Below are 56,055 nucleotides of genomic sequence, written 5' to 3'. Positions count from 1 at the left end.
CGGCTGGTCCGGATCAGCCCGTTCGACAATCAGGGCCGGCGGCAGACCAGCTTCGCCGGCGTCGAGGTGATGCCGGTCGTCGCGCAGACGGACCACATCGACATCCCGGACAACGAGATCCGCACCGACGTCTACCGGTCCTCCGGCCCCGGCGGGCAGAGCGTCAACACCACCGACTCGGCGGTGCGGCTCACGCACATTCCCACCGGCATCGTGGTGACCTGCCAGAACGAGAAGTCCCAGCTGCAGAACAAGGCGTCCGCCCTGCGCGTCCTCCAGGCCCGGTTGCTGGAGCGCAAGCGCCAGGAGGAGGAGGCCAAGATGGCCGGCCTCAAGCAGGACACCACCGGATCGTGGGGGGACCAGATGCGTTCGTACGTGCTGCACCCCTACCAGATGGTGAAAGATCTGCGGACCGAGTTCGAGGTCGGTAACCCTTCGTCGGTCTTCGACGGCGACGTGGACGGGTTCATCGAGGCAGGCATCCGGTGGCGGAAGCAGAAGCAGATCTCCGCTTAGGAGATTTCGTCACCCAGTGCTACCCCGCCTGAACGCTAGGTCAGGCGGGGGGCGCCCGGTTTCACTGTTACCGCAGGTCGTAAATATTCCGGCCCCCGGCGGGCTTGGCGATTTCGTTACACCGCGTAGACTCCAGTCCCGTGATTCAGCTCGAGAACGTGACGAAGACGTATCCGAAGGCGTCTCGGCCGTCGTTGGACAATGTCAGCGTCGGGATCGAGAAGGGTGAGTTCGTCTTCTTCATCGGCCCCTCCGGTTCCGGCAAGTCGACGATCATCAAGCTGCTCCTCCATGAGGTCGCGCCGACCCGTGGCAAGGTGGTGGTGAACGCGAAGGACGTGACCACGTTGCGGTCCTGGAAGGTTCCGCACTTCCGCCGCTCGATCGGCTGCGTGTTCCAGGACTTCCGCCTGCTGCCCAACCGCACGGCGTACGAGAATGTGGCCTTCGCCCTCGAGGTGATCGGCAAGACGCAGGCGGTGGCCCGCCGGGTCGTCCCCGAGGTGCTCGAGCTGGTCGGCCTCGGCGGCAAGGAGCACCGTTACCCGCACGAGCTCTCCGGTGGTGAGCAGCAGCGTGTCGCGGTGGCCCGGGCGTTCGTCAACCGGCCGCTGATCCTGCTGGCCGACGAGCCCACGGGTAACCTCGACCCGGACACCTCGATCGAGATCATGCGCCTGCTGGACCGGATCAACCGGACCGGCACCACGGTCGTGATGGTCACGCACGACTCGAACATCGTCAACCAGATGCGCCGGCGGGTCATCGAGATCGAGAGTGGGCGCATCGTCCGGGACCAGGCCCGTGGTGTCTACGGTTAGGCCCGGCTCCGCCCCCCTGTCGACAGCTGAAACAGCACCACGCGGAGTCCTGGAAGGATCCCCCCGATGCGCGTGAAGTACGTCCTCAATGAGGTCCTGGTGGGCCTGTGGCGAAACGTCACGATGACGATCGCCATGATCATCACCATGTCGGTCTCGTTGACCATGCTCGGCGCCAGCGTGCTGATGTACATGCAGGTCGACCAGATGAAGGACTTCTACTACGACAAGATCGAGGTCTCGGTCTTCCTCGCCGAGGACGTCACCGAGCCGCAGAAGGCGGCGATCAACCAGACGATCGAGTCGAGTCCCATCGTCGAGACCATGACGCATGAGACGAAGGAGCAGGCCTTCGAGCGGTTCAAGCTGCTCTGGAAGGACTCGCCCGACTTCGTCAACTCGATCAGCCCGGAGAGCCTGCCCGAGTCGTACCGGGTGAAGCTGACCAATCCGGAGAAGTACACCGAGTTCGCTCAGGCGATCGAGGGCCTGCCCGGCATCCGGCAGATCATCGACCAGCGAACCCTGCTGGACAAGGTGTTCAACATCTTCAACTCGATCCAGCTGATGTCGCTGGTCGTCGCCGCGGTGATGGCGTTCGCGGCGCTGCTGCTGGTCGGTAACACCATCCAGGTGGCGGCGTACAGCAAGCGGCGTGAGGTCGCGGTCATGAAGCTGGTCGGCGCCTCGAACTGGTTCATCCAGGCGCCGTTCGTGCTGGAGGCGGTGGTCGCCGGCCTGGTCGGCGCGATCCTCGGCTTCGTCGCGCTCTTCGTCGGCAAGGTGGTCCTGCTCGACAACAAGCTGCAGGCCCTGACCACGATCCTGACGCCGATCCCGTCCAGCAACGTGTGGCTCATGCTGCCCGTGCTCGCCGGCGTCGGTGCCCTGGTCAGCGCGGTCACTGCCTGGGTCACCCTGCGGTTCTACCTCAAGGTCTGACACACACATCGGGCGTACGACCGACGGCCGCGATCTCTGTACGGGATCGCGGCCGTCGGGCGATTTACGGTGATACGGGCGTTTAGTCAGAGTACGGTGACTCCTCGTGAGGTATCGCCGATCTGAGCTCCTGCTCGCCGCCTGCCTCTGCCTGCTCAGCGCCGCCGGCCTGACGCCGGCGGTCCCGGCCGCGGCCGGTGCTGCTCCGGTCCTGGTTGCTCCGGTCCTGGCTGCTCCGGTCCTGGTTGCTCCGGTCCTGGCTGCTCCGGTCCTGGTTGGTCCGGTCGTGGCTTCTCCGGTCCTGGTTGCTCCCGCTCCGGTCGCCTCCGACCGGGGCGACGACGCCGCGCGGGCGGTCCGCAAGGCGGAGGCGCTGCTGGAGAACGCCAGCGCAGCCGCGCGGACCGCCGCCCGCAACCTGGCCCGTGCCACCGCCTCGCTGCCGGCCGCCCAGCACCACGTGGCGACCACCCGTGGCGTGGTCGTCGCCACCCAGGTCGAGGCCACCACCGCCCGCCGGCGCGCCGACGCGGCGCGCCAGGAGTTCGGCCGGGTCGCCGGCCACTACGCGATCGCCGCCGAACGCGTGCAGGAGGCCCGCGACCGGGTCGACGAGATCGCCGCGGCCAGCTACATGGGCAGCAGTTTCGCGCGGCTCAACGTGCTGGTGTCGGCGGGCGGGCCGCAGGACCTGATGGACCGCCTGGGACTCGTCGACCAACTGATGGATCACGAGCAGGCCGAAGTTCGTACCCTCGTCGGCGCTCGACGCGAAGCCCGCGCCGCCCACGACCGCGCCGCCGCCGCCAAGCTCGCGGCCGAAGAGACCGAGCGTGCCGCCGCGGACAAGCTGCGCGCCGCCAAGGACGCGCAAGCCGCCGCTGTGCGGGCCCGCCAGGCGCTCGACAATCTGATCGTCGCCCGGCGCACCGCGCTCAGCGCCGCGCAGGCCCAGCGGTCCTCGGTGCTCGCGCAGTACCGTGCCGCTGTCGTCGCCGAACGGCGGGTCCAGTCCAGCCTGCGCGGCTGGGAGGCCCGGGCCGGCAACACCGGCAGTTACGGCGGGGGCCGGCTCGCCATGCCGGTGCAGGGCTGGAAGAGCAGCGACTTCGGCAATCGCTACGACCCGTACTACCACGTCTGGCAGCTCCACGCCGGCACCGACTTCGCCGCCGGCTCCGGCAGCCCGATCCGTGCGGCGGCCTCCGGCCGGGTCATCCAGGCCGGCTGGAACGGCGGCTACGGGCAGTACACCTGCATCAACCACGGGCGGCTCAGCGGGTACGGCTTCACGACCTGTTACGCACACCAGTCCCGGATGTACGTGGGCCCGGGCGACTACGTGCGACGGGGCCAGGTGATCGGCCGGGTCGGCAGCACCGGCGCCTCCACCGGGGCACACCTGCACTTCGAGACCCGGTTCGGCGGGGTGCCGCGGAACCCGCTCGACTACCTCCCCGGCTGCCTCTGCTGAGGCGCGAGGTAATCTTGTGACATGCCACGCGAACAGGGGCGCAAGCTCGTCGCCTCCAACCGCAAGGCGTTTCACGACTACGCCATCGTGGACACGTACGAGGCGGGGATGGTGCTCACCGGCACCGAGGTGAAGTCGCTGCGCGCCGGGCGAGCCTCGCTGGTCGACGCGTTCGGCCACGAGAAGGACGGCGAGCTCTTCCTGCACGGCATGCACATCCCGGAATACACGCAGGGCACGTGGACCAACCACGAGCCGCGCCGGGTCCGCAAGCTGCTGCTCAACCGCGAAGAGATCCACAAGGTGCGGGGCCGGCTGCGCGACGACGGCATCACGCTGGTGCCGCTCTCCGTCTACTTCCAGAACGGGTACGCCAAGGTCGAGCTCGGCGTCGCCAAGGGCAAGAAGAGCTACGACAAGCGCCAGGACATGGCGGCACGCGACGCCCAGCGCGAGATCAATCGGGCAATGGGCCGCCGTGCCAAGGGACGTGACTGACCGGTATTCTCCGCGGGCTGATCTTCTTGCCCCCCTTCCGAGGAGACCCGGTCGTTGTCCAAGCACTCCGTTCGACAGTTGACCCCGGCACGCCTGATCCTCGGCTCCGCCGCGGCCGTCCTGGTTGCGCTCGTCGCCTGGGTCGCCATCCGTGCCGGTGGACCCGCGAACGCCGGCGACAACCCGGTGATCGTCCAACCCTCCGGTCTGCCCGTCGCCGACCTGCAAGCCGTGGAAAGCACCCTCCCGCCCAGCTCGCCCGCAACCCCGGCGCCCTCAGCCTCCGTCTCCGTCGCCGTGACCTCCCCGTCGGCTTCGATGTCACCGTCACCGTCGCCGTCCCGCACGCCCAGGAAGTCGAAGTCGCCCAAGCCGTCGGCCGCCAGCACCAGCCCGTCACCGGCGCGCACCTCCACCCCACCGCCACCCCCGCCGCCGGCTGACGACCTGGAAGCCACCTACAGCACCAGCGCCTCGTGGCGTGGCGGACTCATCGGCAACGTGCGGATCGTCAACACCGGCTCGGTGGCACACGACTTCACCGTCACGATCACCTTCCGCTCCGGCGCCGACCTGCGCCTGCGCAACGCCTGGAACTCCACCGGCGAAGGCGGCGGCGACCGGATCACCCTGCGCGGCGCCGCCCTCGCCCCCGGCGCCACGATCAACGCCGGCTTCCAGGCCGACAAGGGCGGCGACACCAGCTCCCGGGCCACCGGCTGCACCATCAGTGGCGGCAGCTGCAACGTGAGCTAAGATTGACAGGCTGTACCAAATGACCAGGGGGTGACTGGTTTCGACTTCGTACGTGGAGACAGGGGAAGCGAGCCGAGGAAGCCGACGTCGTCTCGAGAATCGGTCGTCGGAAACTTATAAGCGCCGATAACAATCGCGCTGAGTTCGCTCTCGCCGCCTGAGGCGAGTAGCGACTCTGTCGGGCTGGGAACACCTCCGTCCCAGACTTCCGGCATCAGCTAGGAGGTTGGCCAACCGGTCCCGGTCGCGGGGACCGCACGGCGAGATTAATCAGCGACTGGGCCCGTCGTCCGGACTTGCTCACGTGAGCCGGAGGGTCGAGTAAGGACTTAGTGAGCTGCGCTCGGAGAAGCCCTGACGAAGCAACGAAGGACCCGGGTTCGATTCCCGGCACCTCCACTGCCTGGCGGCCCCCTGTTCGCGGAAAGCGCGAACCGGGGGCCGTTTTGGTTGTCTGCTCCGGGGCCGAGCCCCCGGAAACCCCGCCTCACGGTGGTTGCGGTTCGCCGCCCGCTCTCGGTTATCCCCCGGATGGTCGCGGTTCGCGGTCCGCTTGCGGTTGCGCCCTCGCCTCTGGCGGTTTGCAGTTCGGGTGCGGTTAGCCCGTCATGGGTCGAAGGCTTGCGTTGGTACGGTCCGAGCCGGCGCGGTGATGGTGGGGCCAAGTGGTGCGTGATCGTGGGTCAGACGGTTTCGGAGCGGCGGCGTTCCCAGTCGCTGGGGACGTGGCCGGCGGCTTCGAGGCGGCGCAGATGGGCGAGGTCGCGGCGGTCCCAGGCTCGGCGGTGGTCGCGCATGCGTGTTTCGTCGGCGGCGACCGCGATTACGAACGCCACGTGCACCACGTCCTCGGGGGGCACCATGGCGAGAAAGGTCATCGGGTCGCCGGCCTCGGCCGCACCCAGCCCGGCGTGACGCAGCCAGCGGTGGGCGAGCCGTACCGCATCACGATGTGCCGAAGGGCCGTTCACCGCGTAGTAGGCGACCAACTGCATGGCGTCGTCCGACTCGACTCGCTGGGCTGCCAGGCGCTGGCAAGCGCCGAATCGGGCTTCCGTCGATCTTTGGGAGGCGTCGAGCTCGGAACCGTCGGCGTCCGGATCCGTCCCGTCGTTCGATGACTCCGGGGGGCTGTCGGCGCTGCGTTTCTGCCGGCCCTCGGACGGATCTCTGCGGTGCGGTCGCCGCAGCACCTCCGCGATCGCCTGCGCGGCGGCCAGACCGCGAGTGCTCATGAGCTCCCACGCCTGCACCTTGAGTTCGTCGGCGTCCAGCCTTCCGCCCAGCGCCTCCGCGTCGGTGACGCGCAGTCGGCCGTCGGCGATCGCCTCCTGGAGCGACGTCGGCAGCGTCAGCAACTTCAGGCGCTTCGAGACGACGGAGTGGGACTTGATGTGCAACCGTCTCGCGATGTCGCGGACGGGCAACCCGTTCTCGTCGCGGAGACGCTGGTAGTCGAGTGCCTCGCTGATGGGATCGAGCGCCATGCGGCTCAGGTTCTCCAGGAGCCGAACGATGGCGTCGCCGCCGTTGGCGCTCAGGTCGTGCCGGATGTGCACCGGCACCTCCTCGAGGCCGTACTCGAGGGCCGCCGCCTTGCGCCGGTGTCCGGCCAGGATCACGTACGGCGCGTCGCCGATGGCAGCGGCGAGCACCTCGTTGTCCTTCTCGTTGTCCTTGAGGAAGTTCTCGCGGGTCGTCACGAGGATGGGCTGGAGGATGCCGTACTCGGCGACGTTCGCCATGTCCTCGAGGTCTTCGATGCGTTGCACCGGGTTGCGGGGGTTGTCGGCGAGCTGGCCGGGCCGCACCCGCGCGAACTCGGTGGTCCCGGCGTTCCGATGGCGTGGCGAGTCGACTTCGTTCGGCGTGGCGGGTGAGGTGGGGCTCATCGTGACGTCACTCTCCCTCGAAGGCGTCGGGTAGTGCCTGGGCGTCAGCGCATGACATCGAGAGGTTGTCGCGCTGCCGATGGTAATCCGCGTGCCGTGCCATGTTCGTCGCCCAGACTCCACAGATGTCGCACTCAGCGCCGCCGGGGTCGGCCGTCTCACGTGCACCGTGGAGATCGAGAGGGCGGAGCGCGTTCTGCAGCCCTGTCCATTTCGGCCGCCAGGTCTCCGTGATTACCGAGTCGCTGATGCCGCATGCCTGGAGGAAGCACTGGGTGAAGCTCCACGAGGGGCCGGCACCGTTCAGCACACGGGAGATCGTGGCCTTCGAGAACCGGCCGTTCATTCGCTGTACGAGCGTGGCGTAGGGAGGCTCGCCTGCTGCCCGGCGTACCTCCCGAAGACCGAGGGTGAACTGCCGCAACGCGGCAGCGGCATCGGGCGAGCGGTCTACCGGCGTCACGGTGGCACCCACGAACTCTCCATTCACCATGCTCGGCCCTGGTGAAGCCGAAGCCGCCTCAACCCTCGTCATGTCCGGGGCTGCCTCATGCCTTGAGAAGCTGATCCGCGATCTCCGTGGTGAGGATGGCGGAACCGGTCGCCGCAGCCAGGGCCGTCTGGACGTCGTAGCCCTCGGCAAGCAACACGGCCAGCAGGAACGTGGTGAAAAGCAGGATCGCGACGAACGCGATCGTTCGAGCGAGAAGTACCTCTGAGGGGTCGGGGGTTGCGGTCATGGTCTGGCGCCTCCCAGCGCGTAGAAGTCGATCGGCCGTCGTCCCGTACGTCTTGATCGGAGACTTCGGTGAGATCATCGACCGGTTCGTGAAGCTTTCTGGTCGCAAGTTTGTCATTGTCGAATGATGACCGACAAGCAAAGCTACGGATCGATTCGTTTCTGCGATAATGGAACGCTGCTTAATCGGTTAAGTAGTGGTGAACAGTGGCATTTGGCAACCTAAGAGCAATGTTAAGGTGAGTAAAGGGGGGCCAAATTTGCTGCGGTGTGGGTACGTCGCAGGGATTAATCGAATTGCTGGGAATCATTTGTAATGGTCGTGGTTCTCGCAGAACCAGTGGATAGATGATGAAGTGCAGGCCTGGAAGGCTAGTACTCGGTGCACATTGCACGAGATGGGTTCGGTTACTTCCTGTAGTCATCACCTCACTAGTACGTGCGTTATCATGCTGCGATCCTGTGTGGATGCACGTGCATCTGCATTCTCGTTCGTTCGGGGAGGGTTGGCGTGGGAACCCGCGGCCAGTCGACGGCTATCTGAGAAAAGCGTGGCGTGTTCACTCACGGTGGTTCCCGGCACTGCCGTGAACGGAAGAGAGCCGCAGGCCGGCGGGCACGCTGAGCCGGGCGGAGCGGCCGACATCGCAGTCAGGGTGCAACAGAAACGCCCGGGCCGACGGCCCGGGCGTTTCTCAAGGATGGAGGTTAGGGACTCGAACCCCGGCCCCCACGCTGCGAGCGTCGCGCGCGTGCCAGCCGGCCGTTGACGCTATATCCCGCCGCTAGATCCTGCCTGGATGACTATGGTGCAGGTCGAGGCGCTATACAGCTCCGCGACGCGTCATTCGGCGGTGCAAGGTCAGAGTTGAGTAGCTCGGTGAGGGTGGCACGGAGTCTTAACACCTCGTCAGCGGTGTTCAAGTAAGAGGTCATCACCTCCACTGCCTGGCGGCCCTCTGTTCGCGGAAAGCGCGAACCGGGGGCCGTTTCGGTTGTCTGCTCCGGGGGCCGAGGCCCCGGACGCCCCGCGGTGCGGTGGGCGCGCTCGCGTGGGTCCCGCCAGCTCCAATCGGCCGGCCGGGTGCCCCGGCTCCGGTCGTGCCGGCTCCCGTGGGGCCCGGCTCCGGTCCGGTCGGCTCAGGCCGGGCTGGCTGCCCCGCTCGATTTGTAGGTGCCGAGTGGTTACGCCGCCAAGATGTCGAGGTCGTACTTGGCGATCTCGGCGTCGCGGGTCACCAGCGTCAGGTTTTCGGCTTGCGCCTGGGCTATCAGCATGCGGTCGAACGGGTCGCGGTGGATCAGGGGAGGCGGCCCGCCGCGATGGCGTGTTCGGCAGTGATGTGCAGGTGCCGAAATCCGCTGTCGCGTAAGCGCTCGGGGAGATCGTGGGGTTCGGGGAGCTTGCCGATCGACTGTTTGATAGTCACTTCCCAGATCGTCGCGGCGCTGACGTAGACGTCTGGTTCGTGGTCCGGCCGGTCCTTGATCTCGGCGGCGAGACCGGGGTCGTCCGACAGCCACCACAGCACGATGTGGGTGTCGAGCAGCAGGCCCATCAGGCGAGTCCGAAGTCCTGGGCGATGGCTCCGTTGACGTCGGGGGAGTCCCAGTCGTCGGTCATAGTGAGCCGGCCGGTGAGGCTTCCCCGGCCGACCCGGTCGACCCTGCGGTACAGCGCGACCACCTTGGCGACCGGTGTGCCGGCACGGCGGATGATGATCTCTTCGCCGTGCTCGACCCGATCGATGATCCGGGACAGGTTCGTCTTCGCGTCGTGGATGTTGAACTGTTCGGCTGCCTCGGCCATGACGACCTCCTTGGCCAAGAGGTCAGTCCAGTGTCTGGCTGGTGGGGTCGCGCTGCGAGGTGGCGCGGCGGCGGGCTGGGTCCTGAGTGTGCGCCCCACTTCGTTGGTGGGTGGTGGTGAAGTCGCGGGGACTTTTTGGCGGGCGGATGTAACCGGGTGGGCTGCTGTGGTGTGTTTCCAGGTGTGCAAGCACTGACGGGAAGCAGAACCCATGGCAGCCGGTGACAGCGCCGACTTCGACGCCTTCTACGGGGCGACGGTGCGGCGTGTCGTGCTCTACCTCTATGCCGGTTGCGGTGACCGGGCCGAGGCTCAGGACATCGCCCAGGAGGCGTTCGCGCGGGCGTGGCAGCACTGGCCCAAGGTCGCCCGGTACGACGATCCCGAGGCGTGGGTGCGTTCGGTCGCCTGGCGGCTGATGGCCAACCGGTGGCGTGGGCTGCGTCGCTGGTTCGCTGCCCGGGCCCGGATGGGACCGCCGGACGAGGTGGCCGGCGGCCCGTCGCCGGACCGGGTGGCAGTCATCGGTGCGCTGCAACGGCTACCGAAGGCGCAACGGCAGGTGATCACCCTGCACTACCTGCTGGACATGCCGGTCCACGAGGTCGCCGCGAGCGTCGGCGCCCCGGTGGGGACGGTCAAGGTGCGGCTGTCGAGGGCCCGCACAGCCCTCGCCCGGCTGCTGGGCGAGAACGACGACGAGAACGACCAGGATCAGGAGATCAGCGATGTCACGTTCCGTGCATGAGCAGCTGCGAGAACTCGAGGCAGACGTGCGGCACCTGCGGGTTCTGCCGGCCGCCGAGGTTCGCGCCCGGGGACGGAGCCGCGGGCGCCGGCAACTGGCCGGGGTGACGGCGGCCGGAGCTGTCGTGGCGGTCACCGCGGGCGTCGCGTTCGCCTGGCCGCAGCAGCAGGGACAGCCGGCAAGCGAGCCGGGCGGGGCGGCCGGCGACACCGGGGTGGCCTGCGTCCTCACCCTTCCGGGTAGCCCGGCCGAGGTGCAGGTCCGGGTGCTCGACGGCGGGGCGGCCACCGGGCTGCTCGACGCGACGGCCTCACAACTGCGTGCCCGCGACTTCACCGTGCTGGACGCCACGGCCGGCCCGGAACCGGTGGGTGCTGCCGAACTGCGTTACGGCCCCGCAGCGGTCGGCGCGGCCACCCTGCTGCGAGCGGCACTGCACGACGAGGCGACCATGCGGTTCGACCCGGACCGCGGGGACGCGACCATCGACCTGACCCTCGGGGCGGCGTTCACGCGCCTCGCCACCACCACCGAGATCAACCAGAACCTCGTCGCCGGCGGGAAGCCGTCCGCGCCGCCGCAGTGCCGGTGAGCCGCAGGTCGTACGCCTGACGGAGGTCGTACGCCTAAGGAAGGTCGAAAGGCAGTTTGATGCCCGCCAGGGCGTCGCCGCACGGGCAGGAACGTTCGGAGGGGAGCTTGGCCACCGCGTCGAGCAGGACGGCGCGCAGCCGCTCGGTGTTCTCGGCGAAAACCTTGAACACCTCCTCCTGCGTCACCCCGTGATCTCCCTCGACTCCCGCGTCCAGGTCGGTGACCAGCGCGATCGCCGTGTAGCAGAGTGCCAGCTCCCGCGCCAGCACGGCCTCGGGGTGCCCGGTCATGTTGACGATCGTCCCGCCGATCGAGGCGAACCAGCGTGACTCGGCCCGCGACGAGAAGCGCGGGCCCTCCACGACGACCATCGTTCCGCCGTCGACAGCGTTCACCCGTGCGGCGGAATTCAGCACCACGCCGCGGCCGGCCGGACAGTACGGATCGGCGAAGGAGACGTGCACCGCGCCGCTGTCGTAATAGGTCTGGTCGCGGCCGCTCGTCCGGTCGATCAGCTGATCGGGGACCACGAAGGTGCCGGGGCCGAGCTCGGGCCGCAGACCACCGACCGCGCACGGGGCGATGATCTGTCGTACCCCCAGCGAGCGCAGCGCCCACATGTTGGCCCGATAGGGAATCCGGTGCGGCGGAAAGCGGTGGTCACGTCCGTGCCGGGGCAGGAACGCCACCCGGCGTCCACCCACGTCAGCCACAGTGATCTTGTCGGATGGCGGTCCGTAGGGAGTCTGGACCTCCACTTCCGTGGCGTTGTCGAGGAGCGCGTACAGCCCCGAGCCGCCGATGACGCCGATCTCTGCTGCCGTAGGTGGCGGGTTCATGTCCAGACCTTATCGGTGGCCGGAAACGCAAGCTAATGTGCGAGGCATGGCAACGTCGAGCGGACGGCGGTATGCACGTGTTCGGTGAGGGACAGCGGATCGGAGGCCGGTCGGTGGAGTCGATGACCGGTCAGCTGCTCGTCGCCACCCCCACCCTGAAGGACCCCAACTTCGACCGGACCGTCGTGCTGCTGGTGGCCCACGAGACCGGCGGCGCCCTCGGGGTCGTCCTCAACCGCGCCACCGAGGTCCCGGTCTCCGAGGTGCTGGGCAACTGGGGCGACCTCGCCGGTGACCCCGCGGTCCTCTTCGAAGGCGGCCCGGTCCAGCCCGAGTCGGCGATCTGCCTGGCCCGCACCCGGCCCGAGGTGAAGAAGCGGGTGTCCGGCTTCCACACGGTCAGCGGCTCCCTCGGCACCCTGGACCTCTCCGCCGACCCGGACCGCATGCGGGAGAACGTGGCCGGCATCCGGGTCTTCGCCGGATACTCCGGGTGGTCCGCCGGCCAGCTGGAGGAGGAGATCTCCGCCGGCTCCTGGTTCGTCTTCGACGCGCTGCCCGGCGACCCCTTCGTGGAGCGCCCCGACGACCTCTGGGCCATGGTGCTCCGCCGCCAGGGCGACATCCTCGCTGCTGTCGCCCACTTCCCCCCGGACGTCTCCCTCAACTGAGGGGGTGGCTGAGGCCGGGCCCGAGAGGTGTGTAGTATTTCCAGCGTGCCCGGGCGACCGGGGACAACAGCAAGGGGCTGTGGCGCAGCTGGTAGCGCACCACACTGGCAGTGTGGGGGTCAGGGGTTCGAGTCCCCTCAGCTCCACCAGGAAAAACACCCGGACGATCGTCCGGGTGTTTTCGTTTGTACGCAGCCCTTTCGCCGCGGCTTCTCAGCGGCCCGCCATGCCACTGAGGTAAGCCAGCAACAGCAGCGCCGCGGGATAGAGCACCCACAGGACGACTGTCCAGCGGGGCAGCGGCGGCGCCATGTCCCGGCCGGTGCGCGGGTCGAGGACCCGGTCCGTGGCGGTGCGGGTCCGCCGCACGATCCAGACGACGACGGCGGCGAGTGGGGTTACGCCCGCGACGAGCGCGGCCGCCGACACCCACCCGAAATCATTGCCGCCGGCGTCGGAAAGCCCGCGGAAGACCAGTGCGGGCCGGCCAGGAAGAATCCGAAGGTGACCCGTCGCGCCAGGCCATCGACCGGACGATTTCTCGCCGGCCGAGGGCCCGGGTCGAGCCCGGCGCGCCGGCGATCCGGTCGGCGTACGCCCTCGGCTCACCGAAGGCCTGGCGGGCGTCCTCGCCGGTCTGCGCAAGGTGGCTGTCCACCTCCGCCAGCGCCTCGGCGATGCGCGGGCCCGGGACGTTGCGCAGGTGTAGGCGAGGAGGAGTTGCTGCTGATAGTCATCGGACCAACTACTTAGCCAGACCGTCACCCGGTGATGAAGGCACGGATCGCGGCCCGGTCTCAGCTGAGCGCGGCCATGATGATGCGCTCGGAGATCTTCGGCTGGGTGGGGCGGCCCATGCTCAACGTGTTGACGGAGTAGACCAGGCGCCGGGTCAGGTCGCGGGTGGCGCCCATGCCGTTGTTGTAACCGGGGCGGTCGCCGCTCTTGGCCCAGACGGTGACGTCGTTGAAGTCGAAGCGGGTGAGTCCGGCGGAATAGAGCGCCGGGCCGCCGGTGCCGAACTCGCGCACGTCGTCGGCCGGGACGGTGAACATCTCGTTCAGCTGGCGGGGCGGAAGCAGGCGGCCGCGGAAGAGGGCGACCATGAAGCGGTCCAGGTCGCCGGCGGTGGAGATCATCGAGGCTGCGGACCATTGCAGGGACGGGTTGGCGTCGGTGACATCGACCCAGCCGGCGTCGGTGGCCTGGTACCCGCGGGCGTGCGGCCCGTGGATGCGCGGGTCGTCGCCGGGCACGGTGGTGCCGGTCAGCCGCAGCGGCCGGATGATCCGGTTGCGTACCTCGGTGGCCCAGGAACGGCCGGTCACCTTCTCGATCAGCAGGCCGGCCAGGATGTAGTCGGCGTTGCCGTACCGCTGGAACTCGCCGGGGGTGAAGGCCAGCGGCTTGGTGAGGTCCAGCTGGCTGCCGGGCTCGAAGTGCCGGTAACGGTTCTCGGCGAACCAGGCCGGATCCTTCGAGTCGATGCCGAGGCCGTTGATGCCGCTGGTCCAGTTCAGCAGGCTGCGGACCGGGATCGGGGCGTACGACGCCGGCAGCAGGCCCGGAAGGTACCGCTGGACCGGCTGGTCGAGGTGGATCCGCCGCTCGGCGGCCAGCTGCAGGGTCACGACGGCGGTGAAGGTCTTCGTCATCGACCCGATGCGGAACCGGCCGTCGATCCGGGGCGGCGTGGTGGCGCCCAGCCGCGCGATCCCGGAGCTGCCGGACCACTCGCCGCCGCTGCCGCGGACCTGCACGAGAGCGCCACTGGCCTCGGCGTCCGGCAGGCCGGCGATGGCCTCGGCGAGGCGGGCCGGATCCAGGGCGGGCGGAGCCGCAGCGGCCGGGCTCGCGGCGGAGCCGGTCAGGACGGCGGCGGTCAGCAGGATGCCGACGGCTCGGCGGGAGAATGTCATGCGCCTCAGCCTGCCGTCCACAACGGACACCGGGATCCGGCGTTCCCCCGAGGGTGGACCCTGATCTATGCCCCGGGGTGCCGGCGGCTGATCAGCTCCTGAAGCGCGGTGACCAGGTGGCGCGGCGACAGCGGTTTCGGCAGGTATCCGTCCGCCCCCGAGTCCAGCCCGGCGTCGACGTCGTAGGCATGGGCGTTCCCGGACACCATGAGGATCGCCATGTCGCGGATCGCCGGGTTGCTCCGCGCCGTCCGGCACAGCTCCATCCCGTTCATCGCCGGCATCAGCACGTCGGTGATCAGGCCGACCGGCTTCGCCACGGCGAGGATGCGGGCGGCGGTGTGGCCGTCCTTGGCCCCGAGGGCACGATACCCGGCCGCCTCCAGAGTCACCGAGAGCATGTCCCGGACGGCGCTGTCGTCGTCAGCGATCAGGATGAGGTTCTGGTTCATCAGGGGGCTTTCCTTCTCCTCGGGGACGCCCTGACTGATCGGCCCGCTGAAGCCGGACCGCAGTGTCGTGCGGTTGCGGTCCGGGTGCAGCGCCTCAGGCCGTTACTTCGCCTTCTCGGTCACCGTCGAGGTCACGAACGCGTTGAGAGCCAGCGACAGCGTGGTCGCGCCCTCGCTCTCGATGCTGACGGTGGCGTTGCTGATCAGCACGGCCCGCGGCTGGACTGCCTGGAGCTCCTTGAGGAAGCGGCTGATGTTCTCGACCTTGCCTTTCACGTCCAGCATGATCGGCAGCGTCTTGGTCGACGGGACCTTCTCGGAGTCCACGGCCTGGGAGGCGCTGTATCCGCTGACCTCGACGTCGAGGTCGGTGCCCATGGTCTGGAGCTCCTTGAGGAAGTCCGGGATGCCCTTGGTCTGATCGAGCACCGGCAGGGCGGCCTGATACGTCGCCAGCTCGGACTCGTACTCGCCGAGCTTCTTGGTCTCGGCCTTGAGCGCGGAGAAGCTGCTGCGGGCCCGGGCCAGCTGCGCCGAGGTCTCCTCGGTGTCGGCCCGCGCCTGGGACTCGTCGGCGTACTGGGGGCTGATCAGGAAGAACCAGCCGATCGCGATGAGGATGGCGATCAACGTCAGCCCGCCGAACAGCCAGACCTGGTCGATACGGCGTGTGGTCATCACTTACCCCGGCTTTCGCACTGCTTGGTGGAGAAACGTCCGCAGAGCCCCTCATCGGTGATGGTCACGGTGAGGGCGTAGTCGACGTGCTTCTTCGTCTCGTCCTTCGTCTCCGTCACGTTGTTGACGAACGGGTCGGACACGTAGGTGAGCCGGCCGAGCGCCTCGACGTACTCGGCGACGGCCTTCTTGTTCTCCGCCGAGCCGGAGATCTGCAGCGTTCCCGCCGAGTCGCTGTCGGTGGTGACGTTGCCGGCCAGCGTGGCGGTGATCTCGGAGATCGTCACCGTGTCCTTGCCGGTTTCGCGGATCAGGTCGATCAGGTTGCGCCAAGACATGTCGGTGGCGAGCAGCGTCTCGAGTTCCTTCTCCAGGACGGTCTTGTCCTTCTTGACGGTCACCATCCGCTGCACCCGCTTGTCCTTCTGTTGCAGTCGCTGCACTGAGGCGAGGTCCTCGAGCGTCTGGTTGTACTTCTCCTCGGCGGCGGCCTTGTCGGCCGCGGCCGACCAGTACCAGCCGCCCAGGCCGACCAGCACGAGAACCAGCGAGACGACCACGAACGCACGGATGTGCCTGCTGCGCCTGCCGTCCCGGATCTCCGGCGGCAGCAGGTTGGCGCGGATACTGAGCACCCGCGTCGCCTGCTGCGGAGTGACCGAGGGGTCCAAGGGCATCAGAGCCGTGGTGGTCATCAGGACGCTCCCAGCGTGAGGCCGATCGACACGGCTGCCGATGGCACAAAACTGTCGAACCCGCGCTCCCGTGCCTTCCGGGTGTCCCGGAGCCGGGTGGTGCTGTCCGCGTACATCACGGCGACGCCGAGCTGCTCCTGCAGGTGCTCGGCGAGGCCGGGCATGAGCGCGCCGCCGCCGCACAGCGAGATCCGGGTGACCTGCTTCTGCCGCTCGCCGGAGGCCAGATAGGTGAAGGAGCTGCGCAGCTCGCTGGAGAGCGGGCGGACGGCGTCGGTGAGCGCGGCGATGCTGTCGGGGTCACCGTTGCCGCGCATGCCGTGCCGGCACTTCAGCTCCTCGGCCTCGACCGCGCTGAGGCCGAGCCGGGTGGCGAGGTTCTCGGTGATCTCGGCACCGCCACGCGGCAGGGTGCGCACGAAGATCGGCTCACCGTCCGCGTGCACCACCACGCTGGTGATGTTGGCGCCGATGTCGACGATCGCCTCCACCTGGGCGTCCAGCCGGGAGGCGGCGCGCAGCAGGGCGAACGAGGCCAGGTCGACGCCGGTGACGTGCAGGCCGGCCTTCTCGACCGCGTGCACCAGGCCGATGACGGCTTCCTTCGGCATGGCGATCAGCAGGCCGCGGACCGTCGCGTTGTCGCCGGGCTGCTCCAGCGGGTAGAAGTCCAGCAGCGCCTTCTCCACCGGGAGCGGCAGTTGCTCCTTGACCTGGAAGGGCAGCGCCTGGCGCATCTGGTTGGCCGGCAGGTTGGCGATCGACATCTCGCGGACCACCAGTTGGGGGTTGGTGACGCCGAGGGTGACTCGCTTGGTGCGGAACTTGGATGCCGCCCAGAGCTGCTTGAGCGCGGAGGTCACGGCCACCGGGTCCTGCACCACGCCGGCCGAGACGGTGCCTGCCGGGAGCGGGAACTGGCCGAAGTTGATCAGCGAGTAGTCGCTCTTCGCGCGGCGGACCTCGACGGCTCGAATCGAGGACGAGCCGATGTCCAGCCCGATCGGAATTGCGCCAGCCATCGGATTTCCTTTCTCGAGCAGTGTCAGGAGGTGGGGACGAGCAGGTTGGCGTACCAGTGGGTGACCGGTGCCGCGGCGAAGACCGCCAGGAAGGCGCCGGCCAGCATGTAGGGGCCGAACGGGATGCGGCTCTTGCGGCTGGCCAGTTTGAGGGTCAGCAGGACCGCGCCGCCCACGCCGCCGAGCAGGAACCCGGTGAAGGCGCCGACCGCGACCGCACCCCAGCCGAGCCAGCCGAGATAGAAGCCGAGCAGCGGAGCGAGTTTCACATCGCCGCCGCCCATGCCCCAGTGGGCGAGCAGTCGGTAGAGCACGTAGAGGACGGCAGCGGCGGCCAGGCCGCGCAGCGGTGCGGTCAGATCGCCGTCGGTCAGTGAAACCGGGACCAGCAGTGCGACCGCCACGCCGTAGGAGGGAAGGACGATCTTGTCCGGGAGCCGCATCACGTCGAGGTCGATGAGGGCCAGGGCGATCGCGACAGCGGCCAGGTAGAGGTAGGCGGGGAGTTCCCAGGTCCAGCCGAAGCGGGCGGCGACCGCCACGAACAGCGCGGCGGTGCCGGCTTCGACCAGCGGATAGCGGGCGCTGATCCGGGTCTTGCAGTCGGCGCACCGGCCGCGCAGCAGCAGCCAGCCGAGCACCGGGATGTTGTGCCGGTTGCGGACCCCGTGGCCGCACTGCGGGCAGTGCGATCCGGGCCGCACCAGCGACTCGCCGCGGGGAACTCGGTGGATCACTACGTTCAGGAAGGAGCCTACGGCCAGACCGAGGAGGCCGACGATGCTGAGCAGCGCGAGCTGGGGCATTTGGCGGACCTCCTCGGTCGGACGTGGATGCTGGGGCCGGGCAGCGCAGCCGCTGCCCGGCCGGTTGTCACGGGGTGGCCGGGGGGGTGGTGGTTCCGCCACAGGTGGCGAAGCTGGTGGAGTTGACGTCGGTGGTGGCGATCACGGAGCCGCCCTTGGCGCTGTCGTACAGGTAGAACTTGTTGCTGCCGCCGGTGTTGTAGGCGCAGACCTTGTAGGTCGTCACGGTGCCGGACGGCGGGATGTAGCGCATCTTGGTCTTGTCCGAAAGCGTCACCCGGCCGACGGTGGCGGTCGTGGGGCCGGCAGTCGCCGTGGTGCTCAGCGTGAAGCTCGCACCGAGGTCACCGGTCGGGCCGGCGGGGTACGCGTTGCCGTTGTCGGTGTACCACTGCTCGATCGCGCTGACCGCGCCGCGGACGTCGGACTGGGCCGACTTGTCGGCGGCGCCCTGGCGGTAGTTCAGGTAGACCGGCACGGCGATGGCGACCAGAACACCGATGATGACCACCACGACCAGGAGCTCGATCAGGGTGAAGCCTTCGTCGTCCTTCTTGGCGCGCAGACGGGCGATGATGTCCTGCATTTGGAGTGCCTCCAGGGGCGTCAGGGGTGGGGAAAAGGGATGGGCTCGGGCGCCCGGTGGTGCGCCGGCCGTCGGGAGCGGCCGGGGGAGACTGCGGTCAGCTGTTCTGGATGTTCTGGTAGACCGTGAACATCGGGAGGTAAAGGCAGACGACCATGCCGCCGACCACGGCGCCCATGACGAGCACCATGATTGGTTCGATCGACGCGGCCAGGGACTCGGCGGCGGAGTCGACTTCCCTGTCGTAGAAGTCGGCAACCTTGTCGAGCATCTGACTGATCTGACCGCTTTCTTCGCCCACTTCGATCATCTGAGTGACCATCGCGGGGAAGATGGGGTGATTGCGCAGTGCGGACGACATCGGCTGACCGTCACGGACGGTGGCCTGGACGTCTTTCATGGCGGCGTTGATGACCTCGTTGCCGGTGGTCTCACCGACGACGGAGAGCGCCTGCATGATCGGAACACCGACGTTCAGCAGCAGGCCGAGGTTGCGCGCGAAGCGGCTCATCGCCAGCTTGCGGAAGAGTGAGCCGAAGACCGGCATCTTGAGCTTGAGCTGGTCGACCTTCAACCGGAACTCGGCGCTCGTCCGGAGTTGCCGCTTGTAGGCGACCGTGATGCCGATGGTGACGGCCAGGAACAGCGGCCCGATGATGGGCATGTTGTGGCTGGTCGTGACGAGGAACTGGGTGATGCCCGGCAGTTCGCCGCCGAGGTTCTTGAACATCCCCTCGAAGATCGGGACGATGAAGATCAACATGCCGGCGATGAGTACGAACGTGAAGCCCAGCACGATCGCGGGGTAGGTCAGCGCGCTCTTGATCTTGCCGCGGAGCGCGGTGTCCTTCTCCAGGCTGTCGGCGATCTGCTCCAGAGCCTGGTCGATCATGCCGCCGGCCTCACCGGCCCGGATCATGGCGATCATCAGGCGCGGGAAGATCCGGTCGTGCTTGGCCATCGACGCCGACAGCCCGGCGCCGGTGGCCACGTCGGTGCGGACCTCGCTGATCGCCTTCTTCAGCGCCGGCGCGGAGGTCTGCTCCTCGAGGATGGAGAGGGATCGCAGCAGCGACATGCCGGACGAGGTCATCGTGGCGAACTGCCGGGCGAAGACCGCGAGGTCCTTCAGCTTGACGCGGTTCCCCATGCCGGGGATCTTGATGTCGCGCTGCAGGCCCTGGCCGGCCTCGGTGACGCCGAGCGGCACCTCGCCGCGCTGACGCAGCATGTGCGTCGCGGCCGCCTCGTTCGGCGCCTCGATGGTGCCCTTGGTCTTCTTGCCGGCGCTGTCGATGCCGTTGTAGTGGAACGTCTTCGTGGTGGCCACCGGATCACGCCCTTCCGGCGAGACGCTTGAGTTCCTCAGGTGAGTGGCAGATCTCCAGGGCGGCCTGCAAGGAGACCAGTCCGTCCCGGATCTTCTCGGCCAGGTGCTGGTCGAAGGCGAGCATGCCCTCCTTCGCGCCGGCCTGCATGAACGACGGGATCTGGTGCGTCTTGCCCTCGCGGATCAGGCTGCGGATGGCCGGGGTACAGGTGAGGATCTCGGCGATCACCGCCCGGCCCTTGCCGTCGGCCCGGGGCGCCAGCGCCTGGGTGATCACACCCTGGAGACTGGCCGCCAGCTGGGCCCGGATCTGCAGCTGCTGGTGCGGCGGGAAGATGTCGATGACCCGGTCGATGGTCTGGGTGGCGCTCTGCGTGTGCAGGGTCGCCAGCACCAGGTGACCGGTCTCGGCCGCGGTCAGCGCCGTGGCCGTGGTCTCCAGGTCACGGAGCTCACCGACGAGAATGATGTCCGGGTCCTGGCGCAGCGCGTGCTTGAGCGCGCTGGCGAAGGTGTCGGTGTCCGCGCCGACCTCACGCTGGTTCACCACACACCGCTTGTGCGGGTGGAGGAACTCGATCGGGTCCTCGATGGTGATGATGTGGTCGGCCCGGCTGCGGTTGGCCAGGTCGAGCAGGGAGGCCAGCGTGGTGGTCTTGCCGGAGCCGGTCGGGCCGGTGACCAGCACCAGGCCACGCGGCAGGTGGGCGAACCGGGCCACCGACTCGGGCATGCCGAGCTCGTCCAGCGGCTTGATCTTGTGGGGGATGGCCCGGAAGACCGCGCCGCAGGAGGTTCGCTGCCGGTACAGGTTGCCCCGGAACCGGGAGACGCCCACGATGCTGTGCGCGAAGTCCATCTCCTGCTCCCGCAGGAAGGTCTCCCACTGGTCCGGCGTGACCGCCGCCCGGGCCAGCAGCTCGGTGTCGGCGGCGTTGAGCTTGCCGTACCCGGGGATCGGGCGCAGCGAGCCGTCCACCCGCATCATCGGCGGGGACCCCACCGTGAGGTGGAGGTCGGATCCGCGGGACTCGACCAGCGTGATGAGCAGCTGGTCGAGCACGTCCAGGTCGTCCGGAGACGCGGCCGCCGTCAGCGGCCGTACGTCGTGCTCGATCGTGTCCATCTGGTGTTCCGGCCCTCTCTCACGTTCCGACGCCTGACTGATCGGCACCGTGAGGAGGGGGTTTAGTAGCCGAATCGGTGCGGACGGGGACTAAACCGCTACCCTGCTGACCTCGCGGATGGAGGTCAGGCCGCCGGCTGCCTTGGCGAGGCCGTCGGCGCGGAGGTCGTACATGCCCTGGGCCAGTGCCACCTCGCGGATCTCACCGGCCGAGGCGCGGCGGATGGTCAGCGACTCGATCTCCGGTGACACGGGCATCACCTCGTGGATCGCGATCCGGCCCTTGTACCCGGTGTTCGCGCAGTTGCGGCAGCCGACCGGGCGGTAGAGCACCTCCGGGAACGCGAGGTCCTCCAGCGGCCACTTGGCACCCATGACCTCCTCCTCGGTCGGCGCGTACGCCTCCTTGCACCAGTCGCAGATCCGGCGCGCGAGACGCTGGGCCAGCACGCAGTCCAGCGACGAGCCGACCAGGAACGGCTCGATGCCCATCTCGGTGAGCCGGGTGACCGCGCCCGGCGCGTCGTTGGTGTGCAGCGTGGAGAGCAGCAGGTGACCGGTGAGCGCGGCCTCGACAGCGATCTGCGCGGTGGCGCCGTCCCGGATCTCACCGATCAGCACCACGTCCGGGTCGGTACGCAGGATCGCCGGCAGCACCGCCGCGAAGGTCAGTCCCGCCTTCGCGTTGACCTGCACCTGGTTGACGCCGCGCAGCCGGTACTCGACCGGGTCCTCGACCGTGATCACGTTGACCTCCGGCCGGCTGATCTTGCCGAGCGTCGCGTAGAGCGTCGTCGACTTGCCGGACCCGGTCGGCCCGGTGACCAGCACCATCCCGTGCGGCTTGCCGAACGAGGCGCTGAAGCGCTCCAGGTTGTGCTGGGTGAAGCCGAGTTTCGCCAGGTCCAGGTCGATGCCGCCGGTGTCCAGCACGCGCAGCACGATCTTCTCGCCCCAGACCGTCGGCAGCGTGGCGGTCCGCAGGTCGACCGGCCGGTCCCGGATCATCGCGGTGATGCGGCCGTTCTGCGGGATGCGCTTCTCGGTGATGTCGACACCCGACATGATCTTGATGCGCGAGGTGAGCGCCGCCATCACGCCGCGCGGCACCACGTCCACCTCGTGCAGCACGCCGTCGATCCGGTAACGGACCCGCATGTCGTCCTCGGTGGGCTCCAGGTGCAGGTCGGAGGCGCGGTTCATGACGGCCTGCTCGATCAGGCTGTTCACGTAACGGACGATCGGCGCGTCGTCGGTGCTCGTGGTCTGCGCGGCCATGCCGCCCTGGTCATCGAGCGAGCCGTCGGCCAGCTCGCCGAGGTCGGCGCCCTCCCGCTGGAGCCGCTCGATGATGCGGCGGACCTCGCTGCGCGCCACCACCACCGGGCGTACGGTCATGCCGGTCGCTGCGCGTACGTCGTCCAGCGCCACCACGTCGGCCGGGTCGGTCACGCCGACCACCAACTCGCCGTCGTTGATCGCCAGGCCGAGCACCCGGTGCCGGAGTACCACCGGCAGCGGGATGCGCTTGAGCGCCACCGGGTCAGGGGTGTACCCCACCAGGTCCAGCGTGTTGATGCCGAACGCGGCCGCCGCCGCCTGGGTCAGCTGCTCCTCGGTGACGACCTGGTCGTTGATGAGAACCGCACGCACCGGCCGGTCGCTGCGCTGTGCCTCTTCGGCTGCCGCGTCAACCGCCTGCGGGTCGACGCCGATCTGCTTCAGGGCATCAAGCAGCGGGCGGAAGGTGTGATCCATGGAGTCCTCGGTGCGGGCCGGACAAGGTATACACCGAGACCATCGGACGTTTCGTGGCGAAACTGAGCGTGACAGTCGTTACCCGGCGTGGCGGAACGTGCGCCGGTACGCCGAGGGCGCCACGCCGATCGTCGCGTGCAGGTGCTGCCGCAACGCGGTGGCACTGCCCAGGCCGGAGCGGCGGGCCACCGCCTCGACCCCCAGGTCGGTCGACTCCAGCAGGATCCGCGCGTGCTCCACCCGCTGCTGGAGCAGCCATTGCCGCGGGCTCATCCCGGTCTCGTCCCGGAACCGCCGGGTGAACGTCCGCACGCTCATCCGCGCGTGCCCGGCCATCTCCTCCAGCGTGACCGGCTCGGCCAGCCGTTCCAGCACCCAGGTCCGGGTGGCGTCGGTGCCGTTGCCGTGCGCCGCGGGCACCGGGCGCTCGATGTACTGTGCCTGGCCGCCGTCCCGCCACGGCGGCACCACGCACCGGCGGGCCGCCCGGTTCGCCACGTCGGCGCCGTGGTCGGTGCGGATGATGTGCAGGCACAGATCCACCCCGGCGCCCACCCCGGCCGAGGTGAGCACATCACCGTCGTCCACGAAGAGCACGTCGAAGTCCCAGTCGACCTGCGGATAGAGGCCGCCGATCCGCTTCGCCCAGGCCCAGTGGGTGGCGGCCGGCCGGCCCTCCAGCAGTCCGGCCGCCGCGAGCACCGAGGCGCCGGTGCAGATCGAGACGATCCGGGCGCCGCGTGTGGCCGCGGCCCGCAGTGCCGTCTCGACGGGTGGCGGCAGGGTTCCGTCGATGACCGGCCCGCCGGTGTGGATGCCGGGCACCAGGACGGTGTCGGCCGTCGCGAGGGCCTCCAGCCCGTGATCGGGGATCACGGTGAAACCGGCCTCGGTGCGGATCGGGCCGGTGCCGCAGACGAGGACCTCGTAGAGGCGGACCCCGTCGCCGTCCCGGGCCGCGCCGAAGATCTGCGGCGGAACACCGAGGTCGAACGGGACCAGGCCGTCGAGGGCGAGCATCACTATGCGGTGGGGCATGGCTCGATTCTTGCGCATCATGGCCTCCCGGCCACTCGTCCGAGCGGGCCGGGCTGGTCAGAATCAGTCCGTGAAACACCGCATCCACCCCGCCTGGCTGGTCGCCGTAGCAGCCTTCGTCGCGCTGATCGGCGCCGCCGGCTTCCGGGCCACGCCGTCGGTCCTGCTCCAGCCGCTGCACGACGAGTTCGGCTGGTCGCTGGCCACCATCTCGGCCGCCGTCTCGGTCAACCTGCTGCTCTACGGACTGACCGCGCCGTTCGCCGCGGCCCTGATGGACAAGTTCGGCATCCGCCGGGTGGCCACCGGCGCGCTGCTGCTGGTCTCGGCCGGTTCCGGGCTGACCCTGTGGATGACCGAGAGCTGGCAGCTGATGCTCTGCTGGGGCGTGCTGGTCGGGCTCGGGACCGGATCACTCGCCCTCGGTTTCGTCGCCACCATCACCGGGCGCTGGTTCATCAAGCACCGCGGGCTGGTCACCGGTGTGCTCACGGCGGGCGGCGCGACCGGCAACCTGATCTTCCTGCCGGTCCTGTCCCAGGTGGTCGAGTCCGACGGGTGGCGGACCGCCGCGCTGACCGTGTCGGTGGCCGCGCTCTGCGTCGTACCCCTGATCCTCTGGCGCCTGCGGGATCACCCGGCCGAGATCGGCGTCCCGGCGCTGGGTGGCACGGAGATCCCGGACCGGCCCGCGAAGCCGGCCGGAGGTGCCGCCGGCAATGCCCTGCGCGCCCTGCGCGACGCCGCACGGACCCGGGCCTTCTGGCTGCTCGCCGGCGGTTTCGCGATCTGCGGGGCGACCACCAACGGCCTGGTCGGCACGCATTTCATTCCGGCCGCCCACGACCACGGCATGCCGATGACCACCGCGGCGAGCCTGCTCGCGCTGGTCGGGCTCTTCGACATCGCCGGCACCATCGCCTCCGGCTGGCTGACCGACCGGGTGGACAGCCGGATCCTGCTGGGCGCCTATTACGCGCTGCGCGGGTTGTCGCTGCTGGTGCTGCCGTCGCTGTTCGCCGCGACCGCGCATCCCAGCATGCTGATCTTCATTCTCTTCTACGGCCTGGACTGGGTGGCCACCGTGCCGCCGACGGTCACGCTGTGCCGGGAGTACTTCGGCGCCGCCGGGCCGATCGTCTTCGGCTGGGTCTTCGCCTCGCACCAGTTCGGCGCCGCGGTCGCCGCCACCGCCGCCGGCCTGGTGCGTGATCAGCTCGGCGCTTACACCTGGGCCTGGTACGGCGCCGGCGCGCTGGCCCTGCTCGGCTCGATCCTGAGCCTGATGCTGTTCGCCGGCAAGAAGATCAAGCCGGTGGCGCCGGGGCTGGGGCTGGTCGTCAAGGCGTGAGCTCGACGACCTCCAGCAGGCCGCTCAACACCAGGATCTGCCGCACGTTCCGGCTCGGCCGGGCCAGCCGGAACGGGATGCCCTGGTCGCGAGCGCGCTGAAAACCCGAGATCAACGCGCCCAGGCCGGTCGAGTCGATGAACGCCACCTCGGCCATGTCCACCACGATCTGCCGGCAGCCGGACGTCACCGCCTCGCCCAGCGCGACCCGCACCTGGTCCACGGTGAGGATGTCGATCTCGCCGTGCAGCGACACCGTCGTCGTGTCGCCGGCAACATCAAGACTCGTCACGCTCTCATCGGTCACGGGGGGACCTTCCGTCTCGGCTGCGTGCCCGCTTTGCGTTGGCGGGGGTTCCACGTACGGTAATCGGCATCACCAACACGTGAGGAGCACAGTGTGCCGATCCGTGGCGGTCTGCCGCCGCGCAACCCCCGCTTCGTGGGCCGGGAGGAGCTGCTGACCCGGGTGCGGGGCATGCTCGGCAACGGTCCGGTGGTGTTGTTGCCGAGCCCGGACCATCAGCTCGGCGGAACCGGGCGTACCCAGTTGGCGGTGGAATATGCCTATCGCCACGCCGAGGGGTACGAACTGGTCTGGTGGATCCCGGCCGAGCAGAACGCCGGGATGCGGGCCGCGCTGGCCGGTCTGGCCCACGAGCTCGGTGTGCCAGAGGCGCGCGACCTGAACCGGACCCTCGGCGCGGTCCGTGACGCGCTGAGCCGGGGCGAGCCGTACCGGGACTGGCTGGTCGTCTTCGAGAACGCCAACCGGCCCGAGGACATCATGCCTTATCTCCCGAGCGGCGCCGGGCACGTGCTCGTGACCAGCCGCAACCCACGGTGGACCGCCGAGGTGGCGCAGGCCCTGCCGGTGCCGGTCTTCGACCGTACGGACAGCACCGATCTGTTGCGCAGCAGGGCGAAGGACCTCTCCGCCACCGACGCGGACCGGCTCGCCGTCCGCCTCGACGACGTGCCGATGGCTCTGGACCTGGCGGCCGCGGTCCGCGCGGCGACCGGCTGGAGTGTCGGCGAGTTCCTGGAGCAGTACGACCGGCGGGCCGCCGAACTCGCGTTCCCCACCCCGATCCGGGTGACCTGGGGACTGGCCGCCGAGGCGCTCGGCGCCGCCGCGCCGGCCGACCGGAGCCTGCTGGAGCTCTGCACGTTCCTGGCCAGCGCCCCGATCTCGTGGCGGCTGCTCTGGGCGGCGCGCACGCTGGAGGTCGATCCGGAACTGGCCCGGACCGTGCGGGTCGAGCGGCGGCTGCGGGCGGCCATGCGCCGGATCAGCCGGTACGGCCTGGCCGAGCTGGACCCGGCCGGTGAGCAGCTGACCGTGCACCCGCTGGTGCGCGGCATGTTCGGTCAGGAACTCACCTCGGAACGCCACGCCGCGCTGCTGCGCACTGTGCGGTCCATGCTGGCCGCGGCCGATCCCGGTGACCCGGACAACCCGGCCGGCTGGTACAGATATGCCGAACTCGCCCCGCACCTGATCCACTCCGATCTGCTCGGCGGCGACGCGGAGGAAGTGCGGCAGCTGGTCATCAACTGCGTCCGCTACCACTTCGCCCGCGGCGACTACGACTCCAGCAGGGACCTGGCGAACTCGGCGGTGGCCCGCTGGCGCGACGCGCTCGGTGAGTCCGCCGAACAGACCCTGCTCGCCGCGTTCCACCTGGCCAACGCACTGCGGGCGGTGGGCCGTACCGCCGATGCCCGCAACCTCAACCTGCAGACCCTGCGCACCCAGCGCGAGGTGTTCGGCGCCGACGACGAGGCCACCCTGGCCACCGCCAACAGCGTCGGCGGCGACCTGCGCATCCAGGGACATTTCGGCCAGGCCCGGCAGCTCGACGCGGACAACCTGGTGCGGTACAGGCGGCTGTTCGGCGAGAGCTTCCCGACCGCGTTGCGCTGCGCCAACAACCTCGCCGCCGACCTGCGGCTGCTCGGTGACTTCCGGGGCGCCCGGGCGCTCGACGAGCAGGTGCTGCGGCATCGGCAGGCGATCTTCGTGGCCGGGCATCCGGAGACGCTCTCGTCGCGCACGGGCCTGGCGTACGACCTGTTCGGTCTCGGCGACTACGCGGGCGCCGCCGCGCTGCTCGCCTCCCGGCACACCGAGAAGGTGCCGGCCGACCACCCGTTCGCGCTCTGGGCCGGCCGGTTCGCCGCGATGGCCGCCCGCCGCCGCGGCGACCCCGGCGCTCACGCCCTCGCCACAGCCAACCTCGCCGCGTGCCGGCAGAAGTTCGGCGACCTCAGCGTGGAGACCCTCGCCTCGGCGGTGTCGCTGGCCAACTGCGCCCGCGCCGGCGGCGACCTGGACGAGGCCCACCAGCTGCTGGAACGCGCCGTGATCCGGTACCACGCGGTGCTCGGCGACGAGCACCCGTTCACCCTGGCCGCCTCCGCCGCGCTGGCCGGCGTGGTGCGCGCGGCCGGGCGGGCCACCGATGCCCGGACCATCGACCAGGAGGTGCTCAGCGGCCTGCGCCGCAGCGTCGGCGCGGACCATCCGTTCACGCTGAGCTGCGCCAACGGGCTGGCCGCGGACCTGGCCGCGTCCGGTGAGGCGCAGCTGGCCCGGGAACTGGCCGCGGACACGCTGCGGCGGTCCCGGGCGGTCCGCGGCGTCGACCACCCGGACACCGTGGCCTGCGCGTGGAACCTGGCGCTCGGGGACGGTGACGAGGCCGCCCAGCAGCAGGCCCTGGCCGGGCTGGCGAAGGCGTTCGGCGATGGTCACCCGGTGTTCCGGGCGACGGCCGCCGGCCTGCGCCTGGAGACCGACATCGACCTCCCACCCCTCTGACACCACGCTCAGCGCGGGCCGGGCGTGTGTGAACTTCGGGTGCGGAGCGCACCCGAAGTCACCACACAGGTCAGAGGCGGGCGATCGGCGTGCCCTGCTTGTCGAGCAGCTCGGTGACCCGCCCCGCCGGCATCGGCCGGGCGAAGTGATAGCCCTGCGCCCGTCCGCAGGCCAGCTCCCGCAGCCGGGACGCCTGCTCGGCGTTCTCGATGCCCTCGGCGACCGGTGACAGGTTGAAGGTGCGGGCGATGTGCAGCACTGCCTCGGCCACCGACGCGTCGCCGGTCTCCGGCATGGCCTGCACGAACGAGCGGTCGATCTTGATGACGTCGACCGGCAGGTTGCTGAGGTGGCTCAGCGACGAGAAGCCGGTGCCGAAGTCGTCCAGCGCGATCCGCACACCCAGCGCCTTCAACGCGCTGAGCACCCGGGCCGACTCGACCAGGTCGGTGAGCGCCACCGACTCGGTCAGTTCGAGGACCAGGTCCTGCGGCGGCAGACCGGTGTGCTCCAACACGGCGCGCACCTCGTCGATCAGCCGCGGGTTGCCGAGCTGGGACGCGGACAGGTTGACGTTGAGCTCGAAGCCGGGGAACCGGGTCTGCCAGCCGATCGCCTGCCGGCAGGCCTCCTCGAGCACCCAGCCGCCGAGGCGGGGCAGCAGGCCGAGCGACTCCGCCAGCTCCAGGAAGACGGCCGGCGGGACCAGCCCCTGCTCCGGGTGCTGCCAGCGGACCAGCGCCTCGACGCCGACGGTGTGCCCGCCGTCGAGGTCCACGATCGGCTGGTAATGCACCTCGAACTCGCCGGCCTCCAGGCCGCGCAGCAGGTCGGCCTCGGCGAGACGGCGCTGCTCGGCGGCCGCGAACAACTCCGGGTCGAACCGGCGGGCGACCCCGCCACCCTCCACCTTGGCGCGCAGCAGCGCCTGGTCGGCGCGGCGCAGCACCGCGTCGAGGCTGTCGGTGTCCGAGGCGACCGCGACGCCGGCCCGGGCGCTGATGGTCACCGGGACGCCGGCCACCTCCAGCGGCCGGTGCAGCTCGGCCAGGACCCGCTCGGCGACCGCGAGGGCCGCCTGCTCGTCCTCCATGCCGGGCAGCAGCACCGCGAACTCGTCGCTGTCGAGCCGGGCCACGGCGTCGTTGGCGCGCACGTTGACGGCGAGCCGTTCGGCGGCCGCGCGGAGCAGGTCGTCGCCGACGACGTGCCCGAAGTGGTCGTTCACGTGCTTGAACCCGTCCAGGTTCAACAGGATCACGGCGGTGCTGGTGCGGGCCGGCTCGTCGAGGACCTCCTCGGCGTACTCGACGAACATCTTGCGGTTGCCGAGCCCGGTCAGTGGATCCCGGAAGATCTGCTGGGTGAGCAGCACCTGCTGCCGGTTCAGGTCGACGTCGGTCCGTTCGCCGAGGAACTGCCGGACCACCACGGCGCCGGCGACCGCCATCACCAGCCACGTCGCGGTCGGCGAGAGACCTTCGTGCAGGTGCCGGACGCCCGCCACCAGCAGCGCCGCGACGGTCACCGCATGGCGGAGCACCGGCCGGCCGCCGTCGAGCAGCAGCACGGCGAGACCCAGACACAACGCCGCCACCAGCGGCACGAGCCGGCCGAGCGTCCCGAACGGGTGCACGGCATGCGCCACCGGCCACGCCAGCAGCACCAGAGAAGCGAGCACAGCGGCGTCGTCGACGCAGACCCGTACCCGGTCCGACAGAGCATTGCGACCCACGATCCACCTCCGGCCGCACAGATCGGTTCCGGGGCCGCACAGATGAGCTATCCGGCCAGCCAATCGGCCAGCACGCCGATCGCCGCTTCCGGCACCGCCAGCGCCAGCGCCCGCACCACCTCGGGCCTGCGGCGCAGGGCCGGGCGCGGGGAGACCAGGGCGAGACCGGCCCAGGCCTGGTCATTCGCACGATCAACACCGAGATCTTTTTCGTACGCACCAGCAGCGGCACCGTGGCTACCACGCACGCAGGCGACATCCGCGGCCGTTGCGCGACTTCCGGGCTGGGCTGCCGGGTCACCCTTGGCGAGCGCACGGGCCAGGCGGGCTCGCGGGCTGTTCTCCAGGGCCCGTCCCACCGTGCTGATCAGCCGCGGCCGGACCGTGGGCGGCGGCCGCCCGTCCCGCCAGGCCCGGGCCAGCGCGCCGACGTCGTCCGGCGTCACCCCGAGGTTCCGCAGCCGCCACCGCACGTGGTGGTCGGCGCGCGCCAGCCCGGCCAGCCGCTCCGTCTCCGGCGCGACCGGCTCGTCCAGCCAGGGCCGGACCTCGTCCCGCAGCGCGGTCACGAACCGCGTCCCCGCCGCCGTCAACTCACCGCCCGCCAGCAGCCTCTCCGCCGTCTCCGCCACCGCCGCGCGCCACCTGGCGAACTCGAACCCGCTGGCCCCGACCCCGCTCGCCCCGAATCCGCTCGTCCCGACCCCGCTGGCCCCGACCCCGCCGGCCCCGACCCCGCCGGCCCCGACCCCGCCGGCCCCGACCCCGCTCGCGCCGCTCGCCTCTCTGACCCAGTCGGCTCCAGCGGCCGCGCCGGCCTCGGTGCGCCAGAACCGGGTCACCGCCAGATAGGCATAAGCCCCGTGCAACACGCCGAACACCGGCCGCGGGTCATCCCGCCACGGCGAATACCCCAAGCCACCCACACCCGGCTCCACCAGCTCGAACAGCTGGTGCACCGCGTTCAGGACGCTGTGCTGCACCTCGTGCAGCAACCCGACCGCCAGCGCCACCGGATCCGCCGGCACCGACATCGCCACCGCCCCGAACGCCTCGGCCGACGTCGCGCTGATCCCCTCGGCCGCCGGATCCGGGCGGACCGGGACGATCACCCGGAGCACGTTCGCCATGGCCTCCGCGGCCGCTCGGTGCCGGCCGGCCAGGATCCGCCACGCCTTGTCGAGGCAGTGCTGCCAGTGCCGCACCTCCCCGGCGGTCAGGGGCTCGGCGGGGGTGAGGCCGAGAAGGTGACGGAGCGGATCGGCGTCGTCCAGCCGTACGGCCAGAGAGAGGTCAGCGTGCCGGGTCCGCAATGGGTGACCACCGGGGAGCGGGCCCGTCGTGCCGGCCGCGGCGCCGGTGCGCAGCGTGTGTGCCGCCCAGAGACCGGTCATCGGGTCGGCGATCAGCCGTCGCTCTTCGCCGGGATCGGCGGTGAGCCGGGTGTACCAGGCCGGGACGCCGGCCTGGGCCCGCCGGATCTCCCGCATCAGCAGCAGGTGCCGGCTGAGCTGGGCGCGCCGCAGGACGGCGAGGGTGGTGGTGTCGGGCCGGCCGGCGCCGAGAGCGGCGAGGGCGGTGTCGGCGAGCCGGAAGACGGTCGGGGGAGCGGTCACAGCGCGGAGTTGAAGCCGGCTATCGGCTCGCCGGGACGTGCGAGATCGTCGGTGACGCGCCGCAACGCGCGGGCGAGGGCGGAGTCATCGTCGGACTCGACGAGATCGGCTAACGAGGCGCTGGAGAGATCGACCATGACGGATTGCCACTCCGTCGGCTTCCCGTCGCCGTCCTGGCCTGCGTCCACGGCACCTCCTCAGCGCTGGCTCGGTGTCGATCGATGCGCTGCCGGAAAGGTTACGGCTGTCGTCGGGTCGGGTGACCGGCGGGAGTCACTACCGTGGGTGCTCGCACGTGTTTGCGTAGACGTGATCTGATGGGGCGTGACTGCACAAGTCGGTTACGGAGGGCAAATAGTGCTGGGTGGAAAGAAAGGCGCCGGTGACGTCGCGGCGGAGGCCGTGGCACCCACGACGACCAGGGCGGGCGAGGCGACGGACGAGCCGGTGATGCCATCACCGCCCTTCCCGACCTTTCAGAGCACCCCCACGCTTCCGCATCAGGCGCCGGGCAACGGGTTCGAGAGCGGGCGGGACAGCCGTGCACGGTGAGCCGGTTCCCTCGCTGCCCCGGCGGGGTCCGGCGCCGCCGGTGGAGCGGATGGACAACGCGGAGCTGACCCGGATGATCGAGGCGGAGCACCCCTACCGGGGAAAAGCCCTCTTCGAGCTCTGTGACCGGGTCGCGCAGGACGACGACGCGGCGACCAAGGTGGGGATGCTGTCACGACTGCCGTCGCTGCGCCGGGCGCGGCTCTTCGACCGGGTGTCCCTGGCGTGGTCGGCGATCATCGCGCTGCTGGCCGCGGAGACCGGGCACGCCCGCGCGGAGGCGTACGCCGCGTTCGGCGCTCTCGACGTGGCCGAGCAGCAGGACATGCTCGATTACCTGGAAGTGGGATCGATCGAGGAGGCCCACCCGCGCATCACGTGAGCGGGCCTCCTGGTCAGTGGCTCAGGCCTCGACGCGGACGTCTCTGCGGAACGCGACCCGGTCGCGGACCGCGGAGGCGTCCGGTTTCGGGTCGGGGTAATACCACGCCGCGTCCGCCGCGGTGTGCCCGTCGGCGCGGAGCGAGTAATACGACGCCTTCCCCTTCCACGGGCAGACGGTGTGGGTGTCCGACGGGATCAACACATCCTCGCGCACGCTCGTGCGGGGGAAGTACGTGTTGCCCTCGACGATCACCGTGTCGTCGCTTTCGGCGATCACTTCGTCGTTCCAGATGGCCTTCGGCATGCCTCCGAACGTAGCGCGCCGTCGGCTTTGTGTCTGATACGTGCGCTTTATTCACCTCTGGTGGGTGAAACCTGGCGAGTCGCATGGTCCTTGGCGGCTTCCTGTAAGACGATCTACAGTTGTCCCTCGATCATCGAGAGCGCGGTGACCATGCAGAAGCTTGAGCAGCTCCGTGGCTCGGAGCGGGCGAAACGGCACAACGCGCGGACCATCGCCGCGCTCACCGGCAACCCCGGCTGCTCCCGGCGGGCCGTCCTGGACGCCGCCGGCGTGGACAAGGTCAAGCTCGCTGAACGGGTCGGCTTCCCCGGCAGCTTCGGCCAGTCCCGCTTCGCGCTCTCCCGCGGCAACGCCTTCGAGGCGATGCTGAAGGCCGACGACTGCGAGCTGCTGCGCTCGGTGCTGGGCGCGTCCCCCGCATCGGCCTATCAGGACCTCGGCATGGATTCCGACGACACCCTCCAGGCGCGGCACGACCGGACGACCCGGCTCCTCGGCGGGGTCCGGGCCGCGTTGATCGACCACCCGCTGCTCACCCTTGACGTGGCCGGCCAGACCGTCTACCTCGAGCCGGATCTGATCGCCCACGCGCACCAGGGCCGCCTTCAGGTGGTCGAGATCAAGTCGTTCGCGATCATCGACGGGCAGGCCGACAGCGCCAAGGTCTCGGCCGCCGCCGTGCAGGCCGCCGTCTACGTGCTCGCGCTGCGCTCGCTGCTGGAGCGCCTCGGACAGGATCCGTCGCTGGTCGACCACGAGGTGATCCTGATCTGCCCGGAGAACTTCTCGCTCAGCCCGGTGGCGGTGAAGCTGGACGTCCGCAAACAGCTGTCCACCCTGCGCCGTCAGCTGTCCCGGCTGGCGTCGGTCACGGAGCTGATCGACGCGCTCCCCGACGGTGTCACCTTCGACCTGGCGCTGGAACCCGAGGAGCTGATCGCGGCACTCGGCCACATCGAGCCCCGGTACGCCCCGGAGTGCCTTTCCGCCTGCGAACTCTCGGTCTTCTGCCGGCACGAGGCGGCCGGCAGCACCGCGGCGCTCGGCCGGACCGTGCGCGAGGCGCTCGGCGGGATCGAGTCGGTCGAGGAGGTGCTCGCGCTGGCGGACGGCACCCGCGAGCCGGCCGAGGAACAGGCCGAGGCGGCGGCCCTGCTGCGGACCGCGCTGCGGTTGCGGCAGGAAATCCTCGGTTGAGCACGCCCACTGCGCTGCCGTTGCGTCGGGAGGCTCGGCTTTGAGCACGCTCACTGCGCTGCCGTTGCTTCGGGAGGCTCGGCTTTGAGCACGCTCACCGCGCTCGCCCGGGCGCAGGCGCTCGCCGAAGGGCGGGCGCAGCCCATCGCCACCGTCCGCCACCTGCATGTGCACGACCACCCGCTGGTCCTGATCCCGCTGGCCATGGCCGGCGAGGCGAACGCGCCGCTCGCCGCGATGGTCGGCACCTCCGCCACCGACGCCCGGCTGCTGGTCGTGGCGCAGCCACGCAACCGCGACGACCGGTTCGCCTTCTTCGCCGACCTGGCCGCGCAGGTCGTCCCGTACCTCGACTCGTTCGCCACCGACACCGAGGACGTCCCGATCGACCGCGGCAAGGACGTGCGGCAGCGTTATCTCGACGCACCGCAGATCTGGGTGCCGAACCCGGCCGGTGTCGACTTCCTCCGGCTGCTGGGCCGCTCCACGCGGTTCCGGAGCATCGACGGCGAATACCCGGTGCCGCCCGGGGTGCCGCTGCTCGGCCGCTGGCTGACGTTCTTCGCCAACTCGGCCGAAGTTCCCGGCTCCTGCCTGCTGCTCACCGCGGTGCAGGCGCTCGGGATGCACTGGGCCACCGGGCAGAGCTCCGCCGAGGACGCCCAGCTCGGCGTCCAGCTCGCCTGGATCGAGGAGGGCGCCGAGGCGGCCCGGAAGGTGGAGAACGACGTGGCGGCCGGGCCGGCCACCGACCCCGACTTCGACAACCGGGTGCTGGCGCCGCTGTTGGAGCGGGCCGCGCCGGAACTGCCCGAGGTGCTGCGCGAGCTGCTGACGCCCACCTGGCAGCGGATGTGGCGGACACTCGGGATGCTGCGGCGACTGCCGGCCGGCGAGCGGGTGGCCTCCCGGTGGGATTCCGACCGGGACGCGTTCACCGCGTTCGCGCAGCATGTGGCCGAGGGTGGCGCGCCGCAGCCCCGGCGGGACAGCGCGGTCGCGGCCGCCGCCCGGCTCCAGCGGCTGGAGAGTGCGGCCGCGCGGTACGCCGTCCAGCGCGCCTTCGACGACCCCCTGCTTCTGGCCGAGTACCGGCTGACCGGAGCGGCCTTCGCCGGAACCGTCACGCTGGCCAACCCGGACCGGGTCGACGACAGTGGCAAGCGCCCGGTACTCCGCCCCCGGATCATGGTGCACACCTCGGAGGAGGTACGCGTCGAGCCGGGCACCGCTCTGACCTCGCCGTCCCGGCCCGCGCAGAAAGCCAAGGTCATCTCGGTGAGTCCGGCCGGGGACGGGCGCGACGTGCTCCTGGAGCTGTCCGGGGGGATGGGCCGCAAACTGGTCGCGGAGCCGGGGAGCGTGCCGGCCGTGGGGGAGACGTTGGTGCTGACCACCCTCAGCGAGGCGTACCGGCCCGGTGGGTCGCTTCCCGACCCGGCCGAGACGCCGTGGACCCACGGTGGGCCGCCGGTCGTGTCAGGTCAGCCGGATCAGGAGTAAGGCGATGTCGTCGCTGCGGCGCGGCGCCACCTCGATCAACCGCTCGCACAGCTCGTCGCCGGGGCGCCCGCCGTGCACCCGCAGCGTCTCGGAGAGCCGTTCCACCCCGTCGTCGATCAGCTGGTCGCGGCTCTCCACCAGGCCGTCGGTGTAGAGGACCAGCGTCGACCCGACCGGCACGTAACGGTGGGTGGTGGTGCGCGGATCGCGGGGCGGAAGGCCCAGCAGGGGCTCCGGCGGCACCCACCACACCTGGACGCCGCCGTCCGGCAGGAGCACCAGCGGTGGCGGGTGCCCGGCATTGGCGAAACTCACCGCGTACCCCGACCAGGCCTTGCTGATCCGGGCCAGGACCGCGGTTGCCGAGGCCGGGACGCGGAGTCCGTACAACGTCTGGTCCAGGGCACTGAGCAGGGCGCCCGGCTCGTCGTCCCGCCCGTACGAGTCGCCGCGCACCAGATTGCGCAGCTGGCCCATGGTGGCCGCGGCCTCGATGTCGTGCCCGGAGACGTCGCCGACCGCCACCATGACGCTGCCGTCAGGCTGAGCGAAAGCGTCGTACCAGTCGCCGCCGACCGCCGCGCCGTCCTGAGCCGGCAGGTAACGGGCGTGCAGTTCCACCCCGTCGATGGCCGGCAGCTCGGTGAGCAGGCTGCGCTGCAGCACCTCGGCCATGTGCCGCTGCTCCCGGTAGAGCCGGCTGTTCTCCACCGCCAGCCCGGCCCGCCGCCCGATCTCCAGGGCGGTGCGCTCCTCCGCCGCGGTGAACGGCGCCCGGTCCGGCCGGTTGACCAGCAGCACCGCACCGAGCGTGGTGAGCCGCACCGGCGAGATGATCGGTGCCAGCAGCGTCGAGCCGAGGCCGGCCCGCGTGGTGATCTCGGCGACCTCGTCGTCGCTGATCCGGTCGCCCAGACCGGACGGCCGCACCGCCCGGCCGTTGCGGCGCACCGCCACCAGCATCGTGCGCAGGTCGGCGCGGGCCCGGGTGGCCAGCTCCGAGAGACGGGCCATGTCGGCGGCGCGGTCCGGGTCGCGGTGGGTGGCCGAGACCAGTGCCGCCCCGCCCGGATTTTCGGCGAGCGTCACCACGCACCAGTCGGCGAGCCGGGTGGTGACGATGTCACCGAGCCGGCGCAGCGCCTCGGTCACGTCCATGGTGGCGGCCAGCGACTCGGTCAGCTCGGCGAGCAGCTCCAGTTGATGATGCGCCGACTCGGCGGCGGTCCTGGCCTCCTCCGCCGACGCCCGGGCCTGTTCGGCCGACGCCCGGGCCTCCTCCGCGGACACCCGGGCCTCCTCGGCCGACGCGCGCTCGATGCGCAGGCAGATCTCGGAGGAACAGACCGCGGCCAGCTCGCTGAGCAGGGCCACCTCACTCGGCGTCCAGATCCGCGGCTCCCGGTCGACCGCGCAGAGAGCGCCCACCACCAGGCCGTCCGGGTCGGTGATGGGTGCGCCCGCGTACGCGATGGCGCCGACCTCCTCGATGGCCGGGTTGAGCCGCATCCGGGGGTCCGCACGCACGTCCGCGATCGCGAGCAACTCGCCGGAGGTGACCACGTGCCTGCTGAACGACCGGGTCAGCGGCATCTCCCGCACCTGGGTCAGCTGATCGGGCAGCCCGACCTGCCCCACGAAGTGCTGCCGGTCGGCGTCGACCAGGCAGACCACGCTCATCGGGGCGTCCACCAGCATGCGCACCAGCATGGCGAGCCGGTCGAAGGCCGGGTCCGGCGACGGCCCGTCGAGGATGCGGCGGACCGAGCGCAGGCGCGGCGGGTCGACGAGCGAGACTCGCTCCACGTCGCCGATCACGTCCCATCGAAGCACCGTTGCCCCCCGGCCATCCGCTCGCCAGGTTACCGGCGCGGAGGCGGGATCAGCCGGTCCGGCAGTGACCCGATCATCCGGTTCGGTCCGGCCGAACGGGCCAACCGCACCCCTCGATGGGCGGCACCCGTCTCAGGCCGCCCGTCCCGGCTGTCGCCCCGGATGGGCCGACACCCGTCTCAGGCCGCCCGCCCCGGCTGGCCGCTGTCGAACGGCTGCCGTCGCCCCGCCGTCATCCCCGAGGCGATCGTGCCGCGGATCTCCGCCCAGCTCAGCCCCGCGTGCCGGGCCGCCGCGGTCAGCTCCCTGCGCACCGTCCCGGCATCGAGCAGCCCGGCCCCCACGAACCGCCCGAGTGCGAACGCCGCCCGGTTCAGCGTGTCGTTGCGCGTCCCCACCGCGGCGCGGGCCACCCGGTCCGCCTCGGCGTCGAGAGCGGCCCCCGCGTACCGGTCGGGACGGGTCACCGGGTGGTCCCGGAGAGCCGGCGGCGGACCCGCGATGAGGTCCCGCAGCGCTGCTGGGCTGACCGGCAGGTCAGGCTCGCCGCCGGGCCGTCGCAACCAGCTGTAACGCGCGCCGGAGACATGCAGCGACGGTGGGGCGAGCACATAACCGCCGGCGCCGCGCCAGTCCAGGCCGGGCAGCAGCCGCACCCGGTTGCCGAAGCCGGTCGGCCGGAACCAGAGGTGGCGGCCGCCGCCGGTGCGCACCTGCGGGCCGCGCGGGAGGTCGCCGCCGAGCAGGTGGCGCAGCCCGTGCCAGCCCTCGGCCGAGTCGACGTCGGCGACGTCCATCACCACGCCGGTGCGCAGGCCCACGTTCGCCCGCGGCCAGTGCGACCACCACAGGGTGATTCGGTGCGGATCGGTGGAGGCCTCGGTGAGGCCGTGCCGGAGCCGGGGGTGTTTGCCGGGCCGCTCACATCGGGCTCCTCGCTCGCAGGAACAGGCACCACTTCGGTCAGGCGTGTGCACCGGCAGGACGGGGATGCCGTGCCGGGCGAACGCGAGGGCAGCCGTGAGCGACATTAGAACAAGCGTACGACAACTTTCCGGTCTCCGGCAGGTTCGCAGGTCGTCCGGTCAAGCGCGGTGGAGATGCGCCAGCATCGACTGGTTGGCCTCCCAGCCGTCCGGGAACTTGACCGGGACGTTGATGTGCATCGGCTCGGTTGAGGGGTGCGCGTCCAGCAGCTCGGCGATCCCGGCCCGGGCCACCACCACGCAGGCGTGCCGGTGCCGGGAGGTCAGCACGCAGAGGCGCCCGGACTCCAGGTGGAAGGCGGTGGCGTCGCGCCGTCCGGAGAGCGGGTGCAGCACCACGGTCAGGTCGTACTCCCGGCCCTGCAGCCGGTTGGCGGTGTCCACGGTGACTTCTGCGGCCTCCGGCGGCAGCAGGGACCGGATCACCGCCACCTGGTCGCGGTGCGCCGCGCCGATTGCGATCCGGTCCGGGGTGAGTGGTCCGGTGCCCGACTCCGAGGTGGCCACACCGTCCCGGCTCAGCGCCCGGCCGGCCAGTGCGGCACAGGCGGCCGCGGCCTCCGCGTCGGTCCGCACCGTGAACCGCGCCGGCAGCTCGTGCAGCCCCCACCCGGTGGCCGCCGCGGTGTCCAACACCTCGTCGAGTGCCCCCGTGGCCGGCTGCCGGAAGGTGAGCGAGCGATCCGCCGGGCCGGTCCCGGACCGGAACCCGGTGAACGGGTAGAACGCCGCGGCCACCACCGGCGCCGCCGACGCGGGCAGCCGCCAGGAGACCGGCAGCCGGTGCACCGGCAGCTCCGGGTTGTGCCGGAGCAGCACCGCGACCGCGCTCTGCATCGGGTCCCAGGAGAGACCGGTCCACCGGTCCACCTCGACGGTCGAGAACGGGTCGAGCTGGCCGGGGTCGCCGACGAACAGCGCCCGCTCGAATCGCGGCGCCACGCGGAGCAGGGCGTCGGAGCGCATCTGGTACGCCTCGTCGACGATCGCCCACGGCCAGGTCCCGTCGGTCACGGTGGCCCACTTGGCCGCCGTGCCGATGGTGACCGCCGGCGAGCCCAGGTCGGCCACCTTGGGCGCCACCCGGCAGGCCGGATGCGCTCGCACCCGGGCCGACGCCTCGTAGTCGACCGCTGACAGCCGGCCCACCGTGACGTCGGGGGAGCGTGTGCCGAGCCGGTCGATCAGGTCGTCCACCTGCTCGTTGGTCTGCGCCACGATCATCAGCGGTGCTCCGGTGGCGGCCAGTTCGCCGGCCGCCCGGACGACAAGCGTCGACTTGCCGGCCCCGGGCGGTGAGTCCACCACCACTCCGCGATGGGCGCCGGATCTGAGATCGGCCAGCACGGCGGCGATGACGGTGGCGGCCTCCTCGGCCGGGCTGACGAGCGCGTTCGGCTTCACCCGGGCACCGTAACGCCCCTGCCGGGAGCTGCGGCGGATACGCTGGCGAGATCATGGATCGTCCTGGATGGATGTGGCGGCCGGCCGAGCTCGCGGCGTTACGCCTCGGCCGCCGGCTCGGCGTGCCGTTGCCGGCCTCGCAGCCGCATCGCTGGTCGTTCGTGCACATCGTCCCCAGCGTCGGCCCGGACGACGAGGTGGCGATCCGGTCCGGCCGCGTGCACAGCAACCCGGGCCGCAGCTTCCAGGTAGCGCACTGGGAGTTCGAGGCGGACCGGCTCGAAGGATACGACCATGATCTTGGGGCGGTAAGGCTCCGCCACGCGGACGCCGCCGACGAGGCCGAGCTGCTGGCCGTGCTGCGCGAATGGCGGCTTCCACCGGATGGATTCCGATACTCGTGGGACACCGTCGAATCGCACTGAACGCGCGTGCGATCCCATTGTTGGCGGCGGGCGGCGCCGGGTGAGCGCTATTCCGCAGGCTTCACCACCCGGCCTGGCCTGCTGCATCACCGAAATCGGCCATTACCGGCGCATTCCTCGAGCTATTCGGGCCGTGTTTCGCTCGGTTCCGGAGCGAATTGTCGGCTGATCCGGTTCAGCTGCGAGAATTGATGGCTCACGGCCACGGCCCGGTCCGGCCGCGAGCGCGTCCCGTCCCGCCCGGCGATCCAGCAGGTGGGAAGTGACGGGTATCCGACAGTGGTGCTGTCGTCACTCGTCTGGTGATCTTCTGGCCCTGGGGGGACAGTCGGGCGGCCCACCGGCGCGAAACTCAGACGCTCCCCCTGCAACCGGTTGCGACCGCCGCCGATCGCCGACGTGATCGTCGCGAAGCGATCATCAATGCGTCGGCGGCCCTGGTGATGCGCTGTTTGATCACGATGGATGAAAAGATGTTTCCTTCTCCGTCACGGCACGGAAATAAGCTACGCGTTCAATATCGGGTACAGGTGAATGGTGAAACCGGCCTGCAAGTTGCGCGCGCGGCTGGACGCGCAAGTTGCAGATTTCGCCGCCTTCTCGCCTGCGGCTCCGGCGTCGTGGCTAACCATTGATCGACTCTGACGATTTCATTCATGGTTGTTTCTATGATCTCGGCAGAGACCCTTCCAGTCGATCATTGGAAGTGCAACTCTTCTAGCCAGCAGTGACGTCAGGAACACGGACGGTGGTGGTGAGGAATGCGCCCAGACGTTCTCGTCGGTCCGAGTGATTGGCTCATCGAGCAGTTCGGCGACAAAATCGCCGACGAGCTGTGGACCCGGGTGCCCGAGGCTTTGAGCACCGCGATCGACCGGGAGGTCCACGCTCACCCGGCCATGACCCAGACCATGGAACGTGTGCTGGCAAACCCCCGGTGGCCCCTTCCCTACGAGGAACTGGTTCTCTTCCTCGGCACCCTTCCCGGTGCCGAGATCATCAGCGTGCCGCGCTCGGTCTATCAGTTGGTCCTGATCAACGGCCGCGTGGTGGTGCCCTGGTGCTACGGCCAGTCCGCACGCCTCTCGATGCGCGACGCCGAGGTCGGCCGTTCCTTCGGCCGCCTGGCCCGCGAGCTCCTTCGCCGGTTCGGCCCACCGTGGCGCCGTTCCCCGATCGAGTCCCCCCTACCCCTGGACGCCGTCGACGAGCGTGAGGTCGCCAAGATCTGCGCCGCGATCGCCCAGATCGTCCCCAAGCCCGAGGTGGTCATCGCCGGTTACGCCGGAGCGCCCAACCTGGGCCTCCTCCGCGCCTGCCTCGGCGAGATCAAGTCCACCGACAACGGCACCCTCAACTGGAGCCACCTCGACGACCTCCCCCTTCCGCCGCCGGTGATCCCGCGCCCTCGCCGCATGCAGTTCCCCTGACCCTCCGCTTTCGCTCTCTGCCGACTCCCGCGCCCACCGCCCGGTCGCGGGAGTTCGGCTTTCCCGCCCACTCCCGCGCCCACCGCCCGGTCGCGGGAGTCCGCTCCTCCCTCCGAGCCGCGCCCCAGGGACGCCGCCCTCATCGATGTGCGATCGCCCGCACACCCGGGCAGACTGGCCAGGGGGTGATCACATGACCGGCACCGTCTCTTACGTGGTGACCGGCGGCGGCCGTGGCATCGGCCGCGCCATCGTGGAGCGACTGCTCACCCAGGGCGCCGCCGTAACCGTCCTCGACTTCGAGCCGGCCACCCTCACCTGGATCGACGACCATCCGGCCGCCGGCCGCCTGCGGCCCGTCACCGGTGACGCCGCCGACGAGTCGACAGCCGTCCGCGCCGCTCAGGCCGCCACCGCGATGGCGCCCCTGCGCGGTTGGGTCAACAACGCCGCGAGCTTCCGGGACGCCCGCCTCCACGAATCCCCGGCCGAGGTCAGCACCCTGATCCACCGCAACCTGGACCCGGTCCTGACCGGCTGCGCGGTAGCCCTCCGCACCTTCTTGTCCACCCCACCGGGCTCACCCGCCACCCGCCGGGGCCCGTCGCCCGCCGCGCTTCCCGGCGCCGCCCGCCCGGACCCGTCGCCCGCCGCGCTTCCCGTCTCCGGCCTCAGCCGCGACCTCAGCCCGGGCGCCATCGTCAACATCTCCTCGCACCAGGCGCAGCGCCCGGTGCGGGGCGCCCTGCCGTACGCCACAGCCAAGGCCGCGATCGAAGGTTTGACCCGCGCTCTGGCCGTCGACTACGGCCCGTTCGGCATCCGCGTGAACGCGCTCGCACTCGGCTCGATCACCACCGAACGCTCCGACGCCCACCTGGCCGCGCTCCCCGAAGCCGGCCGCCGGCACTTCACCGAGGAGATCCGCCGCCTGCAGCCGCTGGGCCGGATGGGTCACCCCGCCGAGGTGGCCGAGACGGTCGCCTTCCTGCTCTCCGACGCCGCCAGTTTTCTCAACGGCGCGGTGATCCCGCTCGACGGCGGCCGCTCCGCTCAGGGCCGCGACCCCGAAGAAGCAGACTGACCAGCGTGTGAAGTTGAGCCCGTATGCGAGCCGCAACTTCACACACTCTCGGGCGTGACCGCTGTGTGTGAAGTTGAGCCCGTATGCGAGCCGCAACTTCACACGCTTGGCGGCGGATGAGCGGGATCGACGCTACGGCCTAGACTTCACAGGATGGCTGAGCAGCGAGAGTCGCCCACGACGATCCGGGATCGGGCCGTGGCTGTGGCGGACTATCTGCTTGCCGTTCGCGCTCAGATGGATCGTCCGGCTCGCACCGTTCCGTCCGATGCGCACTGGCTCGACAGCCTTCCGCGGCATCCCGACTGCCAGGCCGGTCCGGGCGCCGACGGCACGTCCTGGCTCCGCGTGGGCCGGCCCGACCTCCCACCGCCGGTCACCGTCCCCGCCGCGCTACGCCGCCGGCTGCGCGACGAGGTCACCGCGACCGCCGAACCCGTCCCCGACGTGCGGGCCCTCGCCGCCGCCAACCAGGAAGCCGACCGGACGCCGGACGCCGACGGGGCCCGGTATGCGGACAGGGCCCGGTATGCGGACAGGGCTCGAGATGCTGACAGGACTGGAGATGCCGACAGGACTGGAGATGCGGACCAGGCCGGGGATGCCGACGCGGCGCGGGATGCGGACCGGACGCTGGTCGACGCGGGATCCGGTCAACGGGACGACTTCGAGCGCTGGCGGGACGACGTCTGGCGCCCCTGGTCCGAGGCGACCACCACTGCCGAGCAGACCCGGGACCTGCACCGCCGCCTGTTCGACCGGATGCACCAGCTCGACATGGCCGTCGCCACCACCGAGCTGGTCTGGGGTCACGGCCTGGTCGAGACCACCGTCGACGGCGTCCGGGTCCGCTATCCGTTGATCGCCACCCCGGTCCTGATCGAGTACGACGCCGACCGCGCCCTCATCACCGTCTCACCCGCCGGCCCGTCCCGTCTCCAGATCGAGGCCCTCAACGGTCTCGACGCCCGCTACCTCAACCAGCTCGCCGCCCTCGCCGGTCCCGGCGGCGCCGTGGAGGTGGACCTCTGGAACGACTTCGATCGCCGCGAGTTCTTCGAACGCGCCCTGACCCGCCTCGGCGCCGACCGGCGAATCCTGGCAGCCGGCGAAAAGGCCACGCGAAGGCCCGGCGGTGAGGAGGCGGCGGAAAGGCCCGGCAGCGAGAAGACCGCAGAGAGGTCCGCCGGCGAAATCTTCCTCCGTGACACCGCGGTCCTCTTCGCCCGTCCCCGGCAGCGCCACCTCCGAGGCTTCCTGGAGAATCTGCGCGACCGCCTGACCAGCGGCGACTTCGACGCCGTCGGCTCGCTGGCGGCGATCGTCGCGCACGAGCCGAGCCGGCTGACGATGCCCGGCGACCAGCCGGACCGCTGGGCCGGTGTCGGCGAACGGCTCCTGATGCCGCTGCCCACCAACGAGGCGCAGGAGTCGATCGCCCGCCGCCTGGCCCACCACCGCAACGTCGCCGTCCAGGGTCCGCCCGGCACCGGCAAGACGCACACCATCCGCAACCTGATCTGTCATCTGATGGCGAACGGCAAGCGGGTCCTCGTGGTCGCCCAGAAGGAGGAGCCGCTCCGCGTGCTGCGGGACGGTCTTCCCGAGGAGGTGCAGGCGCTCTGCCTGGCCGTGCTGGGCCGCACCACCGACCAGCTGGTGCAGTTGCAGCTGGCGGCCCGGGAGCTCTCCGACCGGGCGGCCACCCTGGACAAGGACGCCGAGTCGAGGCGGGTCGAGCGGCTCACCCGGACGCTGGAGGAGGCCGAGCGCGAGCTGGCCGCGGCTCTCGCCGGGCTGCGCCTGATCGCGGAGAGTGAAGCTGTCACGTACCAGATCGGGGGTGTCTCCATGCTTCCCGCCGAGGTCGGCGCCTGGCTGCGGGAGCGTGCCACCGCGCACGGCGGGATCCCGGATCCGGTCACCGGGCCGCCGCCGCTGACCATCGAGGATTTCGCCACGCTGCTCAAGCTCGCCGCGCGGTTGTCGCCGGCGGACCGGGCGGCCGCCTTGCGCCCGTTGCCGGAGATCCAGGATCTGCCGGACGCCGCCGGGACGGCGGCCCGGCGGGCGCAGAGCGCGGAGATCGAGGAGCGCCTGTCGCGGTTGGCGGACCAAGGCGTCGATCTTGCGGCGGTACGCGAGGAGCGCCGCGCAGGCATGGCGGAGTTGCTCGGGGAGTTGCGTGAGGCGGTGGCCTGGCTCCGCCGCCGGGAGGGGACCTGGACGGACCGTCTGGGGCGGCTGCTCGACGACCAGCACTGGCGGACGGTCTGGACCGATCACGTGGCCGCGACCGAGTCGATCTACGCGGAGCTGGCCGGTCTGGCCCGTTCGGTGACCGGGCATCGGATCGTGGTGCCCGACCCGGTGCTGGCCGAGCCGCGGCTGCTGTTGTCCCGGCTGGCCGAGATCCGGCAGCGGTTCGAGGCCGGCAAGGGGCTCAGCCGGCTGCTCCAGCCGGGGCTGTACCGGCTGGCCGACGAGCTCCGGGTGGACGGTGAGCCGGTGCGGACCGTCGCCGACGTCGACCTGGTCGTCGCGGGTGTGCGCCGCACCCAGTCCCGCCGCCGGCTGGGCGACCTCTGGCTGGAGTGGGTCGAGCGGCTCGCCATCCCCGCCCCGTCCAGTGGCTGGGGCGATCCGGAGGTCTGGGCGGGCGCCCTGCTCGCCGACGCGAACCAGTCGCTCGATTTCGACCTGCACCGGTGGCCGCCGCTGGCCGCCCGCATCGCCGTGCTGGTCCCGCAGCGGGAGCTGGCGCCGGACGCTGCCGGTCTGGGCGAGGTCGCCGAGCTGCTGGCCGGGGCGATCGAGGTGTTCGTGCTGGACAACGCGCGGTCGGTGGAGCAGGCGGTGGCCGGGCGGATCGCGCCCTGGCCCGATCTGGTCGAGGCCTGGAAGACCCTGGAGGGCTGGGACGACGCGGTCGGTGAGGTGCGCCGGCTGGTGCTGTTGCAGCCTGACGTGATGCGGTTCCACGCCGCGCACGACCGGCTGGCGACCGCGGCCCCGGAGTGGGCGGCCCGGATCGCGGGTGGCGAGCATCCGGTCGTCTCCGGTCAGGCCTGCCTGGAGGCGTGGGAGTGGCGGCGTGCGCAGACCTGGTTCGACGAGGTGGTCGGCGACGTGGATCCGGCGGTGCTGTCGCGCCGGGTCGAACGCGCCCGCGCCAAGATCCGCAGGGTGACCGGTGAGCTCGTCGTCGCGTCCGCGTGGCTGGAGGTGGCCCGGGCCCTCGACGACCGGCGGCGGGCGGCGCTCGCGGACTGGACCACTGCCCTCCGCAAGATCGGCAAGGGCACCGGCCGGGGCGCCGCGGCCTGGCAGGCGCACGCGCAGCGGGCCATGGAGTCGGCGGTGACCGCGGTGCCGGTCTGGGTCATGTCGGTGGACCGGGCGATCGAGCAGTTCGCCGGCGGCGCGAAGTTCGACGTGGTGATCGTGGACGAGGCCTCGCAGGCTGATCTGTTCGCGCTGCCGGTGCTGGCGCTGGCCGAGCGGGCCGTGGTGGTCGGCGACGATCAGCAGATCGGGCCGCAGTTGGGCTTCGTGGGTGCGGTCTCCGACCTGATCCGGCGGCACCTGGACGACGTGCCGTCGGCCGAGCACTTCGATCCGGAGTCCTCGCTGTACGACCACGCGGTGCGCCGGTCGCCGGAGCGGATCCTGCTGACCGAGCATTTCCGCTGCGTGCCGCAGATCATCGAGTTCTCGTCGCGGCACTATTACGACGGCAAGATCATGCCGTTGCGGGCGGACCGCCCGGCGCTGCCGCCCATCCAGACGGTCTTCTCCGCGACCGGGGTGCGCCAGTCGCTGCCCGGGGTCGGGGACGTCAACCTGGACGAGGCGACCGCGCTGGTCGAGCGGGTCACCAAGATCGTCGCGGATCCGCGGTACGACGGGAAGACGCTCGGCGTGATCAGCCTGTTGAGCAGCAGCGGGCAGGCGAACCACCTGCTCACCGAGCTGCGCGAGGCGATCGGCGAGGACGAGATCCAGGCGCGGCGGCTGCGGGTCGGTGACGCCTACACGTTCCAGGGCGACGAGCGGGACGTGGTGCTGGTGTCGGCGGTGGTGTCCGAGAACGATCCACGGATTGCCGCGTTCACCAAGCGCGACTATCACCGCCGGGTCAACGTGGCCGCCTCCCGGGCCCGCGATCAGCTCTGGATCTTCCATTCGGTCCGCCCGTCCGCCCTGCTCGCGGACGATGCCCGGGCGTTGCTCCTGTCGTACGCGCTGAATCTGCCCACCGAGGCCGCCGCGGCCGACCTGGCCGCCCGCTGCGAGAGCGACTTCGAACGCGATGTGCTGAAGTCGCTGGTGCACCGGGGTTACCGGCCGATCCCGCAGTTCCGGATCGGCGGTTACCGCATCGACTTCGTGCTGAACGCGCCGGACGGGCGGCGGCTCGCGATCGAGTGCGACGGCGACGCCTATCACGGCCCGGAGCAGTGGGAGAGCGACATGCGCCGGCAGTCGGTGCTGGAGCGGGTCGGCAACTGCGTGTTCGTCCGCATCCGGGGCAGCGTGTTCGCCCGCGAGCCGGAGGCGGCGATGCGCCCGGTGTGGCAGCGCATCAATGAGCTGGAAATTTCCACCATCGACGGGGACTGACCGTCACGTCCGGCGATCTTCTCGCCGCTCTGTGTGCATGCTCACGCGTACTAGTGGGTAGGGGAACGCGCAAGGTTCCAATGTCGATACTCGCAGTAACTGTCTGTCGTGAATCGCGGGAGGCATTTCGACGTAAATGCGCGGGAAAGAGGTCACCCATTCGGTTGTTTCGCTACTCTGGATGGGCGATAATTCCCTGCTCCTAGCCTTGCCCGCGGAAACGTCAAAACTTTGACGCATGCATCCACTGTTACTGCGGCCCGGTAACGGGTCGTAATAGGTGAGGGGTGTCGGTGGCAGGGGGAACGGCCGTGCGCAAGGGGGGAGGTGACGGCGGATGACGGTGCCCGAAGAACGGGAGCGCTGGACGCCGGCGCCGCCGACCGCACTGCCCGAGCCGCGGCAGCCGCGCGACAAGCAGGCCGCCTGGTTCACGTACACCGCGGCCGGCGACCAGATCGTCTGGTCGGCGACTCTCTCCGCGATGCTGGGCCGGCCACCGGCGGAGAAGGAGATGACCCGGCAGCTCCTGGCGCGTTACGTGCACCGGGACGATCACGCGAAGGCGCTCGGCTCCATCACCGAGGCCTGGACCAGCCGGAACACCGTGCACACCACGGTGCGGCTGATGCGCGCCGACGGCGGCTGGTTCGACGTCGACTGCCGGCTGGAACCGATGATGAGCCCGGACGGCACGGTCCGCGGCATCCGCGGCACCGTCCGCGACGTCTCGACCCGGGAGCGCGCCCGCCGGGAGTCGGCGCGGCTGACCCGGCGCGGCGAGACCGTGCAGGCCTCGCTGGTCGAGCCGGACCCGGTGACCGGTCTGCTCACCCGCGCCCGGTTCGCCGACGAGATCGACCGTGCCCTGCGCGGGGCGGGCGGCGCCCTGCTGGTGATCCGGGTCCAGGTCGGCGACAACACCGAGGCGGTACGCCCGGACCGCAACGTCGACCTGCTCAGTGACGCGGCGCGGCTGATCGAGGAAAGCACCCGCCCGGAACACCTGCTCGGCCGGGTCGGCCCCACCGAGATCGCCGTCCTGTTCACCGGCCTTTCCTGGAAGGCGGCCCGGGAGCAGGCCCAGTCCCTGGTGTCCGGCCTGCGCCGACTGGACCCCTCCGGCGCGTGGGGCGGGCTGGTCCGCTTCGAGCGCGACGCCGAGGCGGGCAGCCACGGCCTGCTGATCGACGCCGAACAGGCCTGGCGGCAGTCCCGGGAGGCGGGGCGCCCGCTCACCGTGGTGGCGCGACCGGTCCCGGTGCGGGATCGGCAGGGGTCGTACCGCAGCCGGCTCGCCGACGCGCTCGGCACCGACCGGTTCACGCTCTACTCCCAGCCGATCCTGGAGCTGCAGAGCAACAAGGTGACCCGGCACGAGCTGCTGCTGCGGGTGCTCGACGAGACCGACGGCCCGCAGTCGCCGATCCAGGTGCTGGACGCCGCCGAGCGCCTCGACGCGGTGTTCGACATCGACCTGTGGGTGGTGGAGCGCGCCATGCGCCTGGCCGCCGAGGAACCCGGGCTGTGCCTCCAGGTCAACCTCTCCGGTCGTTCGGTCGGTGACCCGCGGCTGACCACCGAGGTGGAGAAGCTGCTCGACCGTTACCGGATCGACCCGGCCCAGCTGACCTTCGAGATCACCGAGACCGCGCTGATCGGCAACCTCAGTGAGGCGCGCCGCTTCGCCGACCGGGTCCGCGACCTCGGCTGCGGCCTGGCCCTGGACGACTTCGGGTCGGGGTACGCGTCGTTCCGCTATCTGCGGCTCTTCCCGATCGACCTCGTCAAGATTGACGGGGAGTACGTGGTGGATCTGGTCGACAACCCGCAGGACCAGGTACTGGTGCGGGCGCTGGTGCAGGTGTGCCAGGCGTACGGCATCCACACCGTGGCCGAGTTCGTCCAGGACGAGGCGACCCTGCGGATGCTGCGTGAGCTCGGCGTCGATTACGTGCAGGGCTATCTGATCGGCCGCCCGTCGCCGGTTCCGCCAGGCCGATTGCGCGGCTCCTGACCGGGGTAACGAACGGTGCATGGAGCACTTTACGATTGCGACCGTCGCGGAACAGAGTCCCGACTTCCGCCGCGTCCTGTGGACCGGCAAGCACACCCAGCTCGTGATCATGACGATCCCGCCGGGCGGTGAGATCGGCGAGGAGGTCCACGAGGTGGACCAGATCCTCACCTTCGTCAGCGGCATCGGCAAGGCGATCGTCTCCGGCCAGACCCGCAAGGTGCAGCAGGGTGACCTGGTCGTGGTGCCGGCCGGGCGCAAGCACAACTTCCTCAACGACGGCCCGAACCCGCTCGTCCTCTACACCGTTTACGGCCCGCCGGAGCACGCTGAGGGTGCCGTCCACAAGACGAAGGAAGAGGCGGACGCGCTCGAGGAAGCAGGTAAGGACGAGCCGCCGTCCTCGTGACCGGCCCGGCACCGGCCCGGGGCCCCGAAAGTACACAGGGCCCCGGAAGTACACAGGGCCCCGGGAAGCACACAGGGCCCCGAAAGGCACACGGCGCCGGAACCGGCCGAGGCCCCCCAGCCAGCCGGTTCCGGCGCCATGTATCGGGGAAAAAGTCCCCGCACAGACTACCCGCCGAGGTTCACGTAAGTCGATCGATTCGCCGGTCGATCGCGATCCGGCACGTCCGGTTCGGGCCGGCCCGATCGCTTCCGGACCGGTCGATCACCACTAGCCTGCCAGCATGGAAGAGCCGCGCTGGTTGACGCAGGAGCAGCAGCACGCTTGGCGGCGGCTGGTGGAGGTGCTGGTCAGAGTGCCTGCGGCCCTGGAGGCGCAGCTTCAGCGGGATGCCGGTCTGACCCATATGGGGTACCTGGTTCTGATGACCCTCTCGGAGCGCCCGGACCGTCGCCTGCCCATGAGCAGGCTGGCCCGCCGCGCCTGTGCGTCACTTTCCCGACTCTCCCATGTGGTGGCCCGGCTGGAGGAGCGGGGCTGGGTCCGGCGCGAGCGTGACCCCGGCGACGGCCGGGTCCAGATCGCCGTGCTGACCGACGCCGGCTGGGACAAGGTCGTCGCCTCCGCCCCCGGGCACGCCGAGGCCGTCCAGCAGCTCGTCTTCGACCGGTTGACCGCCACCCAGGTCCGCCAGCTGGCCCGGGTGGCCGACGCCCTGCTCGACGAGCCGCTGCCGGACCCCGCCGACTAGACCGCGACGAGGCCGGCTGGACCGTGACGGTCCCGGCTATACCGCGCCGATCCCGGCGAGGTCGCGACGATCCGGCTGGACCGCCGTGAGCCGGGCGCCGGTCCGGTGGGCGTATGCCGGGGCGGAACGATCGGCGAGCAGGTCTAGGCAGAGGGCGGCCGTCCCGGTGCAGTCCGCGGCGCCCGAACCCGAGCCGTCCGACGGCCGGAAGCGCTCGTAGGGCCCGTTCCGGTGCACCAGCCGCAGCATCTCCCGCCGCAGGCGTTCCGCGTCCTCCTGGTACCCGTGCACCAGCATGCCCCGCCGGAGCAGCCAGTTCAGATCGATCCGGCCCGGCCCGGTGCGGTCGTGATCGGGCACCGGCACCCCGGCGCCGGCCGCCACCATGAGTGCGAGCGCCTGGTACGGCGGCAGGTCGGGCAGCATCAGCGGCAGCAGGCCGCTCACGCCGCGCGCCGGGCCGAGCTTCCCGGTGCGTACGTCCCGGGTGTGGAAGATCAGCGTGCGCGGGTTCCACAGCCGGTCGGCGATCGCCACGGTGATCCGCCGGGCGACTTCGCGGTGCCGGCGGGCCTGCGCGCCGTCCCCCAGCACGCCGGCGATCTGGGCCAGCGCCAGCTCGGCGGCGGCGAGGACGGCGTTGAAACCGGGGCACTCCACCACGAAGGCGTGCCGCGACGCGAGATCGGTGTCCGCATAGCCGCCGTCCCGATAGGCCGCTGCCAGCTCGAGGTGACGGTCCGCGGGCCCGGCGCATCCGGCGGGCGGCTCGTCCCAGGCCGGGCCGTCGTCCAGCCCGGACTCCCAGGGGTGCACGATGGCGGCCAGCCCGGCGCCACCGGCGTCACGGCGGCCGGTGCAGTATTCCTGGGCGGCGACCAGGCGGGGGTAGAGCCACTCCAGCTCGGTGCGGGCCTGCTGCGCCGAGGCGGCGCCGTGTGCGGACGCGCGCCGGTAGATCTCCCAGGCCGCGAGCGCGTGCAGCGGCGGCTGGACCAGGCCGGTGCTGCCGAGGGCGGGCCGCCGGCCGTACGCCGGGACGTTCCAGAACGCCGCGCCCGGCAGATCGTCGTCAGCGGTGCCCGGCGCGGTGGTCGCGGCGAAGATGACGTGCGGCACCCGGCCGTCCGGCCACTGCGCCTCGAACAGGCTCCGGAGATCTCGCCAGGCACGCCGCTGGTTGACGTAGGCCAGGCCGATCGCGGCGAACGCGGTGTCCAGACTCCGCTGGTGCGGGTGGTGACGCCGGGACCGGACCGTGTGGTCGCCGGCCCAGTTCGCGTCCAGCACGCCGGCGGCCGACCGCCACAGCTCGGCCGCCAGCTCAGCGATCCCCGCCGGGCCGGGGGACAGGTCCGGATGCATCTGAGGTACCCCTTCCGGTGTGCCGCGCTCGGAGACCTGAAGATCGGCCGGCCGGAGCCGGAATCCAGGAAAACCGGCCGCGTGGTCACCCGGCGGGGATCGACAGCCAGAGCCGGCTGCGGCGCCCGGGCAGGTACGGCGAGTCGAGGCGTTTCGCGACGACACCGGCCAGCTGCTGGCTGCCGGCCGCCTCCAGCGCGAAATCGCCGCCGCCGGAGAAGTAAGGAGGTGTCTGCCAGTGGTCGCCGGCCAGGGCGAGCCCGTCCAGCAGCTCGCGGCGCTCGGCATAACGGACCAGCTCGACCGTCGAATGCCCCTCCAGCCACGTCAGGTCGTACAACAGAAGGTGTGCGGGAAAGCGCTCGGCGGCCCGCTTGGCCGCGGCAGAGTCCTTCGGCGCGCGGCGCCGGGCCAGCAGCTCGGGCGCGGGGCGGGCGCCGTCGAAGACCACGATCTCGCCGTCCAGCACGGCCTCGACCGGCGCGAGCGCCGGGCCCAGCGGCCGGATCTCCGGGAACCAGGAGGTCACATCCTCGCCACCGGCCTCGGTGAGGCGCAGTCTTCCGCCGGAGATGTACGCCGTGACGCGCTCGCCGCCCCACGCCATCTCATATCCCCAGTCGCCGTCGTCGACCGGCAGGCTCGCGGCCCGGGTCGCCAGCATCGGCTCCACCGTCTCCGGCATCGCCTCCCAGCCCGGCTCGGCCGGGTCCATCCGGCGCACCATCCAGTCCCGGCCGCCGGTCCGGAAGAAGACGTACCGCCCGCTGGTCCGCTCGCCGCGGAAGGTGACGCCGATCTCGTCGTCCCGCCACTTGTCGGCTTCGTACGTCCCCCGGTCGTGGATGGTCATCCGCCCGCCGCCGTACTCGCCGGCCGGGATCTCGCCGGTGAAGTCGAGATATTCGAGCGGGTGGTCCTCGGTGTGTTTGGCCAGATGGTTACGGGCCCGGTCGCGGGGCAGGCCGCGCGGCACGGCGAACGACACCAGCACGCCGTCGCGCTCCAGCCGCACGTCCCAGTGCAGGCTGCGGGCGTGGTGCTGCTGGATGACGAAGCGGCTGCGGTCGGTGGGCGCCGGCGTGGCGGGCGGCACCGGCTCGGGGGTGCGCCGGGCGTCGCGCTTGCGCCGGTACTCGTCGAGGCGGTCCGTCATAGAGCGATTGTCTGCCCGGCCGCGGGCAGAAATACACGGGTGTAACTCGGCCGGGAGCTTTTTGTCGTACCCCGGTGGTTGGGTGTCGCCATGTACACCGAGAGGGCTTCTTCGCTGCCGCACGTCACCGCGTGGCAGAGCGTCACGTCGCCCGGAGCCGCCGCCCGGCGCATCCTGCCGGACGGCTGCCTCGACATCATCTGGCAGGACGGCGCGGTCTTCATCGCCGGGCCGGACACCACGGCGCAGGCCGGCGGGGCGCCGGGCCGGAGCAGTTTCCACGCGCTGCGCTTCGGCGCGGGCACCGGCGCGGGCGTGCTCGGCGTGCCCGCCTCCGAGGTGCTCGACCAGCGTGTCCCGCTCGATGCGCTGTGGCCGGCCGCCGAGGTGCGCCGGATCGCCGAGGCCGACGACCCCGGCGCGGCGCTGGAGGCGGTGGTGGCCGGGCGCTGGCAGCAGCCCGACCCGGTGCTGGTCGCCGTCTCCGCAGCCGCCCGGGCCGACCGGCCGGTGGGCGCGGTCGCCGTGGAGGCCGGGCTGAGCGAGCGGCAGCTGCGCCGGCGCGCCGTCGCGGGATACGGCTACGGGCCCAAGACCCTGCACCGCATCTTCCGGATGCGCCGGGCGGTCGCGCTGGCCCGAGCCGGCCGGGCGTTCGCCGAGGTCGCCGCGGACAGCGGTTACGCCGACCAGGCCCATCTCTCCCGAGAGGTGAGGTCCCTGGCCGGCGTCCCGCTGGGTGAGTTGGTGGCTCAGGCCGGGAGCGCGGCGTAAAGGTCGATCCCGTTGCCGTCCGGATCCAGGACCACGGCGTAACGCTGCCCCCAGGGCGCGTCCCAGGGCTCGCGTTCCCCGGTGTGGCCGGCGTCGACCACGCGGCGATAGACGGCGTCGACCTCGGCCGGGCTCGCGCACTCGAAGGCGAGGCTCACCCGGGCGCCCTCCGGTCCGGGCGGGGTGAAGTCCGGGTCGAAGGCCTTGATCGAGGCGTGCGGGTCCCACATGAGACGGACGCCGCCCGCCAGGGTGACCTCCACGTGCGGTGCGTCCTCGACGCCGTCCGCGAACTCCATCCCCAGCAGACGGTAAAAGGCCAGTGACGCGGCCAGGTCGGCCACAGCCAGGCCGAACGCGTTAAGAACAGGAGTCATGAGCGTGACGGTACGGGCTGTGCAAGCCGAGGTATTGAACAAATCGGACTTGATGTCGATCGCGGGTGTTCCCCCGCGACGATGGCGGGCGGTAATGTCTTGGCTCCGACGCGTATCCATCGACAGGAGAGTGTTGGTGCGATGAGTTTGCGCATCCTCGTGGTGGGCGCCGGCATCGCCGGACTGGCTGCGGCCCGAGGGCTGCGTGTCGCCGGCTTCCGGCCGGACGTGGTGGAGGCGCTGCCCGCGACCACGGTCCCCGGCGCCGGGATCTATCTGCCCGGCAACGCCTCCCGCGCCCTGCGCCTGCTCGGCCTGGACGTGCCGCTGCGCCCACTCGGCGATCTCATCTTCCGGCAGGTCTTCCTGGACACGCGCGGCCGTCAGCTGTTCGAGATGGACGTGGCGGCGCTCTGGGCCGGCGTCGGCGAGTCCCGTGCGCTGTCCCGCGCCGACCTCCAGCAGGTGCTGCTCACCGGTGTCGGCGGTGAGGTGCGGTACGAGACCGGCGTGCGGGACCTGGAGATCGTCGACGGTGCCGCCAAGGTGGAGTTCTCCGACGGCACCCTCGCGGAGTACGACCTGGTCGTCGGCGCCGACGGGCGGCGCTCCACGATCCGCGACAAGTCCGGTCTCGGTGGCCCCGCCGTGCCCACCGGCCAGATCGTCTACCGCGCCGTGGTCAGCGGTGGGCCGCCGCTGACCGACTGGACCGCGGTGCTCGGCCGCCGCTCCGCGTTCGTCGCGATGCCGATGGGTGGGCGCAGGCTGTACTGCTACGCCGACGAGACCGCGCCGGACAGCCCCAACCCGGAGGACCCGGTCAAGCGGCTGCTCGAGCTCTTCGGCGGATACGGCGGACCGGTGCCGGCCATCCTGGAGAAGGTCGAGAAGGTGCAGGTCGCCCGGACCGACGAGGTGGTCCTGCCGCGCTGGTCGACCGGCCCGGTCGTGCTGGTCGGCGACGCGGCGCACGCCACCGCCCCGACACTGGCACAGGGCGCCGCCATGTCGTTCGAGGACGGCTGGGTGCTCGGCCAGGAGTTGCGGGCCGCGCCGGACGACATCCCGGCGGCCCTCCGGGCGTACGAGGCGAGGCGCCGGCCGCGCTGCTCCGAGGTGCGCGACCGGACCCGGGAGCGGGATCGCACCCGGGACGTGCCGCCGGCCCTGCGTGACCCCATGCTCCGGCGCCGTGGCCTCCGCATCTTCACCGATCACTATCGAGAGCTGGTCACGTTCGTCTAGAGCTGGTCACGTCCGTCCGGGGCGGTCACGTCCGCCGGGAGCGGCCACGTCCGTCGAGAGCGGACGATGTCACTGCTGAGTCACCCCGCGACTGTGGAAAGTCGGCGGGGGACTATTCTGCCTCGAGGTACGCCCGATCTTCAGACTGCGATCTTCTGACCGCGATCTTCGGGAAGCTCGAGGGACGAACGAGACAACGGAGGCAATTCGTGACGACCGTTGCGCCGTCGCCGATCGCGACCAGGCCATACCCGGTCCGGCGGCAGGTCAAGGGTTCGGCGCTTGCTCGGATCCTGCGCACGACGGACGCGAAGCAGATCGGGATCATGTACATGATCACGTCCTTCGTGTTCTTCCTGCTGGGTGGCCTGATGGCCTTGCTGATGCGGGCGGAGCTGGCCCGGCCGGGCATGCAGCTGCTCTCGGCCGAGCAGTACAACCAGTTGTTCACCATGCACGGCACGATCATGCTGCTGTTCTTCGCGACGCCGATCGTGTTCGCGTTCGGCAACTACGTGGTGCCGATCCAGATCGGCGCGCCGGACGTGGCGTTCCCGCGGCTGAACTCCTTCGCCTACTGGCTCTACCTCTTCGGTGGTCTGATGACCATCGGCGGCTTCCTGACCCCGGGCGGGGCGGCCGACTTCGGCTGGTTCGCCTACACGCCGCTGAGCGACTCGCTGCACTCGCCGGGCGTCGGCGGCAACATGTGGGTGGTCGGCCTGGCCCTGTCCGGTCTGGGCACGATCCTCGGCTCGGTCAACCTGATCACCACGATCCTGACCCTGCGCGCGCCCGGCATGACCATGTTCCGCATGCCGATCATGACCTGGAACATGCTGGTCACCGCGCTGCTGGCGATCCTGGTCTTCCCGTTCCTGGCGGCGGCGCTCTTCGCCCTGGCCGCCGACCGGATCCTCGGCGCGCACGTCTTCGACGTGGCGACCGGTGGCCCGATGCTGTGGCAGCACCTGTTCTGGTTCTTCGGCCACCC

The 56,055-nt window shown here is 70.7% G+C and carries 52 protein-coding genes, 1 tRNA gene, 1 other RNA gene and 1 pseudogene (1 of these 55 only partly in view); 26 read left to right on the top strand and 29 right to left on the bottom strand.

The window, feature by feature from the left end; all coding sequences use genetic code 11:
• The 7 genes from prfB to ssrA all read left to right on the top strand — a co-directional run.
• Positions 1–519: the final stretch of a peptide chain release factor 2 gene (prfB, locus tag AC0NH5_RS32600; RefSeq protein ID WP_474410776.1), read on the top strand. 594 nt of this gene lie to the left of the window's left edge; the window shows 519 of its 1,113 coding nt (coding positions 595–1,113); its start codon lies off the left edge, out of view; it ends in the stop codon at positions 517–519.
• Positions 520–659: 140 nt separating this feature from the next.
• A complete protein-coding gene (gene ftsE, locus AC0NH5_RS32595) occupies positions 660–1,340 on the top strand; it encodes a cell division ATP-binding protein FtsE (protein ID WP_378029420.1) in 681 nt (226 codons plus the stop codon).
• Positions 1,341–1,406: 66 nt separating this feature from the next.
• Complete coding sequence (gene ftsX / locus AC0NH5_RS32590) at positions 1,407–2,282, top strand: permease-like cell division protein FtsX (protein WP_474410775.1); 876 nt, start codon at positions 1,407–1,409, stop codon at positions 2,280–2,282.
• 106 nt (positions 2,283–2,388) lie between these two features.
• Entirely contained in the window at positions 2,389–3,756 is a 1,368-nt protein-coding gene (locus AC0NH5_RS32585) for a M23 family metallopeptidase (protein ID WP_474410774.1), read from the top strand.
• A gap of 21 nt (positions 3,757–3,777) precedes the next feature.
• Positions 3,778–4,254, top strand: coding sequence for an SsrA-binding protein SmpB (gene smpB, locus AC0NH5_RS32580; protein WP_474410773.1), 477 nt, complete (start codon positions 3,778–3,780; stop codon positions 4,252–4,254).
• Between the two features lie 78 nt (positions 4,255–4,332).
• Positions 4,333–5,010, top strand: a complete 678-nt coding sequence (locus AC0NH5_RS32575) for a cellulose binding domain-containing protein (RefSeq protein ID WP_474410772.1) — start codon at positions 4,333–4,335, stop codon at positions 5,008–5,010.
• Between the two features lie 26 nt (positions 5,011–5,036).
• Positions 5,037–5,412: a transfer-messenger RNA gene (gene ssrA / locus AC0NH5_RS32570) on the top strand.
• A 281-nt stretch (positions 5,413–5,693) separates the two neighbouring features.
• Here the strand turns inward: ssrA and AC0NH5_RS32565 are convergent.
• The 5 genes and pseudogenes from AC0NH5_RS32565 to AC0NH5_RS32545 form a co-directional block, all read right to left on the bottom strand.
• On the bottom strand, positions 5,694–6,902 hold the full coding sequence (locus AC0NH5_RS32565) for a ParB/RepB/Spo0J family partition protein (protein ID WP_474410771.1): 1,209 nt from the start codon (positions 6,900–6,902) through the stop codon (positions 5,694–5,696).
• Positions 6,903–6,909: 7 nt separating this feature from the next.
• Positions 6,910–7,377 (bottom strand): hypothetical protein, encoded by a 468-nt coding sequence (locus AC0NH5_RS32560; RefSeq protein WP_474410770.1) that lies wholly within the window; start codon positions 7,375–7,377, stop codon positions 6,910–6,912.
• A 73-nt stretch (positions 7,378–7,450) separates the two neighbouring features.
• On the bottom strand, positions 7,451–7,642 hold the full coding sequence (locus AC0NH5_RS32555) for a hypothetical protein (protein WP_474410768.1): 192 nt from the start codon (positions 7,640–7,642) through the stop codon (positions 7,451–7,453).
• Positions 7,643–8,826: 1,184 nt separating this feature from the next.
• Positions 8,827–9,200: pseudogene (locus tag AC0NH5_RS32550) on the bottom strand (type II toxin-antitoxin system VapC family toxin).
• On the bottom strand, positions 9,200–9,451 hold the full coding sequence (locus AC0NH5_RS32545) for a type II toxin-antitoxin system Phd/YefM family antitoxin (RefSeq protein WP_474410767.1): 252 nt from the start codon (positions 9,449–9,451) through the stop codon (positions 9,200–9,202). Before AC0NH5_RS32545 ends, AC0NH5_RS32550 begins: the two are co-directional and overlap by 1 nt.
• Positions 9,452–9,662: 211 nt before the next feature.
• Between AC0NH5_RS32545 and AC0NH5_RS32540 the strand changes: the two genes are divergently transcribed.
• Entirely contained in the window at positions 9,663–10,199 is a 537-nt protein-coding gene (locus AC0NH5_RS32540) for a SigE family RNA polymerase sigma factor (protein WP_474410766.1), read from the top strand.
• Positions 10,180–10,791 carry a LytR C-terminal domain-containing protein gene (locus AC0NH5_RS32535; RefSeq protein ID WP_474410765.1) on the top strand — a complete coding sequence of 204 codons (612 nt, stop codon included), beginning with the start codon at positions 10,180–10,182 and terminating at the stop codon, positions 10,789–10,791. Before AC0NH5_RS32540 ends, AC0NH5_RS32535 begins: the two co-directional genes overlap by 20 nt.
• A gap of 34 nt (positions 10,792–10,825) precedes the next feature.
• On the opposite strand, the gene AC0NH5_RS32530 is transcribed toward AC0NH5_RS32535, so the two are convergent.
• Positions 10,826–11,632 (bottom strand): S-methyl-5'-thioadenosine phosphorylase, encoded by an 807-nt coding sequence (locus AC0NH5_RS32530; protein ID WP_474410764.1) that lies wholly within the window; start codon positions 11,630–11,632, stop codon positions 10,826–10,828.
• 71 nt (positions 11,633–11,703) lie between these two features.
• Here AC0NH5_RS32530 and AC0NH5_RS32525 point away from each other — a divergent pair, with 71 nt between their 5' ends.
• Together AC0NH5_RS32525 and AC0NH5_RS32520 are read left to right on the top strand one after the other, a co-directional pair.
• Positions 11,704–12,303 (top strand): YqgE/AlgH family protein, encoded by a 600-nt coding sequence (locus AC0NH5_RS32525; protein WP_474410763.1) that lies wholly within the window; start codon positions 11,704–11,706, stop codon positions 12,301–12,303.
• 73 nt (positions 12,304–12,376) lie between these two features.
• A tRNA-Ala gene (locus AC0NH5_RS32520) sits at positions 12,377–12,452 on the top strand.
• Positions 12,453–12,516: 64 nt separating this feature from the next.
• Here the strand turns inward: AC0NH5_RS32520 and AC0NH5_RS32515 are convergent.
• From AC0NH5_RS32515 to AC0NH5_RS32460, 12 genes are all read right to left on the bottom strand, one after another.
• The gene (locus tag AC0NH5_RS32515) at positions 12,517–12,732 is read right to left on the bottom strand and encodes a hypothetical protein (protein WP_474410762.1); all 216 of its coding nucleotides are present in this window, start codon (positions 12,730–12,732) and stop codon (positions 12,517–12,519) included.
• A 368-nt stretch (positions 12,733–13,100) separates the two neighbouring features.
• A complete protein-coding gene (locus AC0NH5_RS32510) occupies positions 13,101–14,222 on the bottom strand; it encodes a serine hydrolase domain-containing protein (RefSeq protein WP_474410760.1) in 1,122 nt (373 codons plus the stop codon).
• Between the two features lie 65 nt (positions 14,223–14,287).
• Entirely contained in the window at positions 14,288–14,674 is a 387-nt protein-coding gene (locus tag AC0NH5_RS32505) for a response regulator transcription factor (RefSeq protein WP_474410759.1), read from the bottom strand.
• Positions 14,675–14,776: 102 nt separating this feature from the next.
• The gene (pilO, locus tag AC0NH5_RS32500; protein ID WP_474410758.1) at positions 14,777–15,352 is read right to left on the bottom strand and encodes a type 4a pilus biogenesis protein PilO; all 576 of its coding nucleotides are present in this window, start codon (positions 15,350–15,352) and stop codon (positions 14,777–14,779) included.
• Positions 15,352–16,047, bottom strand: coding sequence for a PilN domain-containing protein (locus AC0NH5_RS32495; protein WP_474410757.1), 696 nt, complete (start codon positions 16,045–16,047; stop codon positions 15,352–15,354). The genes pilO and AC0NH5_RS32495 overlap by 1 nt, the downstream gene beginning before the upstream one ends.
• The gene (gene pilM / locus AC0NH5_RS32490) at positions 16,047–17,069 is read right to left on the bottom strand and encodes a type IV pilus assembly protein PilM (RefSeq protein WP_474410756.1); all 1,023 of its coding nucleotides are present in this window, start codon (positions 17,067–17,069) and stop codon (positions 16,047–16,049) included. The genes AC0NH5_RS32495 and pilM overlap by 1 nt, the downstream gene beginning before the upstream one ends.
• A gap of 23 nt (positions 17,070–17,092) precedes the next feature.
• Complete coding sequence (locus tag AC0NH5_RS32485; protein ID WP_474410755.1) at positions 17,093–17,875, bottom strand: prepilin peptidase; 783 nt, start codon at positions 17,873–17,875, stop codon at positions 17,093–17,095.
• Positions 17,876–17,942: 67 nt separating this feature from the next.
• The gene (locus AC0NH5_RS32480; protein WP_474410753.1) at positions 17,943–18,461 is read right to left on the bottom strand and encodes a type II secretion system protein; all 519 of its coding nucleotides are present in this window, start codon (positions 18,459–18,461) and stop codon (positions 17,943–17,945) included.
• Between the two features lie 97 nt (positions 18,462–18,558).
• Positions 18,559–19,791, bottom strand: coding sequence for a type II secretion system F family protein (locus AC0NH5_RS32475; RefSeq protein WP_474410751.1), 1,233 nt, complete (start codon positions 19,789–19,791; stop codon positions 18,559–18,561).
• 4 nt (positions 19,792–19,795) lie between these two features.
• Positions 19,796–20,917, bottom strand: coding sequence for a type IV pilus twitching motility protein PilT (locus tag AC0NH5_RS32470; RefSeq protein WP_474410749.1), 1,122 nt, complete (start codon positions 20,915–20,917; stop codon positions 19,796–19,798).
• Positions 20,918–21,007: 90 nt separating this feature from the next.
• On the bottom strand, positions 21,008–22,675 hold the full coding sequence (locus tag AC0NH5_RS32465; protein WP_474410747.1) for a GspE/PulE family protein: 1,668 nt from the start codon (positions 22,673–22,675) through the stop codon (positions 21,008–21,010).
• Between the two features lie 78 nt (positions 22,676–22,753).
• Complete coding sequence (locus tag AC0NH5_RS32460) at positions 22,754–23,731, bottom strand: GlxA family transcriptional regulator (RefSeq protein WP_474410745.1); 978 nt, start codon at positions 23,729–23,731, stop codon at positions 22,754–22,756.
• Position 23,732: 1 nt separating this feature from the next.
• Between AC0NH5_RS32460 and AC0NH5_RS32455 the strand changes: the two genes are divergently transcribed.
• A complete protein-coding gene (locus AC0NH5_RS32455) occupies positions 23,733–25,064 on the top strand; it encodes an MFS transporter (protein ID WP_474410837.1) in 1,332 nt (443 codons plus the stop codon).
• Here AC0NH5_RS32455 and AC0NH5_RS32450 read toward each other — a convergent pair.
• Complete coding sequence (locus tag AC0NH5_RS32450; protein ID WP_474410743.1) at positions 25,054–25,371, bottom strand: STAS domain-containing protein; 318 nt, start codon at positions 25,369–25,371, stop codon at positions 25,054–25,056. The genes AC0NH5_RS32455 and AC0NH5_RS32450 overlap by 11 nt on opposite strands.
• Before the next feature lie 93 nt (positions 25,372–25,464).
• On the opposite strand from AC0NH5_RS32450, the gene fxsT reads away from it, so the two are divergent.
• Positions 25,465–27,888, top strand: coding sequence for an FxSxx-COOH system tetratricopeptide repeat protein (gene fxsT, locus AC0NH5_RS32445; RefSeq protein WP_474410741.1), 2,424 nt, complete (start codon positions 25,465–25,467; stop codon positions 27,886–27,888).
• 70 nt (positions 27,889–27,958) lie between these two features.
• Here fxsT and AC0NH5_RS32440 read toward each other — a convergent pair whose 3' ends face one another.
• From AC0NH5_RS32440 to fxsA, 3 genes are read right to left on the bottom strand one after another with little or no spacing between them, the layout of a single operon-like run.
• Positions 27,959–29,623, bottom strand: coding sequence for a putative bifunctional diguanylate cyclase/phosphodiesterase (locus tag AC0NH5_RS32440; protein ID WP_474410739.1), 1,665 nt, complete (start codon positions 29,621–29,623; stop codon positions 27,959–27,961).
• A 47-nt stretch (positions 29,624–29,670) separates the two neighbouring features.
• Positions 29,671–31,239: an aKG-HExxH-type peptide beta-hydroxylase gene (locus AC0NH5_RS32435; RefSeq protein ID WP_474410737.1), complete on the bottom strand. Its 1,569-nt coding sequence runs from the start codon at positions 31,237–31,239 to the stop codon at positions 29,671–29,673.
• Positions 31,236–31,427 (bottom strand): FxSxx-COOH cyclophane-containing RiPP peptide, encoded by a 192-nt coding sequence (gene fxsA, locus AC0NH5_RS32430; protein ID WP_474410735.1) that lies wholly within the window; start codon positions 31,425–31,427, stop codon positions 31,236–31,238. The genes AC0NH5_RS32435 and fxsA overlap by 4 nt, the downstream gene beginning before the upstream one ends.
• A 413-nt stretch (positions 31,428–31,840) precedes the next feature.
• Between fxsA and AC0NH5_RS32425 the strand changes: the two genes are divergently transcribed.
• A complete protein-coding gene (locus AC0NH5_RS32425) occupies positions 31,841–32,173 on the top strand; it encodes a hypothetical protein (protein ID WP_474410733.1) in 333 nt (110 codons plus the stop codon).
• A gap of 21 nt (positions 32,174–32,194) precedes the next feature.
• On the opposite strand, the gene AC0NH5_RS32420 is transcribed toward AC0NH5_RS32425, so the two are convergent.
• A complete protein-coding gene (locus AC0NH5_RS32420; RefSeq protein ID WP_474410731.1) occupies positions 32,195–32,479 on the bottom strand; it encodes a DUF427 domain-containing protein in 285 nt (94 codons plus the stop codon).
• A gap of 150 nt (positions 32,480–32,629) precedes the next feature.
• Between AC0NH5_RS32420 and AC0NH5_RS32415 the strand changes: the two genes are divergently transcribed.
• Positions 32,630–33,676, top strand: a complete 1,047-nt coding sequence (locus AC0NH5_RS32415; protein ID WP_474410836.1) for a hypothetical protein — start codon at positions 32,630–32,632, stop codon at positions 33,674–33,676.
• 84 nt (positions 33,677–33,760) lie between these two features.
• Positions 33,761–35,179, top strand: coding sequence for a hypothetical protein (locus tag AC0NH5_RS32410; RefSeq protein ID WP_474410729.1), 1,419 nt, complete (start codon positions 33,761–33,763; stop codon positions 35,177–35,179).
• On the opposite strand, the gene AC0NH5_RS32405 is transcribed toward AC0NH5_RS32410, so the two are convergent.
• The 3 genes from AC0NH5_RS32405 to AC0NH5_RS32395 all read right to left on the bottom strand — a co-directional run bounded on the left by AC0NH5_RS32405 (position 35,156) and on the right by AC0NH5_RS32395 (position 39,402).
• The gene (locus tag AC0NH5_RS32405) at positions 35,156–37,012 is read right to left on the bottom strand and encodes a SpoIIE family protein phosphatase (protein ID WP_474410727.1); all 1,857 of its coding nucleotides are present in this window, start codon (positions 37,010–37,012) and stop codon (positions 35,156–35,158) included. The genes AC0NH5_RS32410 and AC0NH5_RS32405 overlap by 24 nt on opposite strands.
• A 179-nt stretch (positions 37,013–37,191) precedes the next feature.
• A complete protein-coding gene (locus AC0NH5_RS32400) occupies positions 37,192–38,043 on the bottom strand; it encodes a bifunctional DNA primase/polymerase (RefSeq protein WP_474410725.1) in 852 nt (283 codons plus the stop codon).
• Positions 38,044–38,097: 54 nt separating this feature from the next.
• The gene (locus tag AC0NH5_RS32395) at positions 38,098–39,402 is read right to left on the bottom strand and encodes an AAA family ATPase (RefSeq protein ID WP_474410723.1); all 1,305 of its coding nucleotides are present in this window, start codon (positions 39,400–39,402) and stop codon (positions 38,098–38,100) included.
• A gap of 53 nt (positions 39,403–39,455) precedes the next feature.
• Here AC0NH5_RS32395 and AC0NH5_RS32390 point away from each other — a divergent pair, with 53 nt between their 5' ends.
• From AC0NH5_RS32390 to AC0NH5_RS32360, 7 genes are all read left to right on the top strand, one after another.
• Positions 39,456–39,827, top strand: a complete 372-nt coding sequence (locus AC0NH5_RS32390; RefSeq protein WP_474410721.1) for a hypothetical protein — start codon at positions 39,456–39,458, stop codon at positions 39,825–39,827.
• A gap of 761 nt (positions 39,828–40,588) precedes the next feature.
• Entirely contained in the window at positions 40,589–41,257 is a 669-nt protein-coding gene (locus AC0NH5_RS32385; RefSeq protein ID WP_474410719.1) for a hypothetical protein, read from the top strand.
• A gap of 193 nt (positions 41,258–41,450) precedes the next feature.
• The gene (locus tag AC0NH5_RS32380; RefSeq protein WP_474410716.1) at positions 41,451–42,341 is read left to right on the top strand and encodes an SDR family NAD(P)-dependent oxidoreductase; all 891 of its coding nucleotides are present in this window, start codon (positions 41,451–41,453) and stop codon (positions 42,339–42,341) included.
• A 153-nt stretch (positions 42,342–42,494) separates the two neighbouring features.
• Entirely contained in the window at positions 42,495–46,964 is a 4,470-nt protein-coding gene (locus tag AC0NH5_RS32375; RefSeq protein WP_474410714.1) for an AAA domain-containing protein, read from the top strand.
• Positions 46,965–47,301: 337 nt separating this feature from the next.
• Positions 47,302–48,981 carry an EAL domain-containing protein gene (locus AC0NH5_RS32370; protein ID WP_474410712.1) on the top strand — a complete coding sequence of 560 codons (1,680 nt, stop codon included), beginning with the start codon at positions 47,302–47,304 and terminating at the stop codon, positions 48,979–48,981.
• A 19-nt stretch (positions 48,982–49,000) separates the two neighbouring features.
• Positions 49,001–49,390, top strand: coding sequence for a cupin domain-containing protein (locus AC0NH5_RS32365; RefSeq protein ID WP_474410710.1), 390 nt, complete (start codon positions 49,001–49,003; stop codon positions 49,388–49,390).
• Positions 49,391–49,673: 283 nt separating this feature from the next.
• Positions 49,674–50,141, top strand: coding sequence for a MarR family winged helix-turn-helix transcriptional regulator (locus AC0NH5_RS32360; RefSeq protein ID WP_474410708.1), 468 nt, complete (start codon positions 49,674–49,676; stop codon positions 50,139–50,141).
• A 36-nt stretch (positions 50,142–50,177) separates the two neighbouring features.
• On the opposite strand, the gene AC0NH5_RS32355 is transcribed toward AC0NH5_RS32360, so the two are convergent.
• Positions 50,178–51,506, bottom strand: a complete 1,329-nt coding sequence (locus tag AC0NH5_RS32355) for an MGH1-like glycoside hydrolase domain-containing protein (protein WP_474410706.1) — start codon at positions 51,504–51,506, stop codon at positions 50,178–50,180.
• 85 nt (positions 51,507–51,591) lie between these two features.
• Complete coding sequence (locus AC0NH5_RS32350; protein ID WP_474410704.1) at positions 51,592–52,662, bottom strand: DNA polymerase ligase N-terminal domain-containing protein; 1,071 nt, start codon at positions 52,660–52,662, stop codon at positions 51,592–51,594.
• Between the two features lie 90 nt (positions 52,663–52,752).
• Between AC0NH5_RS32350 and AC0NH5_RS32345 the strand changes: the two genes are divergently transcribed.
• On the top strand, positions 52,753–53,436 hold the full coding sequence (locus tag AC0NH5_RS32345) for a helix-turn-helix domain-containing protein (RefSeq protein WP_474410702.1): 684 nt from the start codon (positions 52,753–52,755) through the stop codon (positions 53,434–53,436).
• On the opposite strand, the gene AC0NH5_RS32340 is transcribed toward AC0NH5_RS32345, so the two are convergent.
• Positions 53,415–53,813, bottom strand: a complete 399-nt coding sequence (locus AC0NH5_RS32340) for a VOC family protein (protein ID WP_474410699.1) — start codon at positions 53,811–53,813, stop codon at positions 53,415–53,417. The two genes, AC0NH5_RS32345 and AC0NH5_RS32340, sit on opposite strands and share 22 nt — an antisense overlap.
• Positions 53,814–53,954: 141 nt before the next feature.
• Between AC0NH5_RS32340 and AC0NH5_RS32335 the strand changes: the two genes are divergently transcribed.
• The gene (locus AC0NH5_RS32335) at positions 53,955–55,061 is read left to right on the top strand and encodes an FAD-dependent monooxygenase (protein WP_474410697.1); all 1,107 of its coding nucleotides are present in this window, start codon (positions 53,955–53,957) and stop codon (positions 55,059–55,061) included.
• A 209-nt stretch (positions 55,062–55,270) separates the two neighbouring features.
• Positions 55,271–56,055: cytochrome c oxidase subunit I (locus AC0NH5_RS32330; protein WP_474410695.1), on the top strand; the 785-nt coding region annotated here is incomplete at its 3' end.

This window comes from Actinoplanes sp. 13 (genome assembly GCF_056134165.1).
Note: the sequence above shows the minus strand (reverse complement) of the source record. Positions and strands in the feature narration are given on the sequence as shown.

What these genes read in the sequence shown, in the direction of transcription:
- ftsX (WP_474410775.1), top strand. Translation starts at nt 1,407, where the DNA reads ATGCGCGTGAAGTACGTCCTCAATGAGGTCCTGGTGGGCCTGTGGCGA.
- smpB (WP_474410773.1), top strand. Translation starts at nt 3,778, where the DNA reads ATGCCACGCGAACAGGGGCGCAAGCTCGTCGCCTCCAACCGCAAGGCG.
- AC0NH5_RS32565 (WP_474410771.1), bottom strand. Translation starts at nt 6,902, where the DNA reads ATGAGCCCCACCTCACCCGCCACGCCGAACGAAGTCGACTCGCCACGC.
- AC0NH5_RS32555 (WP_474410768.1), bottom strand. Translation starts at nt 7,642, where the DNA reads ATGACCGCAACCCCCGACCCCTCAGAGGTACTTCTCGCTCGAACGATC.
- AC0NH5_RS32545 (WP_474410767.1), bottom strand. Translation starts at nt 9,451, where the DNA reads ATGGCCGAGGCAGCCGAACAGTTCAACATCCACGACGCGAAGACGAAC.
- AC0NH5_RS32540 (WP_474410766.1), top strand. Translation starts at nt 9,663, where the DNA reads ATGGCAGCCGGTGACAGCGCCGACTTCGACGCCTTCTACGGGGCGACG.
- AC0NH5_RS32535 (WP_474410765.1), top strand. Translation starts at nt 10,180, where the DNA reads ATGTCACGTTCCGTGCATGAGCAGCTGCGAGAACTCGAGGCAGACGTG.
- AC0NH5_RS32530 (WP_474410764.1), bottom strand. Translation starts at nt 11,632, where the DNA reads ATGAACCCGCCACCTACGGCAGCAGAGATCGGCGTCATCGGCGGCTCG.
- AC0NH5_RS32525 (WP_474410763.1), top strand. Translation starts at nt 11,704, where the DNA reads ATGCACGTGTTCGGTGAGGGACAGCGGATCGGAGGCCGGTCGGTGGAG.
- AC0NH5_RS32510 (WP_474410760.1), bottom strand. Translation starts at nt 14,222, where the DNA reads ATGACATTCTCCCGCCGAGCCGTCGGCATCCTGCTGACCGCCGCCGTC.
- AC0NH5_RS32505 (WP_474410759.1), bottom strand. Translation starts at nt 14,674, where the DNA reads ATGAACCAGAACCTCATCCTGATCGCTGACGACGACAGCGCCGTCCGG.
- pilO (WP_474410758.1), bottom strand. Translation starts at nt 15,352, where the DNA reads ATGACCACACGCCGTATCGACCAGGTCTGGCTGTTCGGCGGGCTGACG.
- AC0NH5_RS32495 (WP_474410757.1), bottom strand. Translation starts at nt 16,047, where the DNA reads ATGACCACCACGGCTCTGATGCCCTTGGACCCCTCGGTCACTCCGCAG.
- pilM (WP_474410756.1), bottom strand. Translation starts at nt 17,069, where the DNA reads ATGGCTGGCGCAATTCCGATCGGGCTGGACATCGGCTCGTCCTCGATT.
- AC0NH5_RS32485 (WP_474410755.1), bottom strand. Translation starts at nt 17,875, where the DNA reads ATGCCCCAGCTCGCGCTGCTCAGCATCGTCGGCCTCCTCGGTCTGGCC.
- AC0NH5_RS32480 (WP_474410753.1), bottom strand. Translation starts at nt 18,461, where the DNA reads ATGCAGGACATCATCGCCCGTCTGCGCGCCAAGAAGGACGACGAAGGC.
- AC0NH5_RS32470 (WP_474410749.1), bottom strand. Translation starts at nt 20,917, where the DNA reads ATGGACACGATCGAGCACGACGTACGGCCGCTGACGGCGGCCGCGTCT.
- AC0NH5_RS32465 (WP_474410747.1), bottom strand. Translation starts at nt 22,675, where the DNA reads ATGGATCACACCTTCCGCCCGCTGCTTGATGCCCTGAAGCAGATCGGC.
- AC0NH5_RS32460 (WP_474410745.1), bottom strand. Translation starts at nt 23,731, where the DNA reads ATGCGCAAGAATCGAGCCATGCCCCACCGCATAGTGATGCTCGCCCTC.
- AC0NH5_RS32455 (WP_474410837.1), top strand. Translation starts at nt 23,733, where the DNA reads ATGGCCTCCCGGCCACTCGTCCGAGCGGGCCGGGCTGGTCAGAATCAG.
- AC0NH5_RS32425 (WP_474410733.1), top strand. Translation starts at nt 31,841, where the DNA reads ATGGACAACGCGGAGCTGACCCGGATGATCGAGGCGGAGCACCCCTAC.
- AC0NH5_RS32420 (WP_474410731.1), bottom strand. Translation starts at nt 32,479, where the DNA reads ATGCCGAAGGCCATCTGGAACGACGAAGTGATCGCCGAAAGCGACGAC.
- AC0NH5_RS32415 (WP_474410836.1), top strand. Translation starts at nt 32,630, where the DNA reads ATGCAGAAGCTTGAGCAGCTCCGTGGCTCGGAGCGGGCGAAACGGCAC.
- AC0NH5_RS32400 (WP_474410725.1), bottom strand. Translation starts at nt 38,043, where the DNA reads ATGTCGCTCACGGCTGCCCTCGCGTTCGCCCGGCACGGCATCCCCGTC.
- AC0NH5_RS32390 (WP_474410721.1), top strand. Translation starts at nt 39,456, where the DNA reads ATGGATCGTCCTGGATGGATGTGGCGGCCGGCCGAGCTCGCGGCGTTA.
- AC0NH5_RS32385 (WP_474410719.1), top strand. Translation starts at nt 40,589, where the DNA reads ATGCGCCCAGACGTTCTCGTCGGTCCGAGTGATTGGCTCATCGAGCAG.
- AC0NH5_RS32380 (WP_474410716.1), top strand. Translation starts at nt 41,451, where the DNA reads ATGACCGGCACCGTCTCTTACGTGGTGACCGGCGGCGGCCGTGGCATC.
- AC0NH5_RS32375 (WP_474410714.1), top strand. Translation starts at nt 42,495, where the DNA reads ATGGCTGAGCAGCGAGAGTCGCCCACGACGATCCGGGATCGGGCCGTG.
- AC0NH5_RS32370 (WP_474410712.1), top strand. Translation starts at nt 47,302, where the DNA reads ATGACGGTGCCCGAAGAACGGGAGCGCTGGACGCCGGCGCCGCCGACC.
- AC0NH5_RS32365 (WP_474410710.1), top strand. Translation starts at nt 49,001, where the DNA reads ATGGAGCACTTTACGATTGCGACCGTCGCGGAACAGAGTCCCGACTTC.
- AC0NH5_RS32360 (WP_474410708.1), top strand. Translation starts at nt 49,674, where the DNA reads ATGGAAGAGCCGCGCTGGTTGACGCAGGAGCAGCAGCACGCTTGGCGG.
- AC0NH5_RS32355 (WP_474410706.1), bottom strand. Translation starts at nt 51,506, where the DNA reads ATGCATCCGGACCTGTCCCCCGGCCCGGCGGGGATCGCTGAGCTGGCG.
- AC0NH5_RS32350 (WP_474410704.1), bottom strand. Translation starts at nt 52,662, where the DNA reads ATGACGGACCGCCTCGACGAGTACCGGCGCAAGCGCGACGCCCGGCGC.
- AC0NH5_RS32345 (WP_474410702.1), top strand. Translation starts at nt 52,753, where the DNA reads ATGTACACCGAGAGGGCTTCTTCGCTGCCGCACGTCACCGCGTGGCAG.
- AC0NH5_RS32340 (WP_474410699.1), bottom strand. Translation starts at nt 53,813, where the DNA reads ATGACTCCTGTTCTTAACGCGTTCGGCCTGGCTGTGGCCGACCTGGCC.
- AC0NH5_RS32335 (WP_474410697.1), top strand. Translation starts at nt 53,955, where the DNA reads ATGAGTTTGCGCATCCTCGTGGTGGGCGCCGGCATCGCCGGACTGGCT.